This is a genomic window from Cupriavidus sp. 05N40 (assembly GCF_056397305.1).
In genome coordinates this window covers 1-57540 of record NZ_JBFTND010000025.1, presented here as the reverse complement: position 1 = coordinate 57540, position 57540 = coordinate 1, and the positions used below count along the sequence as shown (strand labels likewise).

The following is a 57540-nucleotide window of genomic DNA, read 5'->3' as shown; positions in this document are numbered from 1 at the left end:
GGAACCGGCCGGTCACCTGCAGGCCGAACGGCATGCCGAGGTCGTCGGTGCCGCAGGGCAGCGAGATGGCAGGGTGCGTGGTCAGGGTCACGACATACGTCAGGGCCAGCCAGCGGTAGTAGTTCTCCTGTTTCTCGCCGTTGATGGTATCCGCGTACAGGCTGGTCCACGGGAACGGCGAGACCGGCGTGGTGGGCGACAGGATGACGTCGTAGTCCCGATAGGCCTGCTGGAAGCGCTGCAGGATGCGGTTCTGCTCGGCCTGCGCCCACGCGCTATCGGCCAGCGACATCTTCGCGCCCATCTCGTAGTTCGCACGGGTGTTGGGGCCGAGGCTGGCGGGATCGCGCTGGTAGGCCTCGTGCATGCCGGCGACGAAGCTCTCGGCGCGCAGCACGTCGAAGCAGCGGTGCACATCGCCCAGGTCGAAGGTCACCTCATCGCACTGCTTGAACAGATGCCGCATCGCGGCAATCTTCGCGCGGAACACGCGGCGGATACCGTCGTCCACCGCGCAGCAGCCGAAGTCCTCCGTCCAGCCGACCCGCAAGGCCGACAGGTCCACGCGTGCCGGCGAGAGGAAAGCGGCCGGATTTACCTCGTAGCTCAGCGGATCGGTGACCGATACACCCGCCGAAGCCGCAAGCTGCAGGCAGGCATCGGCGACTGTGCGGCCCATTGGGCCGACCACGGAGATCGGGGTCCAGCCCAGCAGCTTGCGCGAGTTGGGTACGATGCCTGGCGAGGGCCGGAAGCCGACCACGCCGCACTTGGCCGCGGGAATGCGCAGCGAGCCACCGGTGTCGGAGCCGGTGCAGACCGGCAGGAAATCGGCCGCCAGCGCGGCGGCCGAGCCGCCGGAGGACCCGCCCGCATTGAGGTTCGGGTTGAAGGGGTTGCCGGTCGCGCCCCAGACGGCGTTGCGGGAGTTCGCGCCGGCGCCCATTTCCGGGATGTTGGTCTTGGCAACGACGATGGCGCCGGCCGACCGCAGCCGCGCTACCAGCACGTTGTCCTCGGTGGGCAGATGGCCGCGAAACAGCGGCGAGCCGTAGGTGGTGAGCAGCCCCGCGGTTGCCTCCAGGTCCTTGACGCCAAGCGGCAGTCCGTGCAGCAGGCCGAGTGATTCGCCGCGCATGACCGCCTGCTCGGCGGCCCGGGCTTCCGTGCGTGCCCGCTCGTAGCAGGTCGCCGTGATCGCGTTGATGGCCGGGTTGTAGGTTTCGATGCGGGAAATGCACGCGTCCAGCAATTCAACCGGCGAGATTTCCTTGGTGCCGATCAGGCGGCGAAGTTCGACTGCGGAAGCCGAGGTCAGCTTGTCTTGCTCGTTCATGAAGTAGGGTCTCCTCGGGCCGTTTCGTCCTGGAACCGGCGGCCCGCGTCTGGAAGGTCAATCGAGCTTGATATTGGCGCGTTGCGCGATGGCGCGCATCTGCGGCATTTCCTTTTCGATCATGCTGGTGACTTGCTTGCCCGGCGCGTAGGAGGGCTCGATGCCGTTGTCAGCCAGTTTCTTGCGCGTAGCCGGATCGGCGATGGCCTCGGCCAGCGCCTTCTCCAGCTTTGCCTTGACTTCGGGCGGCAGGCCTCGCGGCGCGACGAGCGCGATCCAGGTGCTGGCGTCCATGCCGGGATAGCCGCTTTCCGCCACGGTCGGCACGTTCGGCAGCAGCGACGAGCGCTTTGCCGTGGTGACCGCGATAGCCTTGATCTTGCCGGACTTGAGTTGCGGGATGGCCGCGGCCACGGTGTCCACGCTGAAGGGGATCTGGCCGCCGATCAGGTCGGTCATGGCCGGAGAGCTGCCCTTGTAGGGCACATGGAGCATCTTGATGCCGGTGAGGTTCAGGAGCGCTTCGCCGGCGAAATGGGCGGTCGTGCCGGCGCCGAACGAGCCGTAGGAGTACTTGCCGGGGTCTGCCTTTGCCGCGGCGACGAACTCCTTGAGGTTGTTGACGGGAACGTCGTGGTTCGCGAGCAGTATCAGGCCGGTCGAGCCGATCAGGCCGATCGGCTCGAAGCTCTTCTGCGGGTCATAGGGGAGCCGCGGGTAGACAGCGGGGTTGACCGTGAACGTGGTGCCGGACGTCGCCATCAGCGTGTAGCCGTCCGGCGCGGACTTCGCGACATAACTCGCGCCGACAACGGTGCCGGCGCCGGGACGGTTGTCGACTATCACGGTCTGGCCAAGCCGTTCTCCCAGTTTCTGGCCGACCAAGCGGCCAACGACATCGGTGGCGCCGCCTGGCGGAAACGGCAGGACAAGCTGGATCGGTTTCGACGGGTAGCTTCCCTGCGCGGCGGCGAGGGCTGGCGCCAGGCCGGCCCCGGCGGCAAGGCCGCAAGCCATGAGGAGGGACAAGACGGGGCGGGCAGGGGATCGCATATTGATGCTCCGGCAGGATGGGTAAGCGACGCGCGACAGCGGTGCGCCGGGTAACACCATCATCGTACGATCAAGTTGGAATGAAATCGTAGCAATGTTTAGAACTATTGATTGCCAAATCGGCAATCCGTAGAATTGACCGCATCCCTGTTCATTTGCGCCGAGGCGCCCCCATGTCCTACCGCATCCTGCAGGAAACCGCCGTGCGCTACTTTCTCGAGGTGGTGCGCACCGGCACGGTCAAGGACGCTGCCCTGAAGCTGAACGTCGCGCCGTCGGCGGTGAGCCGGCAGATCGCCAAGCTGGAAAGCGAGCTCGATACCCTGTTGTTCGACCGGCGGGCGAGGGGGCTGGTCCCCAATGCGGCAGGAGAGTTGCTGGCGGCACACGCCAAGCGCACGCAACAGGACATCGACCGCGTGGCGGGCGATATCCAGGCGCTGCGCGGCTTGCGCGTGGGGCGGGTGCGGCTGGCGAGCGTGGAGGGCATCGCGCACGAATTCATTCCGTTGCTGGCGGCGAGCTTCAGGGAAAAGTACGTCGGGATCCGCTTCGACCTCGACGTCTGCCCGCAAGGCGACATTGCCCGGCGCATCCGCGATGGCGAGGCCGACGTGGGCATCACGCTGAGCGGGCTTCCCGAGCCGGAGATCGAAGTGGAGCTGCGTCATCCGGCCCCCGTGCTCGCCATCATGGCGCCCGGCCATCCGCTGGCTGGACAGCGCCAGATTTCACTGTCGCAGGTCGTCGAATATCCGCTCGCGCTGCCGCCCAAGGACAGCTCGCTGCGGCAGTTGCTCGACACCAGCTGCAGTCGCCAGGGCCTGCGCTACCAGACCGTCTTTTCCAGCAACCATCTGGACTCGCTGGCCGGATTCGCGGCAGCGGGGGGCGATGTCATCACTTTCTACGGCGAGCTTTCCGTGCGGGGCCGCCTGAAGGCCGGCACCGTCGCCGCCGTGCCGTTGCGCGACCGGGAGCTGAACGAGCGCTATATCGAGATCCAGACCCTGGCCAAGCGAAACCTGCCGCCCGCGGGGCGGGCCTTCGTCCAGCACCTGACGGAGGCCATCACGGCGTGAGCGGTGAATGATTGCCTTATCGGCAATCATTTATTCGATTAATTGCTCGCGACGCATATTCCGTTTAGCCGGGCCAGCGTGGAGAATCGGGGCACGGATTCTCTCCCTCCTGCTACCCCTACGGCTCGCCATGACCCAGATCGCAAATCTGCCCTTTTCCAAGATCCGCATCGCCAACGGCCTCGCCTTCCTCTCCGGCGAGTTGCCGCTCGAGGCCAACGGCAGCATTCCCGAGGGCATCGAGGCCCAGACGCACCTGGTGCTCGCGCGGATCGCGGCTACGCTTGAAGAGGCCGGCCTGACGCTCGGCGATGTGGTCTCGGCAACGGTCTATCTCACCGACAAGACGGATTTCGCGGGGTTCAACCAGGCGTATCGCGAGCATTTCCAGGATCCGCTGCCGGTCCGCACCACGGTCTGCTGCGACCTGGTGCTGCCGGCCCGCCTCGAAATCTCGGTGGTCGCCGCGACCCGCTCCTGAAACACGGACTACCGGCATGACAACGGACATCGTGGTACTTGGCGCCGGCATGGTCGGCGTGTGCACGGCAGTCGCGCTGCGCCAGCGCGGGCATGCGGTCGTGCTGGTCGACCGGCAGGCGCCCGGCAGGGAAACGTCATATGGCAACGCGGGCATCATCCAGCGCGAAGCGGTTCAACCCTATGCTTTTCCGCGCGAATGGATGGCCGTCCTTCGCGTGATCACCCGCCAGGGCAACGATGTCCACTACCACCCCGGCGCGCTCGCGGGCCTGCTGCCGACGCTGGCCCGCTACTGGCGCGAGTCCGCGCCCAAGCGGTATGCGGGCACGGTGACAGCCTACAGCGCGCTGATTCGCCACTGCCTCACCGAGCACGACAGGCTCATCGCGCTGGCCGGCGCGCAGGACCTTGTGCGCAAGTCAGGGTGGCTGCAGGCTTATCGCAGCAACTCGCCATTCGACCATGCGGCGCGCGCCGCGAGCGCGGTCGCGCGCGAGCACGGGCTCGATTGCCGCATCCTCGACCGGGCCGGGCTTGCCGCTGCCGAGCCGGCGCTGCACGGGACGATGGCCGGCGCGATCCACTGGCGCGATCCCTGGACCATCGCCGACCCCGGCGAGCTGGTCAGCCGCTACGTCACACTGTTCGAGAAAGAGGGCGGCATCGTCCGCCGCGGCGACGCCACCACGCTGAAGCCGGCCGGCACCGGCTGGACCGTGGCAACCGAAGACGGCCCCCTCACGGCGGCGCATGCCGTGATCACGCTAGGCCCTTGGGCGCCAGCCTTGACCAGGCCTCTCGGCTATCGTTTTCCGCTGTTCGTGAAGCGCGGATATCACCGCCACTATGCGGTCGAATCGATGCCGGAGCTGCCGCTGCTCGATGCCGAGCATGGCCTGATGCTGGCGCCGATGCAGCGCGGCTTGCGCCTGACCACGGGGGCTGAGTTCGCCCACCACGAAGCGCCGCCGACCCCCGTCCAGTTGCAGCGCGCCGAGCGCTACGCCCGCGAGCTGGTCCGGCTCGGCGCGCCGGTAGAGGACACGCCCTGGCTCGGCGCCCGGCCGTGCGTTGCCGACATGAAGCCCGTCGTGGGCAGGGCGCCACGCCATCGTGGGTTGTGGTTCAATTTCGGGCACGCCCATCAGGGCTTCACGCTGGGCCCGGTCACGGCGCGCCTGATCGCCGAACTGCTCGACGGCGTGCCACCCTATATCGATCCCCGCCCGTACGACCCGATCCGCTTCGGGGGCTGACGTCTGCAGACGGTGCGCCGCCCGCACCGGGAGCCAGTGCCAGGACTCGTCCGCGCATCGACGCTGTCGGCGCCAGAGAACGCAATTAACGCCCCAGAGAATTACCCACTGACAACACGCGCACGTTGTGCGCGGGCTTGCAACCGTCCTGGCTCTGCCTGGTGCCGGGGGCTGCCCAGGCGCATGTGGCACGGCAGCAAGCAGGCGAGCACGAGACAGTTGGCGACGGTCGTTTGCGTGATGCGAATGATTATGACAATCATCAGTAATTGACGGCGCCATCAACTAGACTTAGCCGCATGTATCGCCTGCCGAGCATCCGCGAGCTGGGAGGAGCCAATGCCCGCCTTCGCCGTTCCTGTTCTCGCCCCCCGCTTGCTCCCGAAGACGCGCGCACAACGCATCACCATTGTCGTGCGTATCGGAAGCGCCGCCCCTGTTGCGTACGCCCAGCCGGCAGAGGCCACGGAGCCATCCGGTACGCCATCCGCGCCGGCATCGGCGGCCATGCTGCCTCAGGTCACCGTGCGTGGCGACACTTCGCCCGACGTATCGCCGCCGCCTCATGCCACCAGGAATCACCATGCAGAACGTTGGAATCTTCCACCTCTGGTCGCAAGGCGACTTCGTCATACGCGCGGCCGCCATTGTTCTGCTCGCAATGTCACTGCTGTCGTGGATCGTGATTCTCAGCAAGGCGTGCGATCTGGTTCGCCTCAGGAAGAATGTGCATGACGCAGAAGGGCGCTTCTGGCACGCGGACGATTTCGACCACGCGCTGGACACGCTGGGCGCCGGCCAAGTCAATCCCTTCCGCGCGCTCGCCCTGGCCGGCAAGGACGCCATGCAGCGCCACCACGCACACCAGCCGCAACTGCATGCCCAACTGGATATCTCGGACTGGCTGACCCGCTCGCTGAAGATGTCGATCGAAGAAGCCGTGGCCCGTATGCAGGCGGGCCTTGCCATCCTGGCATCGGTAGGCTCCACCGCACCGTTCGTGGGTCTGTTCGGCACCGTATGGGGGATCTATCACGCGCTGATCGGCATTGGTGCGTCGGGCATCCCGACGGTAGACAAGGTGGCCGGCCCCGTTGGCGAGGCCTTGATCATGACCGCATTCGGCCTGGCCGTGGCCATTCCCGCCGTGCTGGGCTACAACGCGCTGAGCCGTGGCAACAAAGGCGTGATCAGCAAGCTCAACCGTTTTGCGCACGATCTGCACGGCTACTTCGTGACCGGAACACGCCTGCACCCCAGCGCTTCCCGCCGGGCCGAGGACGGGCCGGTGCGGCTGGCTGTCAGGAACTAAGCGGGTTTGGCGGTACCAGAGGGACACCCATGCAATCTGGCACGCTCCACGCCATATCCATGGCGCCGGTGCCTGCCGCCGCGCCGTGGTCTATCCTGAAGGCAGCCCGGCCTCGCCGGCTGGACGCCGGGCGCAGGATGGCCGTCATCTGTTCGGTATTGCCAGCCGTGCTGACCAGAAGCGAGGCAGGTGCCATGCTCAGGAACACCGTTTCAGCGCTGGCCGCGATCTTGGCGCTGGGGCTGCCGGCGTTCGCCGGCGCCGCCGCTCATCCGTCCGGCACGCTGGCCGTGACGTTCATCCATCCCGAGACCTATACCGATGCCTCATGGTCGCAGGGATACGGCAGCGACCGCCAGGTGCTTGAGGAAATCAACCAGCATCTGGCCCGGCTCGCCGCCCGCTCGCTTCCCGAAGGCTACGCGCTCACGATCGAGGTGCTCGACATCGACCTGGCCGGCTATGTCGACTGGCGCTACGCGTCGCAGATCCGGGTGATTCGCGACGCCACATGGCCGCGCATGAAGGTCAGGTATGTGCTCAAGCATGGCGACGAGGTCGTCGCCAGCGGCGAGGAGCGCATGTCCAACATGAACTTCAACTGGGGCGTCAATCTGTACGGCTACTCGGACCGGCTGCGCTACGAGAAAGCCATGCTCGACGACTGGTTCGAGCGGAGGATTGCCAAGGTCACTGGCCACGCCTGACCGGCCAGGGCAGGGCGTTCCAGGCCGGACGCGCGGCGGTCCCGGCACCGCGCGCAAGCGGATGCGCCATCCCTGGCGTCCCGGGCTGCGCACATGCCCTGGCCCGCACGACTATGCCTCGTCGATCTCGCCGAAGCGGGCGGCGAGGAAGTCGATCAGTGCTCGTACTGACGGCAGGAGGCCGCGGCGCGACGGATACACGGCATGAATGACACCGCCCCGCGGCTGCCAGGCGGGTACGAGGTGGACCAGGTGTCCTTGTCTGAGCTGATCCGTGATCAACATGGACGGCAAGCACACAACCCCGATCCCCGCCGTTGCCGCGCGAAGAAGCGTGAGCATGTCGTCTGTCACGAGCCTGGGTACATGCCGCACTTCGGCGAAGGCGCCTTCCGGGCCTTCCAGGCGCCATACGTGGCTGGACTGGGCCGGGCCCAGGTCAAGCGTGGGAAGGTGCGCCAGATCCGCGGGAGACCGCGGCTCGGCCTGGCCCGCCAGGAGCCGGGGACCCGCCACCACGCACCATGCACGCCCGGCCAGCACCTTCATCACGAGATCGCTGTCGTCTAGCGGCGGTACCCGTACCCGGATGGCAACATCAACGCGCTCTGCAATCACGTCCACGCGCCGGTTGGTGGCCTCGAGATGCACGGTTACCTTGGGGCACGCAGCCATGAACTCTGCCACCATCTCGCCAACTCTGGCGTGAAGCAGGGCCACCGGGCAGGTGACGCGGACAATGCCCTGGGGCTCCGAGCGGGTCAGGTCGATCGCCTGCTGTGCCGCTTCAGCCTCCACCAGCACCGCCTTGCAATGCCCGTAGTAACTGTGTCCGATCTCGGTCACCGAAAAGCGCCGCGTGGAGCGCTGGATCAGGCGCACGGCGAGTCGCTCCTCCAGCAAGGCAATGCGACGGCTGAGCTTGGACTTCGGGATCCCGAGTGCGCGACTGGCGGGCGCGAAACCTTGATGGTCCACCACCTGGGCAAAGTAGAAGAGATCGTTCAGGTCCTGTTGCATCGCGGCATCATCATCGTCCTATGGATAGAACACAGAGGATAAACGACGCTGCCTACCGGTATGCGAGCGGCATGCCTATGCTTCCTATCACCGCAGCCGGACAACCGGCCGACGAATCAGGAGCATCGGATGAAGAAGGTTCTGGGTATATATGGCAGTCCACAAGGCCACTGGGTCGGCGATGGCTTCCCCGTGCGCACGCTCTTTTCGCAGGCGAACCTTGGCAATCGCGCGAGCCCTTTCCTCATGCTCGACTACGCGGGCCCGGCTCACTTTGCGCCGACCTTCGGGCGCCGCGGTGTGGGCGAGCATCCGCATCGCGGGTTCGAAACGGTCACCATTGTCTATCAAGGTGAACTGGAGCACCGCGATTCAACTGGGCAGGGCGGAAAGATCGGCCCGGGCGATGTGCAATGGATGACTGCCGCAGCGGGGATCCTCCACGAGGAGTACCACTCGGAGGCGTTCGCCAGGCAGGGTGGCACGCTTGAGATGGTGCAACTCTGGGTCAACCTGCCAGCGCGCGAAAAAATGAGCGAGCCGGGCTACCAGACGCTGCTTGACGCAAATATCCCGCAAGTTGCGCTACCTCGAGGCGCTGGATCGGTGCGCGTGATTGCAGGGGAATTTGGTGGCGCCCTCGGGCCGGCGCGTACGTTCACGCCGATCGACGTCTGGGATGTACGCCTGCTGCAAGGGCATGGTGCCGAGTTCACGGTCCCCTCAGGGCGGAACGTGCTGATGATCGCGCTGCATGGCAACGTAACGGTCAACGGAACGCAGTCGGCGCACGAAGCCCAGCTGGTCGTCCTCGAACAGGCGGGCACCGGCTTCACGCTCGAAGCCGACAGCGACGCCACGATCCTGCTGCTCTCCGGCGAGCCGCTGGACGAACCGGTGGTGAGCTACGGGCCGTTTGTCATGAACACGCAGCGGGAGATCGAACAGGCTCTGTCGGACTATCGCAGCGGTCAGTTCGGGCGGATTCCCGCCAGCGTCGACTGATACCGCCGCCGATGTAACCCCGTTCCTGGCGTGTGGCAGGTCGTCACGCGCCATCGCCCGGCAGCCGGGCCGTTTCCGGCATGCCCAAACAACACTGTTCCAGGAGATTTACCATGAGCGCTCCCGTCAACTTCAACGGCAGGGCTCCGAAGATCGACCCTTCGGATACCGCCATGCTGTTGATCGACCACCAGAGTGGTTTGTTCCAGACCGTGGGCGATATGCCCATGCCCGAGTTGCGCGCACGCGCCGCGGCACTGGCCAAGATGGCCACCCTGGCCAAACTGCCGGTCATCACCACGGCGTCGGTGCCGCAAGGGCCCAATGGTCCGCTGATTCCGGAGATCCACGAAAACGCACCCCACGCGCGCTACGTCGCGCGCAAGGGCGAGATCAATGCCTGGGATAACCCGGAGTTCGTCGCGGCGGTGCGAGAGACCGGTCGCAAGTCGCTGATCATCGCCGGCACGATCACCAGTGTSTGCATGGCGTTCCCSTCCATCAGCGCSGTSGCKGAYGGSTACMGGGTYTTCGCCGTRGTGGATGCCTCCGGCACYTACTCGAAGATGGCGCAGGAAATCACGCTGGCCCGCGTGGTACAGGCGGGGGTAGTACCGATGGATACCGCCGCGGTCGCCTCCGAACTGCAGCAGACCTGGAACCGGCCGGACGCGCAGGAATGGGCGGATGTCTATACCCGGATCTTCCCCGCCTATCAGTTGCTGATCGAAAGTTACACGAAGGCGCAGGACGTCCTGGCGCACCACGAAACTCTCGATTCTCAACGTTGATCCGAACACTTTCCTCCAGGAGTTGAAGATGACCAAGACCTACAAGCGGCTGGACAAGAACGACGTCGCCGTTCTGATGGTGGATCACCAGGCTGGGCTGCTCTCACTGGTGCGTGATATCGAGCCGGACAAGTTCAAGAACAACGTGCTGGCACTGGCCGACCTGGCCAAGTACTTCAAGCTTCCCACTGTGCTGACCACCAGTTTCGAGGACGGTCCGAACGGTCCCCTGGTGCCGGAGCTGAAGGCGATGTTTCCGGATGCGCCGTTTATTCCCCGGCCTGGCCAGATCAATGCGTGGGACAACGAGGATTTCGTCAAGGCGGTCAAGGCCACGGGCAAGAAGCAGTTGCTGATCGCTGGCGTGGTGACCGAGGTATGCGTTGCGTTTCCTGCGCTGTCAGCCATCGCGGAAGGCTACGACGTGTTCGTGGTCACCGACGCATCCGGTACGTTCAATGAAGTGACGCGACATTCCGCATGGAACCGCATGGCCGAAGCCGGTGCGCAACTGATGACCTGGTTCGGCGTCGCGTGCGAACTGCATCGCGATTGGCGTAACGATATCGAAGGGCTGGGCACGCTGTTCTCGAACCATATCCCGGACTACCGGAACCTGATAACGGCCTACACCACGGCGAAGGCATCCAGATAGACTCCGCCGATCGCTCAGAAACTGGCGATCTGCGGCGGGAATGGGGCCGCGCCCCGATCGGCCGACCGGGGCAGCAAGTTGCCCCGGGGCCGCGACTGCAAAGGAGGAAATCAAAGGAGGAAGTACTTCCAGGGTGCGCTACTTGCCTGCCGGTACGGCCGGCGCCTCCTCCGTGCGCGGTTGGTCAGCTACGCGTCTGGCGTGCGTAAGGCGGTGGTTACCGCGGCGTCCTTGTTGGCGGCAAAGGCACGGGACTCGCGCACCCGGCGCATGGATTGCCACCGCGCCTGGTTGTCCTTCAACAACTCGGTCGCCTCGTAGGAATAATGGTCAATCGGAACGCCGGTGGCTTTCACCAGGATCTCCAGCGTGCCCGGCGGGGATTCCGATTTGTCCCATGCTGTTTTGGGCGTGGACAGGGAGTTGACGACAAAGACGACGATTCTTCGCGTATGGTCGAGCGGCGAAGGCTGGCGGATCAGATGCAGCGCCTCCATAATCTCCAGCGAATCCAGCACGCTACGCATGCCGAGGTTGTCTGAAACGCCGCCATCCACGATATGGATGTAGGGCCGGTCGGCGCTGTCTCCGAATTCCGCCTCCTCCCTCAGATGGCGGGTCGCGCGCGCAGCCGGCCTGGGCGGGTCGCTGGCGTCGAGAAACGGCTTGATCCAGCCGGGAGGGGCGTAGCCGCAATGGCCGCCATAGTTGTTGAGCGTGATCGGCGTGAGCACCACCGGCACTGCCGACGACGCCGCTGCGGCGCGGGAAAGCCGGATCGCACTCAGATCGGAACAGAGCACGTCGAATGTGGTCTGTGTAAAGGGCAGGCGGGCTCCTGTGGAAATGTCCGTGGCCGAGGCGATGATGAACGGACCGTTTCCGCGATTGAGGTCGCCGAACGTCGCGCCATGGAACAGGATCTCGTCATACAGGTCTGCCGCCAGTTCCGAGCGGCCCCAGCCGCTCGACCACAGGGACGGCCAGTAGGCAGGATTGAACGTGCGCAACGTAATCGTGCCTTGCACATCGCGCTTGAGGAAACGTTGTTCGTAGTCATCAAAGAGTTTGTCACCGTAGAGCCCATAGGCGAGCGCCGTGAAGCTTCCGCCCGACACACCGGTGATGACGGCGACATGGTCAAGCAGGCGAGACTTGTTCCCCTTCGGGCCGACAACTTCCGTATTGCGCAGGAACTCGAGGACGCCGTACGAAAAGGCGGCCGCACGTGTTCCCCCGCCAGAGAAGGCCAGGATTACCAGGTTTTCGTTGTCCGTTGAGTGTTGCGGGCGGGTAAGGAAGCGATAGCCGGTGTTTGGGTCGGCGTTGGCGATCGGCGGGTTGACCGGCCGGCTGGCGCAGCCGCCAAGCAGGAGCAACAACGCAAGCATCAGCACTGCAGGCGTCGGCAATCGTGTCATGGATCCTCCGAATCAGACGATGCAAGCCTCGCTATCTCGAGGGAGTGTGCAAACCGGGCTTTCTGGAAATCGGTTGATACCAGCAATTAGCATAGTCGGAAAAAACCGTGCGACCGCCACAGCGGGCGAAGAATGGTGGCGCAACCGCATGGAGAATCCGACGCTAACCTGGTTGGCGTCCCTCGGTTATCGGAACAATATGTCGTTATCCGCACTCCTTCGGCTTGTTCCGGGCTACCCTGCGGCAATGCCGGGCCGTCATCTTGCCTGTTACCGGCTTCCCGATGCGGACAGCGAATCGTAGTCCGGTGAGCGCATCAAGTCGTGCAACTGGCGGCGCCGCACGCCCATATTGCCGCCATCGAACAACGGGAAGGCCAGCGCATCCTGCAACATGCCAGCCAGGGGAAGGGCATGGTCATAGCTGTCGATGCCCACGACCCGCATCAGGTCGGTGATCACGCGGACTGCCATTTCCGAGCAGAAGACCTTGGCGTGCAACGCGAGTTCAAGCGCGCCGGGAGCGCCTGCGTCTATCGCGCTGCAGGCGCGCAAGCTCAGCGCACGGCACGCCTCGATGGCCATCTTTGCATCTGCCAGCGCATAGCCGACCGCCTGGTGCTCGATGATGTTGGCAACTCCCGCTCGCTTCTCTGTCCTCGCAAAGTGCAAGGCAAAGTCAAACGCTCCCCGCATTACCCCGACTGACATGATCCCGACCAACGCTGCCGTGCCGGAGAAGCTTGCCTCGACCAGGTCCTTGCCACCACCGACGGTGCCGATCACGCTGTCCTTCGGCACGCGGACATTGTCCAGGCGGAACTGCGGCGTATAGTGCGCCCGGTGTCCCATGGACTCGGTGCAGCCGTCGGGCACGATGCCCTCTCCCGGTTTCGCCACCGCCAGGATGCTGATTGCATGGTCAGGATCGGCTTGTGGATCCGTCCGGCATACCACGCACAGCAGGTCCGCGCCCTTGTTATCCCAGCCCGTCGCCGACGATACCCACTTCTTGGTGCCGTTGATGACCCACTCGTCGCCTTCCATGCGCGCCGTCGTGCGCACGCCCGCGCCGGGGGCGGGAGAGGAGAAATTGGCGCTGCCGCCGGGTTCGGAGTTCGCAAGTGCGGCCAGCGGGGCGCCTTTCCGTGCGAGGAATGGCGCGAAATAGCGCTCGTGTTGTTCAGGCGTGCCGGCTAGCACCAGCGGGAACAGGCCGAGCAGTGTGGCAAACATGGTGAGCGGCACGTTGACATCCACCGCGTAGAACTCCTCGGCAACGATTGCCATGTCCAGCATGCCGGCCCCTTCGCCACCGAATGGCTTGGGAATGATGCGCCGCAGGAAGCCCGCCTCGATCAACTGCGCATACATAGGCCTGGTTGCGGAGAATCGCGCCTCGGGTGTGTGCAGGTGGTGCGTGGCCGGCGCCACCTCGGACAGGACCTGCTGCGCAAAGCGCCTGGCGGATCGCCTGAGGTCGCATTGCTCGGCGGTGGGCGTGAAATCAATCGGCATGGCGGCTCCTTGTGACGGCAGGACGTGGCAGGACGTGGCAGGACGTCTATCGATTCGTAGTATCAGGCCGCCACGAAGGCAACGCTGGCGCCCGCGCATGCGTCTGACAGAAGTTGTCAGGGGCCCTCGCGTCGAGATCCTCCGCGGGACTGGCCGCGCGGCAGGTCAACGGTCTGCCTTGGTCCTGACAGAATCATTCTGCGGCGAAATCGGAGCGAACCATACTGCGCGGTTTCGCAGCCGGGTCTTCCCCGATCGCCAAAGTGTTGTCGGCGAGTTATTGCGCTGGTGTTGGCCAGCATGGAACCGCGGTACAGCGCTATCCGGCCCGTCCTTTGTGCTGGCCACGCGAGAGGATGGCGAGCGCGGTCGTGTCAAAAAAATCCCCGGTCGATGCCGGGGCGCAATGCACTGTCGCGAGTGGGCGGCGACAGGGCTGGAGATACCGATGATTCAGGTCAGAAGACGTGGCGGACGCCGACGGCGACGCCGAACATGCCTTTCTGCCCGGGCGTCTGGAAGTAGCCAGTGGCGAAGCTATCCTGGGTGCCGTCGAAGTTCAGGCCGGCATTGTGCGAGTAGGCCGTAGTCAGGTAGACGTCGGTACGCTTTGACAGGGCGTAGTCGGCGATGAAGTTGACCTGCCATGGATTGGCCGGATTCGTGGGGAGTGCCGTCGCCGTCGGCGTCACCGTCTTGACGTCGGCGTAAGCGTAGCCAAGCGTGAAGCCGAGGGCTGTCGTAGCCTGGTAGTTCGCGCCGATCCAGTAGTAGTCGTCACGCAGGAAGGTGGCGCCATTGCCGAAGTCCATCTTCGCCCATCGGTATCCGGCCATCACCTTCAGCGCGCCGGTAGCGTAGCTGGCGGCCGCGCCCGCCTTGCGGCTGCGTCCCGCTTGCCCGGACACGAGCGCAGGGTTCCACTGGTCATAGAAGGCCGTGAGGCCCAGCGTGCCGTCGAGATACGTCACCGACGCGCCGTAGCCGGCGTTGTCGCTGGCGTGGCCCGGCGTTTCGGTGGGCAGCGCGATGGGCGTGAGGCCGATCGCCGGTGCGCCGACGCCGAACGAATAGTGTGCCGCCATGCTGACCGGGCCCCACGCGTTGGTGTACTTCACCACATTGTCTTCGCGGTAGTTCAGGCCGGCCATGAAGACGTCGGGTTCGTAGAGGGTCGCGAAGCGGGTCGGGCTGAAGTTGACTGCGCCCTCGAACATGCTCGTGTACTGGCGGCCGAAGGTTACCTTGCCATACTGGCTGCCGATGCCCACATAGGCCTGGCGGTTGAACGCGCGGCTCTGTGCGGCAATGCCGGTGTCGATGCCGAAGCCGCTTTCCAGCACGAACAGCGCCTGCATGCCGCCGCCAAGATCCTCGGTGCCGCGCATGCCCCAGCGAGAGCCCGAGAGGCCGCCGTTGGTTGGCATCGAAAGGCGGCTGCCGCCCTGTTGCTGCGGCCCGGCAGCCACCCGGTTGACATATTCGATCGGGGCGTCAATGACGCCGTACAGCGTGACACTCGTTTGCGCTGCAGCGTGGCCGCTAAGCAGCGCCGCGGCAGCCGCCAGGGAAATGGCCGTTCTTTTCATTGCAGATGGTCTCCGTCCAATTTGTTTATTGCGCTTCCGGCTCTCCTCCGACCCGCCGGAAGTCATGTGACCGCACTCTTCATCGCTGGCACGGCGCCGGCGCTAAATCAGGCGGCTCTTCGCATTGGAGCGCGACAGCGGGGGGGCGCATGCCACCGAAATCGGGGGGGAGGGTTTTTACGGCCGCTGGCGATCCGGTTTCATGCGCAACAAGACGTTCGAGCTGACGCAGGGTCAGGCCGAACTGTTCGAAGACCGCGTCCTCGAGTTGGCAGCGATCGGAGAAGCCATAGCGGGTGACCATGGCATGGGAGGGCCGCCCCAGGCCAGGGAGGTCGAGCAGCAGGCGGAGGAGGCGGTGCGCGCGGACGGCTTCGCGGAAGCTGGAGCCTTCGGCGAACAGACGTCGTGACAGGGATGCCTTTGAAATGCCGGCAATGCCGGCAAACCAGTCCAGGTTCCAGTCTTCGAGTGGTTCGGTGAGGACCAGGCTGGCTAGCCAGCGCGTCAGCGGTCGGGATGCGGACGACCCTGGCCCGGGGTGGGCAAGAGCGTCCATCGCGACATCGATGCAGGCGGCGCCCTCATGGCCCAGTTCGATCGCGATCGGCGTGAAGGGCCGCAGCGTCAGGCGCTGGGTCGGCCGCAGCAGCCGGCTCCGGGCGCCGTGGCTGCAGCGGATCGTGCCCGCATCGGCGGAGATGATCGCCGTGGATGGGAACGCGAGGTTACGGATGGTGGTGCGCACGGACGTGTGCGCGCGGAGGAGCAACTGCATTGGAATCTGCTGGCATGTGCGCCGCACGGCGCGTGTCGGGGCAGCGCCTCGCGAAGCCGGGCGCCGTCGTCATCGGTCCATGACCTTGCCGGTGACCTTACCGGCTGCGTGGGCCTGCGTTCCAACCGCCTTCGGGGGGGCGCGCGACGGGCAGTGCCGCCCGTGTTGGATGAACCCGATCCACGCTGTAGAATCCAGCGTACACAAGCATCCTTCCCCGACCTCCCATCCGGGGCATCAATCGAGCATGCCAGAGACTCCCGCGAAGCCCGGGCCGCCATCGCCAAGGGCGACGCTCAGGCCAGTTATCGCCAGCAAGCTGGTGCCTCCGCACATTGGCCGCAAGACCGTGCCGCACGAGCCCTTGCTGGCGCGCCTGATGGCGGAGCGCCGCCGTCGCTGCTTCCTGCTGCAGAGCCCGGCCGGCTACGGCAAGACGACGACGCTGGTGGCATGGGGGCAGGCCTTGACTCCGCTGGGCTATCACGTCACGTGGCTGTCGCTGGATGCCGACGACAATGAGCCGTCCACGTGGGTGGACTACCTGCTGTCCAGTGTTGCGATTGTCGACCCGGCGATCACGCGCGACGCCATGCTGCTCGAAGGCGTCGGTACGGACCAGGAAGCCATCGAGCGCACGGTGATCGCACTGGTGCGAGGCATCGCCCGCTACCGCCGCGAACTGGTGATCGTGCTTGACGACCTGCACCACATCACCGACAGCCGGATCTGGGAAGCCCTGCAATGGTTGCTGGACTATGCGCCTTCGAACCTGCACCTCGCTTTTGCATCGCGCTCGGCGCTGCCCGTGTCGCTCGAACGTTTGCGCGCGGCCGGCCAGACGCTGGAGTTCGGCCTTGCGGACCTGCGTTTCTCGCCGGAGGAAGCCGAGCGCTTCCTCCGGGTGCAACTCGGCGATATTGAGCCGGCCGCCGCCCGGCGGTTGCACGCGCAGACCGATGGCTGGGTCGCCGGCCTGCAGCTATTGAGTGTCGCGCTGAAGAAGAAGCGCTCCGCCTTGTCCGCCGATGATCTTGATGTGACGATCCGGGAGTACGTGCGCGACTCGCAGACGTTCGCCGCCTACTTCGAGCGCGAGGTGTTGTCGCGGATGACGCCGGGCGAACTGGAACTGCTGACGCCAGCCGCCGCCTGCGACCGCTTCTGCGCCTCGCTATGCGCAACGCTGACCGGACGTGATGCCGAAGGGAAGGGCGGGGAAGAAGGGGCCCTGCTGGAGCGGCTGGAGAACGACAACCTGTTCATCGTCTCGACCGAGCAGGACGGTGCCGAGACCTGGTACCGGCTCCATCCCTTGCTGCGCGAGACGCTGCTGGTCCGCTTCCAGAGCTGGAGCACGGGGACGCGCCACGCCATCCATGCGCGGGCGTGGCAATGGTTCCTGGGCCGCGGACACCTCGACGAGGCCGTGCAGCATGCGCTCAAGGCTGGCGAGCCCGCGCGCGCGGCCGAACTGGCCGAGCGCTGTGCGCATTCGCTGTTTGCGCGCGGGGAACTGGCAAAGCTTGTCGCCCTGGTGCGGCTCCTTCCGCCCGAGCAGGTGCAGGCAAGCGTGCCACTGCGCATGTGGATGGCGCGCCAGCACCTTTACCACCGCGATTTCGCGGCCTGCGCGGCTGGCATCGAGGCGCTCCAGCGCGATCTTCCCGCCCAGGCCATGGCGGATCGCTTCACGCTCGTGGCCCTGCGGGCCGTGCTCGCCGTCCAGCGCGACGATGTGGAAGGCGCGATGGCGCTGCTTCCGCAATTGCTGGCGCCGCCGCCCGCGACCGACGGCATCACCCTCGCGGCCTGCAATAACCTGCTGTCGTGGATCTACATGCAGCGTGGGGAGTATGAGCGCGCGCGCGCCATCCAGCTCGACGCGAAGCGCCCCACCATCGACGGCGCAGCGCTGATGGGAACCTCGGCGGGTACCCTGCAAGGCCAGTGCATGGTCGGCCTGAGCCATGCGCTCGAGGGTCAACTGCTGCAGGCCGAGCGCATCTACCGTTCTGTACTGCGTGAAGCCGAGGCGCGCGGGCGGTCCTGCAACGACCCGGCGTGCATGGCGGCGTCGCTGCTGGGCGAGGTGCTGTACGAACAGAACCAGAACGAAGCGGCGCGGGAACTGCTGGAGAGTCGCGTCGACCTGCTGGAGCGTGTATCAATTCCGGATTCGGTGCTGCGGGTGATGATCGTCCTCTCGGGCGCCCACTGGCATGCCGGCAACCGGCTGGAAGCCTTCGCCTACCTGGATCGCCTGGAGGAATACGCGAGCGGCCTCGGACTGGACCGCTTGCTGGCCTACGCCCTCGGGGTGCAGGTCCAGCGGCGCCTGCTGCTGGGAGAGCTTGACGCGGCGAAGGCCTGCCTGGCGCGCCTGCAGGAAGTCGAGGCACGCCGCCCCCGAAGCGGGGCCGAGCGCTTCAGTGGCCCCGACTTCGCGCTGCGCGGGGCCACGGTCCGCTGGCTGCTGGCGACCGGAGACATGGAGCAGGCGGCGCTGATACTCAATCCGCTGATCGCACACTGCGAGGCCCACGGCCGCATGCACAACGTCGCCGCCCTGCAGCTGCAGCGTGCCGTCGTCGATGCGAAGCTGGGGCGTTCCGCCGCTGCCCGCGCCAACGTCGTATCGGCCCTGCATCTCGGTCATCGCCTCGGGCTGCTGCGCAGGCTGCTGGATGCCGAGCCATCGGCGATGGATCTGGTTGGCGAAATCGCGCGGCAGGAAACGCTCGACCCGGTGCTGACCTTCTACGTCGAGCGGCTACAGGCGGCGTTGCCGCCAAAGCCCGCCACGGACAACGCAAGAGCCCGCAAGCGAGCGGCATCCGTCGGCGTTGCCGCGCTCAGCGAGCGCGAGACCGATGTGGTGCGCATGCTGCCGGAGTTGATCACGACCAAGAAGATCGCGCGGGCGCTCGGCCTTTCGCCGGAGACGGTCAAGTGGCACCTGACCAATATCTACGCCAAGCTCGGCGTGAGCGGTCGCGACGAAGCGCTGGAGCGCCTGCGCGACGTGGACTGGGGAACGGACGACGACACCGGCGGCTGACAGGCAAGGGGCCCGCCGCCGGTGCATGGGCGGCGCTCCCTTACTGCGGACCGCCTGCCACGGCCACCACCTGGCCCGTGATGTAGTTCGACTCAGGCAGGCAGAACAGGTACACCGAGCCCGCCGCTTCCTCCGGCGTGCCGCCCCGGCCCAGCGGACAGCGCTGCGCATGGGACTTGATCAGTTCCGGATTGATGCCCACGCGGATGTCGCGGCCTTCGATCTTGACGGTGGCGCCGGCCTTCGCGTCGGCTTCGGTCATCCGGGTGTGGATCAGGCCGAAGGCGACGGCATTGACGTTCACCTTCAGCCGGCCCCATTCGCGGCTCAGCGCACGCGTCATGCCGATCACGCCGGCCTTGGCCGACGAATAGTTGAGCTGGCCGGCGTTGCCGTTGAGCGCAGACGTCGACGACACATTCACCACCTTGCGGAACACCTCGCGCCCGGCGGCGACATCGGCCTGGTGCTGCGCCTTCAGGTGCGGATAGGCGGCCCGCAGGATGCGGAAGGGCGCCGTCATGTGGCAGTCGAGGATGGCGTACCACTGCTCGTCCGTCATGCGCTGGACCACGTCATCCCAGGTGTAGCCGGCGTTGTTGACGATAATGTCGATGCCGCCGAACGTCCTGATCGCGGTGCCGATATAGCGCTCGGCGAAATCCGGCGCCGCCACGCTGCCTACGCAGGCCACGGCTTCGGCGCCGTTCTTGCGCAGCATCTCGACCGTCTCGTGCGCCGGATCGGCATCGAGGTCGTTGACGACGAGGCGTGCGCCTTCGCTCGCCAGTTTCAGTGCGATGGCCTGTCCGATGCCACGGCCGGAGCCGGTGACGAGGGCGACCTTTCCATCAAGCTTTCCCACGATATTTCCTTGTTCAGTATTTGGGTTTCACAGCGCGACGACCGCATCGCCGAGGACCTTCGCCTCGCCATACTGGTTCGTGGTCTGGATCTCGAGGCGCGCGCGGCGCTCGCCTTCGGCTTCGAAGGTCTCCACCACGCGGCCGGTGCAGGTGATCTGGTGGCCGAGGTGCGTGATACCGGTGAAGCGCACGCTGAAGTCGCGGATCTGGCGCTGGTCGACCCACTGCGTCAGCAGCCGGCCGAGCCAGGCCATCGACAGCATGCCGTGCGCGAACACATCGGTCATGCCGGCCTTGCGGGCGTAATCGAGGTCGATGTGGATGGCGTTGTGATCGCCCGATGCGCCGGCGAACAACGCCAGCATGGTGCGGTTGACCGGGGCCAGCGCCAGCGGGGGGAGGGTGTCGCCGGCCTTGACGGCGGCGAGGTCGGTCTTGCTCATGAGCTGGTCTCCTTGTCAGCCGTTGCGGTGCACTAGTACGCTGCGGAGGTCGGCGATGTGGTCGCCGTTCTGGTTGGTGACGCGCGTCTCGCGCACGAGGAAGGACAGCGCGCCGCCTTTCTTGTCATAGATGTCGCCGATGCGGCTCTCGAAGCGCAGCGTGTCGCCCGCATAGGCCGTGCGGTGGTAGTGGAACGATTGCTCGCCGTGCAGGACGCGCGACGGCTCGATGCCCACTTCCTGGCGCCAGGCGGTGGTCGGCTGGGTGAATTCCAGCGAGAACAGAAAGGTCGGCGGCAGCGGCAGGGTCGGGTGCCCGGCGTCGCGTGCGGCGGATTCGTCCGTGTAGATCGGGTTCGTCTCGCCGATGGCCTTGGCGAAGAAGCGCAGTTGCCCCGCCTCGGCGGTGGCGTGGAAGCTCGGCAAGACCTTGCCGATATGCGATTTGTCCAGCATCTCGATGTCTCCTTGATGTCCGTGAGCGCAGGGGTCAGGCCACCTTCTTGAACGCGGTGACCACGCAGGCGCCGCCCAGGCCGAGGTTGTGCTGCAGCGCGACCTTGGCGTCTGGCACCTGGCGGTCGCCGGCCGTGCCGCGCAGCTGGTGGACCAGCTCGTAGCACTGCGCCAGCCCGGTCGCGCCGAGTGGGTGCCCCTTCGACAGCAGGCCGCCCGACGGATTGACCACCCAGCGACCGCCATAGGTGTTGTCGCCGTCCTCGACCAGCTTCTCGCCTTCGCCGTCCTTGCACAGGCCAAGCCCTTCGTAGGTGATCAGTTCGTTCTGTGCGAAGCAGTCATGCAGCTCGATCACGTCGATGTCTTCCGGGCCGATGCCGGCCTGCTCGTACACCGATTGCGAGGCGGACTTCGTCATGCCAACGCCGACCAGGTCGATCATGGTGGGCGATTCGAACGCATCCGGCCGGTCGGTGGTCAGGGCCTGGCCGGCGATGACCACATCCGTGCGCAGGCCGCGCTTGCGGGCAAATTCCTGCGACACCACGATGGCGGCCGCCGCGCCACAGGTGGGCGGGCAGGCCATCAGGCGCGTCAGCACGCCTTCCCACACGGCCGGTGCGGCCAGCACTTCCTCGGGCGAGACCACCTTGCGGAAGATCGCCAGGGGATTGTTGGCGGCGTGACGGCTGGCCTTGGCGCGGATTTTGGCGAAGGTTTCGAGCTTGGTGCCGTACTTCTCCATATGGGCGAGACCAGCCCCCGCGAACATGCGGATGGCGCCTGGCAGATCGCAGTCCGGCTGGATCCGCTCGACGATTTCCAGGGTGCGGCTCATGGCGCGCGGACGGTCACCCCAGTGGCTGGCCAGCGCGCCCGGCTGCATTTCCTCGAAGCCGACCGCGATGGCGCAGTCCACGGTGCCGCTCTGCACGGCCTGGCGGGCGAGGAACAGCGCCGACGAGCCGGTGGCACAGTTGTTGTTGACGTTGACCACCGGCACGCCGCTCAGGCCCACGCGATACAGCGCGGCCTGGCCGCAGGTCGAATCGCCGTACACATAGCCGGCGTAGGCCTGCTGCACGTCGGCGTAGGACAGGCCGGCGTCTTCCAGCGCCTGGACGATGGCCTGCGCACCCATCTCGTCATAGTGGGCGCTCATGCCGGGCTTGGCGAACGGGATCATGCCGACGCCGGCGACAAACACATTGCGTGTCATGGGACTTCTCCTTGCTTCTGGAATGCGGGATTGTTGGAATCAGAGCTTGCGCGAGATCAGCTCGCGCATGACTTCGCTGGTGCCGCCGTAGATGCGGTTCACGCGCGAGTCGACGAAGGCGCGGCCGACCGGGTACTCCATCATGTAGCCGTAGCCGCCATGCAGTTGCAGCATCTCGTCCAGGCACTTGCCGAGCGTCTCGGTGGCATACAGCTTGGCCACGGCGGACTCTTCCAGCGTCAGGCTGCGGCGCATGTGCTCGCCGAGGTAGTGGTCCACCATCAGGCGTACGGCGATGGCCTGCGCCTGGATGTCAGCGAGCTTGAAGCGCGTGTTCTGGAAGTCCCACACGGTCTGGCCGAAGGCGCGGCGGTCCTTCACGTAGGCAAGCGTGTGCTCCAGCACGGCTTCGAGCCGCGCCGCTGCGCCGACGGCGATGGAGAAGCGCTCCTGAGGCAGCTCTCTCATCAGATACGCGAAGCCCTTGCCTTCCTCGCCGAGCCGGTTGGAGACCGGGACGCGGACGTTGTCGAAGAAGAGTTCGGCGGTATCCTGCGCATGCTGGCCCACCTTCTCCAGCTTGCGGCCACGGCGAAAGCCGGCACGGTTGGTCTCGACCACGATCAGGCTGATGCCCTTGGCCCCGGCGGTGGGGTCGGTCTTGCAGACCACGACGACGAGGTTGGCGGTCAGGCCGTTGCTGATGAAGGTCTTGCTGCCGTTGATCACGTACTCGTCGCCGTCACGCACGGCGGTGGTGCGCACGGCCTTGAGGTCGCTGCCGGTGCCCGGTTCGGTCATGGCGATGGCCAGGATGGTCTCGCCGGAGCAGGCGCCCGGGAGCCACTTCTGCTTCTGTTCTTCGTTGCCGATGCGGGCGATGTACGGGGCGATGATGTCCGAGTGCATGCCGATGCTGAGGCCGGAGAGGCCGCAGCGTTGATATTCCTCGACCATCACGGCCGAGTGACCGTAATCGCCGCCACCGCCGCCATACTCGGTAGGCAGGGTCACGCAGAGCAGGCCCTCGCGGCCGGCCTTCAGCCAGGTCTCGCGGTCGACCTTGCCGGCCTTGTCCCACTCGGCCTGCTTCGGCGCGCACTCGCGCTCAAAGAAGCGGCGGGCCGTGGTGCGGAACATCTCATGGTCTTCGCGATAGATGGTACGGATCGGTTGCAAAGCAGTCTCCTTACTTGGGTTCGGTATGGATGGGGGCCGGCTGGCGGTCCCAGTCAAAGCGGGGTGGCTCGCCGGCCAGGAAGGCGTCGACGGCGGCGGCGTGATAGGGGGCGGCGGCGGCGATCGCCTGTGCGCTGCACTCCAGGTCCGCCAGCGGGGCGTATTGCGACTCGAAGCTCTGGTTAAGCAGCCGCTTGCTCAGGCCCATGGCCTCGCGCGGGCCGGCGAGGAAACGGCGGGCGAACTCCCACGCCTGCTGCGAGAGGTCATCCGGCGAATGGATGGCATGCACGATGCCAAGCTGCTTCGCCTCCATGGCATTCACGCGGCGCGCGGTCAGCACAGTTCCTTCGCCACCGACATGCCGACCGCGCGCGGCAGCAGGTAGAACGCGCCGAGGTCCGGCACCAGTCCCACCTTGGCGAACGACATGCAGAAGAACGCGCGCGACGACGCCAGCATGAAGTCCGCCGCGAGCGCCAGCGAGAAGCCGGCACCGGCAGCAGCGCCGTCCACGGCCGCGATGACGGGAATCTCCAGGTTGCGCAGGCGCTGCATCCACTGGTGGGCGGACTGCACGCGGCGGCGCATCGCGTCGGGTGAGCGAGCCTCCGCGTCGGTGCTGGCGCGGACTTCCTGAAGCGACTTGAGGTCGCCGCCGGCGCAGAAGCTGCCGCCGGAGCCGGTCAGGATCAGGGCACGCACGCTGCGGTCGCCCTCGATGCGCGCAATCATGTCGGCGTAGTCCGCGCGCAGGTCGAGGGACAGCGCGTTACGGGCGGCGGGGCGCTGGTGCGAGAACTCGGCAACGCCGTCCTCGATGAGGAGCTGCGCGTCGCGCAGGCGGATCAAATCTGCAGCCATGGTGTCTTGTCCTGGTTTGGCGAGTCGTCGGGAGTCGCGCTGCGCGGGCTCCCGGGATGCATTCGATATTGGGGAATGGCAAGGGGTGCCAGCCCACCGGCGTTGGGGGGGGGCAGGCCGGATCAGTCGACGCCCGCACCCACCGTCTTCACCACGGTTTCCCAGCGGGCAAGATCGGCGCCGATGCGTTCACCCAGCCGGTCGGGCGGCAGGTATGCCGGCATGAACCCTTGCGTGCGGAAGTGCTCGCGGCTGTCCGGGGCGGTGACGATGGCCTTCAGCGAGCCGGTCAGGCGTGCGGCCACGTCGGCGCGGAGTGCGGCGGGCGCGCGGCCCAGCCCATCACCACGTAGCCGGGGACGCTTTCCGCCACGGTCGGCACGCCGGGGAAGTCGGGCGAACGCTGCGCGCCGGTGGTCGCCAGGGCGCGCACCTTGCCGGAACGGAGCTGCGGCAGCGACGTGACGGGCACGTCGAACATGAAATCCACGTTGCCCGCCATCACGTCGGTCAGGGCCGCGGCGCTGCCCTTGTATGGGATGTGGTTGAGCTTCACGCCCGACTGGCTGGCGAGCAGCGCGCCCGACAAATGGTTCGACGAGCCATTGCCGGCCGACCCGTAGGTCACCTGGCCGGGCCGCGTGCGCGCCGCCGCGAGCAGGTCCTTCAGGCTCCGGTAAGGCTGGTTTGCCCCGGTAACGAGCACGTTCTCGTACTCGCCGACCTGCGCTACCGGCGTGAAGTCGCGGCGTGCGTTGTAGCCCACATTCGGATAGATGGCCGGATTCACGGTCAGCGCGCCAACCGTGGCGAAGCCCAGTGTGTAGCCGTCGGCGCTGGCGTGCGCCACCTTCTGCATGCCGATCGAGCCACCCATGCCCGGCACGTTTTCCACCACCAACGGCTGGTGCAGGTCCTGGCTCAGCTTCTGGCCGACATAGCGCGCCAGCACGTCCGCCGGGCCGCCGGCGGGAAAGGGCACCACGAGGCGCAGCGGCCTGGACGGCCAGGTTTGCGCCTGCGCGGCCACGGGCGGCGCGCCGAGCGCAAGCGCCGCCGCAATCAGCGTGACTGCCCTGGAAAAGTCGGTCCCTCTCATGTGATGTCTCCTGTCTGTCGCCCTGGCGGAGCCGGCTGGCGCGCCTGATTCGCGGCGTATGCGGTGAAGCGGGATGGTCGGGCGCGGCGGGGCCGTGCAGCCCACCGGCGATGGGGGGTGTGCCCGGCACCGGCGCGGCGCGCGGGCGGAAATCCCCCCCCAACGTCGGTGGGCGGAGCCCCCACGCCGGCTGGTCTACTTGCCTCCAAGGCTGCAGTCCGCTGCGGCATTCGCTGAGTGATCCAAGAGAAGGAAGAGGGGGGAAGTGATGGGCGTTCTTTCAGGTATTCGCGTACTGGAATTCGAGGGCATCGGCCCCGGGCCGTTCGCGGCGATGCTGCTGGCGGACATGGGCGCGGACGTGATCCGCGTGGACCGGCCGGTGGCTGCGGCGGACCTGGGTCCGAAGATCGAGGGCCAGCGCATCAACGTGGTGGCGCGCGGCCGCAGCTCGGTGACGCTCGACCTGAAGCGCCCGGAGGCGGTGGAGGCTGCGCTCGCCCTGATGGAGAAGGCCGACGTGGTGATCGAGGGTTTTCGCCCCGGCACGATGGAGCGGCTTGGCCTCGGCCCGGCGCAGGCGCTGTCGCGCAATCCGCGGCTGGTGTACGGCCGCATCACCGGCTGGGGCCAGACCGGCCCGCTCGCCGCCAGCGCCGGCCACGATCTCAACTACATCGCGCTGTCGGGCGTGCTGTCGGGCATCGGTCGCGGCGACGATGCGCCGGTGCCCCCGCTCAATCTGGTGGGTGACTACGGCGGTGGCGGCATGCTGCTGGCCATGGGCGTGCTGGGCGCGCTGATTCATGCGCAACGCACCGGCACGGGCCAGGTGGTGGACGCCGCCATGACGGAAGGCGCCGCGCAGCTTGGCGCCGTGGTGTGGGGCCTGCTCGCCTCGGGCCACTGGCGCGAGCAGCGCGGCAGCAACCTGCTCGACGGCGGCACCCCCTGGTACGACAGCTACGCCACGCGCGATGGCCACTACATGGCCGTGGGCGCGGTGGAGGAACGCTTCTACCAGGAACTGGTGGAAAAGCTCGGCCTTGCCGGCGCGAACCTGCCCGACCGGAACAACCGTGGCAACTGGCCGGTGCTGCGCCAGCACTTCAGGATGGCATTCCTGTCCCGCACACGCGACGAATGGTGCGCCGTGTTCGACGGCAGCGACGCCTGCGTGGCCCCGGTGCTGAAGTTCTCCGAGGCGCCGCGGCACCCGCAGAACGTCGCCCGCGGCAGCTTCGTCGAGGTCGACGGCGTCACGCAGCCCGCCCCCGCGCCGCGCTTCTCGCACACGCCGTCGGCAATCCGCCGCAGCGCCCCGGCCCGTGGCGAGCACGGCCTGCAGGCGCTGCAGGCATGGGGCTTCGCCACTGACGCCATCGATCGCATGTCCGGCCTTGGGCTGGGCTTCGCCCCGGCCGACGCCGAACGACAGGCGGCCTGAGCGCATTCCTTCCAACGCAATCTGAATTTCCTGCCATGAGCCACGCTTACATCGTCTCTCCCTTGCGCACGCCGGTCGGCAAGTTCGGCGGCGCGCTCGCGCCGCTCTCCGCGGCGGATCTCGCGGCCCACGTGCTGCGTGCCGTCCTGCAACGCTCCGGCGCGCCGGAGGATTCCATCGACGAAGTCATCGTCGCGCAGTCGTACCAGTCCAGCGAGGCGCCGTGCATCGGCCGCTACGCTGCCTCGCTCGCCGGGCTGCCGGAAAGCGTCTCGGGCTACGCGGTGGACCGCCGCTGCGGCTCGGGGCTGCAGGCCGTGATCAACGCGGCGATGCAGGTGCAGAGCGGCGTGTCCGGTGCGGTGCTCGTCGCTGGCGTCGAGAGCATGAGCAATATCGAGTACTACAGCACCAGCATGCGCTGGGGCGCGCGAATGGGCGACGCGGCCATCCACGACCGCCTTGACCGTGGCCGCGTCAACTCGCAGCCGGTAAGCCGCTATGGCGTGATGGCCGGCGGCGCCGCCGAGACGGCCGAGAACCTGGCCCGCGACTACGGCATCGCCCGCGCGGAGAGCGATCGCTATGCCGCGCGCAGCCACCAGCTTGCCACCGAGGCGTGGAACGCTGGCCGCTTCGAGGAGGAGGTGGTGCCCGTGCCGGTGCCGCAGCGCAAGGGCGCCCCGATCCTGTTCCGCCGCGACGAAGGCATTCGCGAGGATGCCAGCCTGGAATTGATGGCCAAGCTGCCCGCGCTGCTGCGCGACGGCACGGTGACGGCCGGCAACGCCTGCCAGCAGAGCGACGCCGCGTCCGCCTGCCTGGTGGTGTCCGAGGACTACCTGAAGGCCCACCGGCTCGAGCCGATGGGGCGGCTGGTCGGCTGGGCCGGGGCGGGCTGCGACCCGCTGCGCATGGGCATCGGACCCGTGCCGGCCGTGGCGCGCCTGCTGCCGCGCATCGGCATGACGCTGTCGGACCTCGATCTGATCGAGGTCAACGAAGCCTTCGCGGTGCAGGTCCTCAGCGTGCTGCGCGCCTGGGGCATCAAGGACGTTGAGGCGGATGGGCGCATCAACGTCAACGGCTCCGGCATCTCGCTGGGCCATCCCATTGGCGCCACCGGCGTGCGCATCCTCGCCACGATGCTGCACGAGATGCGCCGGCGCGGCGCGCGCTACGGCCTGGAAACCATGTGCATCGGCGGCGGGCAGGGCCTGGCGGCGGTGTTCGAGCGCGTCTGAGCGGCGCGCTGCAAGTGATTCACGCATTCAAGGAGGAAAACATGACCCACGCTGAAGGCAACGCGCCGCGCGGCGCGTCCGAGCAGCCCTGGCAGGAGCAGGACGGGCGGCTGGTGCTGCTGGCCTATCGTCGCAATGGCGGCGACACGCTGCACTTCCCACCGCTGCCGTTGACGTCGCCGCAGGCCAGTGACACCGAGCTGGTCGCGCTGCACGGCACGCCGACGCTGTACAGCTACACCGTGATGCACCCGTCGCCCAAGACCGGCCTGCCGCCGATGCCACTGGGCCTGGCCGACTATCCGGAAGGTGTGCGCATCTTCGGTCGGCTGGTGTACCCGAACGGCCGCCGGCCTGCGATCGGGGACACCTTGCGGACATGCCTGGTGCATACCGCCGAGGGTCCCGTCTATGCATTCGAACCGGTGAGCACGGAGGGGAGCCGATGAACAAACCGATCTACGTTGCGGGCGTCGCCATGACCCCGTTCGGCCGTCACGACGGCTCGATGCAAGACCTGGCGCAAAGCGCCGTGCTCGGCGCCGTGGCCGACGCCGACGTCGACATGGCGGAAGTGCAGGCCTTCTACGCCGCCAACGTCTTCGGCGGCATGGTGCTGGGGCAGGTGCTGCTGCGCGACCTCGGCGTGACCGGGCCGGCCATCTACAACGTCGAGAACGCCTGTGCCAGCGGCGCCACCGGCGTCCACCTGGCCTGCCACGCGCTGGAAGCCGGCCGCTATGACACCGTGGTGGTGTTCGGCGTRGAGCAACTGACCGCGCTCGGCGGCGGCGCGCTGCCGCTGCAACGCAACGACTACATGACGTCGCTGTACGCCCGTGCCGGCATGACGCTGCCGTCGGTCTACGCCATGCGTGCGGCGCGCTACCTGCACGAGTTCGGCGTGAAGCCGGACGTGCTGRCCGAGGTCGCGGTGAAGAACCGCCGCCACGGCGGCCTCAATCCGTATGCGCAGACCCGCACCGGTGTCAGCGTGGACGAGGTGATGGATTCGCGCATGGTCTTCGATCCGCTCACGCTGCTGCAATGCTGCCCGTCGGCGGTGGATGGTGCGGCGGCGCTGGTGCTGACCACCCGCAAGCCGGCCACGCGCAGCAAGCCGGTGCGCGTGCTCGCCTCGGCGGTGCAGTCCGGCCGGCAGGAAATCGGCACCGAGGACATCCTCGCCGCCGAAATCACCGCGCGCACGGCGCGGCTGGCGTACCAGGAGGCCGGCGTCAAGCCTGCCGACATCGACATGGTGGAGCTGCACGACGCCTTCACCATTGCCGAACTCATCTACTACAGCGCGCTTGGCCTGTGCGAGCGCGGCGAGGCGCACGAACTGCTGAAGTCGGGCGCCACCACGCTCGGCGGCCGGGTACCGGTCAACCCGAGCGGCGGCCTGCTCGCCAAGGGGCACCCGCTGGGCGCCACGGGCGTGGCGCAGATGGTCGAGGCCGTCTGGCAACTGGAAGGGCGTGCCGGGGAAAGGCAGATACCGGGCGCGTCGCTGGCGCTGACGCAGTGCACGGGCGGCGGCATCGCCGGCGTGGACCACGCCGCGTCGGCGGTGCACATCCTCGGCCACTGATTGAAGGAGATTTCATGGACAAGCAGATTGCCGTCGTTACCGGCGGCGCACAGGGCATCGGCCTCGGCATCACGCGGGCCCTGCTCGAAGCGGGCCACGCCGTCGCCGTGTTCGACCTGAACGGCAAAGCCCTCGAAGGCCTGGGGGCCGAGCTCGGCCACCATGCCGAGCGCCTGATGGTGCTGCGCGTGGATGTGACCTCGGACGCCGAGGTGCAGGCGGCCGTCGCCCAGATCAAGGCGCGCTGGAAGACGCCCGACATCCTCGTGAACAACGCCGGCATCACGCGCGACAAGCGTTTTGTCAAGATGACGGAGGAGGACTGGGACTTCGTCATCGACGTTAACCTGAAGTCGCAGTTCCTGTGCGCGCGCGCCGTGGTGCCCGGCATGATCGAGCAGGGCTATGGCCGCATCGTCAATATCTCGTCGCGGGCATGGCTGGGCGGCTTCGGCCAGGCCAACTATTCGGCCGCCAAGGGCGGCGTGGTGAGCCTGACCCGCTCGCTCGCCATTGAGCTGGCGCGCCACGGCATCACCGCCAACGCCGTTGCGCCGGGCATCATCGAGACGCCGCTGTTCGCCACGCTGACCGACGAGCAGGCCGAGCGCCTGAAGTCGAGCGTACCGGTGGGCCGCATTGGCAAGCCGGAGGACATCGCCCAGGCGGTGCTGATGTTCGCCGGCCGCGCGGCGTCATACATCACCGGGCAGACGCTGTACGTCTGCGGCGGCCGCTCGCTGTCGAGCCCGAGCGTCTGAGGGAGAGGCAGATGACTATTCACTACCAGCAGACGGGTCACGTGGCGGTGCTGACACTGGACGCGCCCGAGTCGCTCAACGCCCTGACCGTCGAAGAACTAGTAGCGCTGCGCGAGCGGCTGGCGCAATGCCAGGACGACGACAACGTGCGCGCCATCGTCATCACCGGCGCGGGGGACCGGGCCTTCTGCACAGGGGCCAACCTGAAGGCGACGCTGCCGCCGTCCACCGGATTTGCCGCCGGCGCCTTCAAGAGCCGCGCCGGCGAGGCGCAGCAGGGCGGCTACACCCGCCTGCTCGATCTCACCGACCTGCAGATCTGGAAGCCGATGATTGCCGCCATCAACGGCTACTGCCTCGGCGGCGGGCTGGAACTGGCGCTGCAGTGCGACCTGCGCATCGCCGCCGCGTCGGCCAGCTTCGGCCTGCCCGAAGTCAAGGTGGCCAGCGTGCCCGCGGTGGGTGGCATGCAGTACCTGTTGCGCGCGGTGCCCGCCGCCCATGCGATGAAGATGGCGATGACCGGCGAGCGCATCGGCGCCGACGAGGCGCTGCGCATCGGCCTGGTCAGCGACGTGGTGGCGGCCTCCGGCCTGATGGAACTTGCGATGGCGCTGGCCACGCGCATTGCGGCCAACGGTCCGCTCGCCGTCCAGGCCGTCAAGCAGCTCGCGGTGCAGACCTCGCACCTGGCGCCGCGCGAGTTCGTCGCGCAGGCCAACCTGCAATGGGGGCTGCTGCGCGACAGCGCCGACCGCATCGAGGGCCGCACGGCCTTTGCCGAGAAGCGGCCGCCGGCATACCGCGGCGCCTGAGCAATACGGAGACAGCATTCATGAATTTCAACTTGACCGAAGAGCAGGAAATGATGGTGGCCGCCGCCCGGCGCATGGTGCAGACCCGCATCGACCCGGTACTGCGCAGTCATCCGGCCAACCAGCCGCTGCCCAAGGCGGCCATGCTGGAGATCTTCGCCGCCTTCGCGGAGCTGGGCATCACGGCCCCGCGCGTGCCGGCCGAAGCCGGCGGCGGCGGGCTGAAGATGCTCGACTACGGCATGATCTTCGAGCAGCTGCCGCCGGTGGTGGCGCTGTCGCTGGCCTCGCATGAGGGCACCATCCTGCGCATCCATCTCGGCTGCCCGGACCCTATCCGCGAGCGCTACCTGCCCGACCTGATCGCGGGCCGCAAGATCGCCTGCACGGCCAATACCGAGGCCAATGCCGGGTCGGACTCCGGCGCCATCCGCACCAAGCTGGAAGTCGACGGCGACGACGCTTACCTGACCGGCCGCAAGATGTGGATCACCAATGCCTCGATCTGCGACGTGGTGAACGTGTCCTGCACCACCGGCACGGACGAGAAGGGCCGCCCCGTCACGCGCCGCGCACTGGTCGACCGCAGCGAGGTCGATTTCGAGGTCCGCGAGACGGCCATCACCGGCCTGCGCCAGGGTCACCTGAGCGAGCTGGTGTTCGAGCGCACCCGCGTGCCACTGAGCCACGTGATGGGCGAGCCGGGGGACGCGGCAAAGACGCTGACGATGGCCTGGAATGGCAACCGTCCGCTCATCGGCCTGATGTGCGTGCATCTGGCGCAGAAGGCGCTCGACCTGGCGCTGGACTACACGAAGTCGCGCCAGCAGTTCGGCAAGCCGCTGGCGGCCCACCAGCTGGTGCAGCAGGACCTGGCCGATATCGAGACGGCCATCGTGTCGTCGCGCCTGCTCTGCTACTACGCACTCGACTGCATCGACCGCGGCCTGCGCGCGAACGGCACCTCGGCCATGGCCAAGCGCTATGCCACGCAGGCATGCGAGCGGGCCATCCACCTGGCGATCCAGCTGCACGGCGCGATGGGCATCAGCGAGGAACTGGGGCTGGAGCAGATGTGGCGCGATGCGCGCGTCTTCCAGGTGCCCGATGGCATGAACGGCATTCTCGCGCTGATCCAGGGCCGCGAGCTGACCGGGACGGCGGCGTTCCGCTGATCCAGCGATTTCTACCCAATACCTGCAGCACACAGAGAGACAGAGGGAAACACCATGAACGACAAGATGATGGAAGGCAAGGTCGTGATCGTCACCGGCGCGGGCCGTGGCATCGGGCGCGAGATCGCGCTGGCAATGGGCCGCAACGGCGCGAAGGTCGTGGTCAACGACGTGGGCGTGACGGTGACCGGCGACGCGAGCCAGGAAGACCCGGCGGAGGAAGTGGCGGGCCAGATCCGCGCCGACGGTGGCGAGGCCATCATCAGCCGCGAGAGCGTGGCCGAGGCCGACAGCGCGGCGCGCATCGTCGAGGCTGCCGTCGACCACTTCGGCCGCATCGATACCGTCGTCAACAACGCCGGCATCCTGCGCGACCGCATCTTCCACCAGATGACGCCGGACGAGTTCGACGCCGTGCTGCGTGTGCACCTGTACGGCTGCTTCAATATGAGCCGCGCCGCCGCCACGCATTACCGCAACCAGAAGAGCGGCAATTTCGTCCACATGACGTCTACCTCGGGCCTGATCGGCAACATCGGCCAGGCCAACTACGCCGCCGCCAAGATGGGCGTGGCGGGACTGTCCAAGGCCATCGCGCTGGACATGGCGCGCTACAACGTGCGCTCGAACTGCATCTCGCCGTTCGCCTGGAGCCGCATGGCCGGCGCCATTCCCGAGACGCCGGACCAGGTCGAGCGCATCGCCAAGGCCAAGACCATGTCGCCGGCGGACATTGCGCCGCTGGCCGTGTTCCTGGCAAGCGATGCGGCGTCGGCTGTCAACGGCCAGATCTTCACCGTGCGCCGCAACGAGATCTTCCTGATGAGCCAGCCGCGCCCCGTGCGCGCCATGCAGCGCAGCGAAGGCTGGACGCCGCAGACGCTGGCGTCGCACCTGCTGCCGGCGATGGCGCCGTCGTTCTTCCCGGTGGAAGTCTCGGGCGCCGTGTTCGCCTGGGATCCGGTCTGAGGAGCCGACAATGGAATTCACGGTTCCCGGCGAATGGGTGGACTTCGGCGATGCGCTGCTGAAGTTCATCGACCGCGAGGTGGTTCCTCTCGAACAGGAACATCGCGCGCTGCTGTCCAGCGAGCGCACCTTGTACACGGAAGACGGGCGCTTCAGCCCGGAAGTGCTGGCGCTGCGCCGCCGCGTGCGGCTGCGCTCGGCCGAAACAGGCTTCTATACCGCGCTCGCGCCTGAGTCGCTCGGTGGCGGCGGGCTGGGCGCGCAGGCGGCGGCCTATGTGCAGGAGCGCCTCAATGCACACTGCGGCCCGGATCGTCCGCTAGTGCAGACGGTGGTGCTGCCGTCGCCTTTCACCAACGGGTTGTCACCGGTGCTGCGCCACCTGGACCCGGCCGTGCTGGCGTCGGTGCGCGACGAGCTGGCAAGCGGCGAGAAGACCATGTGCTTCGGGCTGAGCGAGCCGGATGCCGGCTCCGACGTGTTCGGCATGCGCACCCGCGCCGAGCGGGATGGCGACCATTGGGTGCTCAACGGCACCAAGCAGTGGATCACCAACGCCCCCTACGCCGACTACGCGATGGTCTTCGCGGTGACCGACGAGGCGAAGGCGCGTGCCCATAAGGGCGGCATCACCGGCTTCTTCCTGCCGACCGGCACGCCGGGCTTCTCGGTGCCCAGCGTGATCCCGACCATGGGCCACCTGGGCGGCGATATCGCCATTGTCTCGCTGGAGAACGTGCGCGTGCCGGATTCGCACCGGCTCGGCCCCATCGACCAGGGCCTGTCGGTGGCCCTCGATGGCGTGAACGCCGGCCGCCTGAGCATGGCAGCCTCCGGCCTGGGCCTCGCCCAGTGGGCGCTGGCGCAGGCGCTGGAGTACGCTAAGGTGCGCAAGACCTTCGGCACACCGATCAGCGGGCATCAGGCCGTGCAGTTCATGCTCGCCGAATGCGCGATGGACATCTATGCCACAAAGTCGATGATCCGCCACTGCGCCTGGCTGGTGGACCAGGGCCAGCCGGCCACCAAGGAGGTGTCGATGGTCAAGGCCTCGTCCACGGAGATGGTGGGGCGCGTATTCGACCGCGCCATCCAGATCCACGGCGCCATGGGCCTGACCAACGAACTGCGGCTGGAGGCGGGCTACCGCCACGCGCGCACGCTGCGCATTCCGGACGGCACATCGGAAATCCAGCGCCGTACCATCGCCCGCCAACTGCTCGGCGGCGATACGGCAATCTGAACGCATAGGCGGTACGCAAAATCCGCACATAAATACAGGAGGAGACCTGGTGATGCATTCCCCTATCATCGAACGCCCGACCGGCCCGCTCGACCTCGACCGCAGGTACGCGAAGGCCGGCCTGCCCGTGCGCATCCACACCCCTGATACCACCGTCTTCGAGAACCTGGAGTTCGCCRCCCGGCGTTATCCGCGCAAGACCGCGATCCAGTTCTACGGGGCCGCCCACACCTATGGCGCGCTGCTGCGCGAGGTGGAAGGCATGGCGGGGTACCTGCAGCAAGCCTGCGGCATCCAGCCGGGGGACCGCGTGATGCTGTTCAGCCAGAACTGCCCGCAGTTCATCGCCGCGTACTTTGCCATCCTGCGCGCGCAGGCGGTCGTGGTGCCGGTCAACGCCATGCTGCTGGAAGACGAACTGCGGCATATCGCGACCGACAGCGGCGCGGTGGCCTGCTTCTCCGCGCAGGAGATTGCGCCGCAACTGCTCCCGCTGCTTGGCGAGACGCCGCTGCGCCATGTGATCGTGCACGCCTATGGCGACGCGCTTGGCGATGACGACGCCGGCCTGGCCATTCCCGACTGGGTCCGCGTGCGCAGCACCGCCGGCAACCTGCCGCCCGGCGCCACGGGCTGGCTGCCGGCGCTGGCCGAAGGCCATCTGCCGCGTCCCTACACGGGCAAGCAGAGCGACCTCTGCATGCTGCCCTATACGTCGGGCACCACGGGCGCGCCGAAGGCCTGCACGCACGACCACCGTACGGTGATGAGTTCGGTGTCGGCCTCGCAGATCTGGCGCAAGACGAGCACCGAGGCATGCTACCTGGCCGTCGCGCCGATGTTTCACCTGCTTGGTCTGCAGAACGGCATCAACGGCCCGATCTTCATGGGCGGCACCATCGTGCTGCTGCCGCGCTGGGACGCTCGCACTGCCGCCGATCTGATCGAACGCCACCGCGTGACGTTCTGGGGTGCGCTGCCGCCGATGCTGGTGGATTTCTTCAGCCAGCCCGGCATCGAGAAGCGCGACCTGAGCAGCCTCTGCGTGGTCGGGGGCGGTGGCGCCGCCATGCCCGAGAATACCGCCGCGCTGATGCGCGAGCGCTATGGCCTGCAGTACCTGGAAGGCTACGGCCTGACGGAGACCGCTTCGTTCCTGTTCGCCAACCCGATGCACCGGCCCAAGCCGTCCTGCCTCGGCGTGCCCACCTATGGGGTGGAGGCCTACGTGATCGATCCGGAGACCCTGCAGCCGGTGCCGCAAGGCGAAGTAGGCGAGATCGTCGTCCACGGTGCGCAGATCATGCATGGCTACTGGAACAGCCCCAAGGCCAACGCCGAGTCCTTCATCGAACTCGACGGCAAGCGCTTCTTCCGTACCGGCGACCTCGCCAGCATGGACGAGGACGGCTACTACTTCATGCGCGACCGACTCAAACGCATGATCAACGCCGCCGGCTACAAGGTCTGGCCGGCAGAGGTCGAGGCCATGCTCTATCGCCACCCCGCCATCCAGGAAACCTGCGTGATCTCGGCCCGCGACAGCCATCGCGGCGAGACCGTGAAAGCGGTGATCGTGCTCAAGGCCGGACAGGAAACCACCACGGTCGAAAGCCTGCTGGCCTGGTGCCGCGAGCATATGGCGACGTACAAGGCGCCGCGCATCGTCGAGATCGTGCCGGCCATCCCCCGCACCGCCACCGGCAAGCTGGCATGGCGCACGCTGCAAGAAGCGGAACTGCGCAAATGAGCGCCATGGAGACCGAGACGCAATTCGACGACATCGTGACCGGTGGCAATACCGATGCGCCTTCGATGATGAGCGGGGAGACGGCGGCCGACACGATCCTTGGCCGGCCCGCGGTGCCGCCGGCGTGGGCACGGAACGGAGGGAAGCTCCGATGACATCCGCTTCCATGGCCCTGGAGGGCGCACAGGAAGACGTTCCGGCCGGGTTCGAGCCGCTGATCACGTCCGCCGGATTCCTCCATACCTGCGGCCAGTTCTACATGCACACGGACCAGCCCGTCGTGGGCTTCCGCGTGGGCCGGGAGCACCTGAACCTGATCGGCATCGCGCATGGTGGCTTTCTTGCCACGGTGGCGGACGTTGCGCTGGGCGCGGTGGTGCGGCGCGACCTCGCCGTGGCCGCCGCGCCGACCGTGCACCTCAGCATCGACTATGTGGGCGCGGTGCAGCCAGGGGACTGGGTGCAAGCGCACGTCCGGATCCTCAAGGATGGCCGCAAGCTCATCAATGCCGATTGCGATGTGCGCGTGGGCGAGCGCGTCGTGCTGCATGCCAGCGGGGCCTTCTTCGTCAAGGTGAGGGCGGGCAAGGCCGTCGCCTGACACCTTCCGGCCGCAGGATTCGCAACAGGAAAAAAGAAATGCACCTCACACTCAGCCTTCAGCGCGCCGTGCAACTGACACCGGATCGCACGGCAACCATTTTCCACGACCGCCGCCGCACCTATGGCGAGATGGCCGCACGCGTCGCGCGGCTGGCTTCCGGGCTGCGTACCCACGGCATGGCGACGGGCGACCGTGTCGCCATGCTCGCGCTCAATTCCGACCGCTATCTTGAGTACTTCATGGGGGTGTGGTGGGGCGGCGGCGTGGTGAACCCCGTCAATATCCGCTGGAGCGTGCCCGAGATGGCGTATTCGCTCGACGATTGCGACAMACGCATCCTGATCGTCGACGACCATCACCTGCACCTGGTGGATGCGATCCGCGCGGCGTCGCGCTCCGTCAGCGTGGTGATCCACGCTGGCGACGGCGAAGCGCCTGCCGGCATGCTGTCGTTCGAAGGCCTGATCGCGGCCAGCGAGCCGGTGGCGGATGCCGGCCGGGGCGGGGCCGACCTGGCTTCGGTGATGTACACCGGCGGCACCACGGGCTTTCCCAAGGGCGTGATGCAGACGCACCTGAACCTGTGGTCGAGCGGGATGCAACGGCTGGCGGAAGCGCCGCCCGTGCGCGATGCCGCCGTGCTGCACGCCGGGCCGTTCTTCCACGTGGCGAGCCTGGGGCGCGCCATCGTACAATGGCTGGCCGGCGAGACCCACGCCGTGATCCCGTCCTTCGACGCGGCCGACGTGCTGCGAGCGATCCGCGAGGACGGCGTCGCGGAGATCGCGCTCGTRCCCACCATGATCCAGGCGACGCTGTCGCACCCGGACTTTGCCATCACCGACTTCTCCCGGGTACGGCGGCTGACCTACGGCGCCTCGCCGATTTCCGCCGCGCTGCTGGAGGAGGTCATGGCGCGTTTGCCTGGCGTCGAGCTGAGCCAGTCGTATGGCCTCACCGAGGCCTGCCCGGGCGTCTCGTCGAACCCGCCCGCCAACCACAGTGAGGCTGGACGCCAAAGTGGCCTGTTCCGCTCGGTGGGCCGTGGCGGCCCGGCCGTGCTGGTGAAGATCGTCGACGAGGCCGGCAACGAGGTGCCGCGCGGCACGGTCGGCGAGATCATTGTGTTCGGACCGAACATCATGGCCGGCTACTGGAACAAGCCGGAGGAGACCGCCAAGGCGCTGCGCAATGGCTGGCTGCATACCGGCGACGGCGGCTATATGGACGAGCAGGGCTATCTCTTCATCGTCGATCGCATCAAGGACATGATCGTCAGCGGTGGGGAGAATGTCTATTCGGCCGAGGTGGAGAATGTCATCGCCAGGCATCCGGCGGTCGCCGCCTGCGCCGTGATCGGCGTGCCGCACGAGAAGTGGGGCGAGGCGGTCCATGCCGTAGTGGTGATGCGACCGGGCATGACGGTGGATGAGGATGACGTCCGTCGGCACTGCCGGGAGTTCATCGCCGGGTACAAGGTGCCCAAGACCGTGGAGTTCCGTATGGCGCTGCCGTTGTCGGGGGCGGGGAAGGTGTTGAAGAAGGATCTGCGGGCGCCGTTCTGGGAAGGACGAACGCGGGCGGTGAACTAGACGGAACGGGCCGCGATAGCGGCCCGTTTTTCTTTCAGCCGGGCATGACGATGGCCCAGCGTTTGCTCGTTTGCTCCCCCTCCCGCAATACGTCGCAATACGGGAGGGGGAGCAAACCGTCAGGGTTCGACCACGTTGAACATCGGATCGAAGTCCTCCAGCATCCCGAGCAGCTTCACCACGCTTGCCGTATCCCCCTCGACCTGGATGGCACCCGTCTCGACGAGATGGCTGAACATCGCAGGCAGGCCGTCACCGGCCTGCAGCGCGGCCAGTGCCTCGCGTCCCAGTGACACGCTCGCCGTGCATGCCCCACGCGCCGCGCCGGGCAGGTAGGTCATGGTGGCGTTTTCCAGCCGCATGGCCCAGCATTCGCCCGTCTCGGGGTTGCGCCATTCGATCTCCATCTGTTCGCCGTTGGCCTGGTCGCCATCCAGGCGCACGGCAAAGTAGTCGAGCAGCAGTTCTAGCGGCAGGACCGACACCAGGTCGCGGCTGACATTCCTGCGGCGCAGCTTCGGCACGCCCTTGCGCAGTTCCTGCGCCCCCAGCAGGAAGGCATTGCGCCAGGTCGACGATTCGGCCGCGAAGCCGAGCTGCTCCAGCGCGTCCGCGCACAGGGCGCGGGCGTCCTGGTTGGCCGGGTCGGCGAAGACCAGGTGGTTGCTGACCTCGGCCACCCAGCGGTACTCGCCGCGCGCGAAGTCGGCGCGGGCCTTTTCCAGCAGTGCCTCGGCGCCGCCCATATAGGCCACGTAGCGCGGGCCGGACTGCTCGGGCGGCAGCGTGTGCAGGTGGGCGGGGTTGCCGTCGTACCAGCCGAGATAGCGCTGCACGATGGCCTTCACGTTGTGCGAGATGGTGCCGTAGAAGCCGCGGTTGGCCCACGTGCTGGCGAGCGAATCGGGCAGCTTCATGACCTCCGCCACCTCGATGCCGGTCATCCCGCGGTTCATCAGGCGCACGGTCTGGTCATGCAGGTGCTTGTACAGGTCCCGCTGCTGGCGCAGGTAGTGGCGAATGCGCTCGTTGCCCCAGGTGGGCCAGTTGTGCTGGGCGAACACCACGTCGGCGGTCGGCGCGTAGCGGTCGAGTGCTTCGTCCAGGTAGCGTGACCAGACGCGGGCGTCGCGCGCCTGTGCGCCGCGCAGGGGGCAGAGGTTGTGCATGGTCTGCACGCCGATCTCGGCCGTGTTCAGCGCGCGCAGGCCGGGGAAGTGCATGAACATCTCCGACGGTGCCTCGCTTTCCAGCGCCAGGTGGAAGATGATCTCGACGCCGTCGATGACGTGCGTCTCGACTTCCTGCTCGATGGTCATGGTCGGCGGGATCAGCGTGCCGGTGCCCACCGGGATGCCCTTGCCGATGCCGCAGTCGACCTGGCCGCAGGCGTGCTTGGGCAAAGACAGCCCGCCCTGGAACATGCCACGCCGCATCATGGCATTGCCGGCCAGTACGTTCTCCGACACGGTATGCCACATGAAGCCCTGCGGTGCGATGATCGGTACCTTGCGGGCCACGGCATCGGCTTCGTCCAGCACGCCGCGCGCGCCGCCGTAGTGGTCGGCGTGGCTGTGCGTGTAGATGAGGGCGCTGACCGGGCGGTCGCCACGGTGCTTGCGGTACAGGGCAATTGCTGCCTCGGCGGTCTCGGCGACGGTCAGCGGGTCGATGACGATCACGCCAGTGTCACCCTCGATGAAGCTGACGTTGGCGACGTCGAAGCCGCGCACCTGGTAGACGCGCTCGGTCACCTTGAACAGGCCGTGGGCCATGTTCAGGCGTGCCTGTCGCCACAGGTTGGGGTGGACGGTGGGTGCGGGCTGCGGATCATCGAGGAAGGCGTAGTCGGCCATCGACCAGACCAGCCGGCCCCGGGCGTCGCGGATCTCCGCGTCGGGAATGGTACCGATGAAGCCGCGCTGGGCGTTCTCGAAGTCGATATCGTCCAGAACCGGCTGGACCTGAGAGGTTGCGTTCATGGGAAAGCCGTGAAGTGTGACAAGGGGAAAAAGCAAGGAAAAATCAGTCGGCGGCCTTGGCGCCGGAGGACTGGATAAGCTGAGCCACGACTGGCTCGTTGGCTTCGAAGTCGCGGCGGAATTCCACGGCGCTGTTGCCGACCGGTTCGAGCGAGTAGGTCTCCAGGCGGGTCCTCATGGCCGGGGAGCGGGCGGCGGCGCGGGCTTCCTTTTCCAGACGGGCCAACACGGCCGGGGGCGTCTTTGCCGGCGCCAGCATGCCGACCCATCCGGCCGGGGCGAGTTCGGCATCCTGGAAACCGGCCTCGGTCATGGTCGGTACATTGGGCAGGCCCTTGGCCCGCGTGCTGCCCATCACGGCAAGCGGTTTGATCTTGCCGGAATCCATGTAGGGCCGCAGCGCTACCAGTGTCCCCACGCCCCAGGTGATCGCGCCGGCGGCGATGTCCTGTGCCATCGGCGATTCGCCCTTGTAGGGGATGTGCGCCATGTCGAGCTGCCTGCTGCGGCTCAGGTAGGCACCGACCAGATGGGCATAGGTGCCTTGCCCGTACGAGCCGTAGCTGACCTTGCCCTTGTGCCGGGCGGCCCATGCCAGCAGGCCCTTGACGTCGTTCGCAGGGACGTCGGCGGAGGCGGCGAGCACGAGATTGCCGACGCACAGCTCCGACACGAAGGCGAAGTCGCGCCGGACGTTGYACGGCACGGAGGCATAAAGGTAGGGCGTATTGATGAGCGGTGCGGAGTGGGAGATGAGCACGGTGTAGCCGTCAGCTGTGGCACGCGCTACGTTCTGCAAGGCCAGGATGCCACCGCCACCTGGCTTGTTCTCCACCACGATGCTCTGACCCATCTGCCTGCCCATCTCGTTGGCGAACGAGCGGGCCACCGCGTCGAGCGCGCCCCCCGCGGGCGCCGGGACCACGAAGGTGATGGGACGGCTGGGATACTCCTGGGCGAAGCCGGCGCTGCTGAATGCCAGCGCCAGGACTACGGAAAGTGTCTTGATGCGCACGAAGTGGCTCCTCGCTTGTGTTTCGGTTGGCATGGCTGCCGCGTGGCGGCAACCGCTTCCCGAAGCGTAGGGCCGGCCCCTGGCGTTCATCCCACCGGGGTTGGGGGGCGGGGATTTCCCCAACACCGACCGCGAAACGCCCGCGCCGATCTTTGCGAAAACACGTAGACCACAAGTCAGAAGAGTTGATTTGAATACGCACCGCAAACTGGTGGTGACACACAACTTCATTGACCTGCAGCGTTATCGTGTCGTTTCCAGCGGGAAGGTGCCGACCGGAGCGGTTGCGCTGGCGATGGCGTTCGAGTACGACGGCGGAGGCCTGGGTAAAGCCATATCCCCGGGCGGCCCCTCACCCGCCATGCAGTGGCCGAGGCATGCCAGCTCGCGCGTCAGCGTAGTGGCATCGAGAAACCCGCTACGCCGCATTCGTTGCGGCATGCCTTCGCGACGCACCTGCCGGAGGGCGGCACCGATGTGCACACGATCCAGTTGCTGATGGGCCATCGCAGCCTTGCCACCACGGTGCGCTCTTGAAGATCGCGACCAGCACCGTGCGCGAGCCGTGCTGCCCGCCGACAGCTTGCTTACTGGCGCGCAGCAGCCGCACGCCGACAGCCCCTCAGTTTGTCTTGGCCTGCGCCAATGCAGACAATACAGCAAGGCTCATCGCGCCGACGCCCGCCTTGATCGTGGGCTCCGGCACGGGAGCGAAGAAGGGGGAATGGTTCGAGGGCAGCGCCGTCTCCCCCGGCTTGCGCGAAGCGTGGTAGCGCTGCGGATCGTAGGCGCCGATGAAGAAGTACATCGACGGCACGCCGGCATTGACGAACTCCGAAAAGTCCTCGCTGCCAGTGATCGCCGGCATGCGCGTCACGCCCTTGCCGTAGGCGCTGCGCAACACGGCCTCGGTACGGGTTACCAGTTGCGCATCGTTGATGACGGCCTTGCCGCCCTCAGTAATGCGCACCTCGGGCTCGGGGGCGCCAGCCATGTCGGCCACCGCCTTGGCGGTCCGGTTGACGCCTGCCAGCATCTGCTCGCGCACCTCGGGTTTATAGGACCGGATGGTCCCGCGCAGGACCACGTCGTCGGGGATGATGTTGCCTACGGTGCCGCCCTGGATAGCGCCGACTGTGACCACGCCGAATTCCTTCGGGTCCTTCTCGCGGCTGATCACGCTTTGCAGGTCTACCACGAAGCGTGATGCCATCATGACAGGATCGATCGTCCTGTTCGGGGCGGAACCATGCCCGCCGCGGCCTTTGAAGCGGACTTCCAGGTCATCCGAATTGGAAGTGAGCGGGCCGGCATCGAAACCGATGAAGCCCACCGGCATGGGCGCCGTGTGAAGGGCAAAGGCGTAATCAGGCTTGCCGAAGCGCGTGAACAGGCCGGCCTCGAGCATGGCCTTTGCCCCGGAAACCAGTTCTTCCGCCGGCTGCGCCACGAACATCAAGGTGCCATGCCATTGCGCTTTCATCGACACCAGCGTCTGCGCGGTGCCCACCCAAGCCGCCATGTGCACATCGTGCCCGCAGCTGTGTGCGACCGGCGTGGGCTTGCCCTTCCAGTCAGTGACTGCTTTGCTGGCGTAGGGCAGTCCCGTCTTCTCCTCCATCGGCAAGGCGTCGAGTTCGGTGCGCACCAGCACCGTAGGCCCTGGGCCATTACGGAAGATCGCCACCAGGCCCGTCTTGCCGATGCCCTCGGTGACGTCGAAACCGAGCCTGCGCATCTCGCTGGCCAGCCTCGCGGCGGTGCGGGTCTCCTGGAATCCGAGCTCGGGGTGCGCGTGCAGGTCCATGTAGAGGGCGTCGAGCGCGGGGTAGGCCGACACCAGGTTGCCATCGATTGCGGTCTTGAGCTTCGCCACATCGATCTCGGCCTGGGCGCAAACCGTGCTGGCGAACATACTCAGCAACACACCGCCGGCAAGCTGCGATATCCGGGAAGAAAAGGTCATGCAAACGTCTCCGTTGATCTTGGTAGCGGGAGCGCGGCGATCGGCAAACACCGGCGTCACGTTAGTGCCTGGAGCACTAGGCTAGCTGATCGCTGTGGCGGATTCGCCCCCCGGAATGGGTGGCTGGGGATTGCCCTTACGTCAGGGCCACATGCCGCATGCCTTCACACGGCGCGCCAATGCCCCTCCCAGAACTTGTCGCGAATCTGGCGCTTGAGCACCTTGCCAACCGCGCTGCGCGGCAGGTYGGTCCAGAACTCAACCGACTTGGGCGCCTTGACGCCGCCGAGCACCTGCTTGCACTGCGCCATCAGCTCTTCGGCCATGACCTCGTGTCCGGGCTTGACCTGCACGATCGCCTTGACCGCCTCGCCCCATTTGGGATCGGGTACCCCGATCACCGCGCAATCGAGCACGGCCGGGTTGTTGAGGATGACGGCCTCGATTTCCGACGGGAAGACATTGAAGCCACCACTGACGATCATGTCCTTCCTGCGGTCGACGATGGTGATGAAGCCGCGCTCGTCGCGGATGCCGATGTCGGTCGTGTGATGCCAGCCGAACGTCGATACCTGCGCGGTTTCTTCCGGCATCTTGTAGTAGCCCTTCATGACCATGGTCGAGCGGACCACGATCTCCCCTTTTTCACCGGGGCCGAGGAGGTTGCCGTCGTCGTCCATGATCTCGACGCACGCCAGCGGCGTGCCCTTGCCGGCCGAGCGCAGCGCGGCGTCGTCGAAGCTGCCGTTCGGCAGCAGGTAGTCCTGCGGCCGCTTGAAAATCACCGGCATGCCGCATTCGCTCTGGCCGTAAACCTCGTGCACGACCGGGCCGAAGCGCTCCACCGCCTCGCGCATCCGCTCCGGGGCGATGGGCGCGCCACCGACCAGCAGGCATCGGAGCGAGGACAGGTCCGCGGTGGCAATGGCCGGGTCCGCCAGCAAGGCGTAGAGGACGGTGGGCGGGAGGAACATATGGGTGATGCCCTCGCGCTGGATGACCTCCAGCACGGTCTTTGGATCGAAGCCTGGCAACACCACGGTGCGGCCGCCCCGGATCGCCCCTGCCAGCGTGACGATGGCGGCCGCATGCGTGAGCGGCGCCACCGCCAGCACGCGCGAGGCGCGCTCCAGTTGCAGCGATTCGTAGACGTTGATCAGGGCGATCTCGTATGAGCGGTGGGTATGCTCCGCGCCTTTCGACGGGCCGGTAGTGCCGCCGGTGGGCTGCAGCAGCATGGTCTGGTCCGGATTCTCCGGCGGCGCGCGAAACGGCTCACGGTAGGCGTCGAGCCAGTCCTGCAGGCAGTCGCCATGCGCCGAGGGTTGGTCGATGCAGATGAACTTGCGCACCCGTGGCAGGCCGGCCTTCAGCGCCAGCACGGCGTTTTCGTACGCGCTGTGGAACAGGATGGCCTCGCAGTCGGCGTAGTCGAGCACGGCGATGTTGGTCTCTACCGCGTTGCGCGTGTGCACCGAGATCCAGGCCATGTCGGCCCGGTTGGCAGCGATCTGCAGCAGGCTGATGCGATAGTCGTTCGGCGCGTAGATCGCGATATGCGCGCCGGGCGACAGCGCCTTGTCGGCGTTCAGGCCATGGGCCACGGCATGCACGAAGCGCCTGGCCTGGGCAAAGGTGACGTGCGTGGCGCCGTCGATGAAGGCGAGGTCATCCGCGAAGCGTGAGGCGGCGGCGTCGAAGTAGTCTGCTAGGCGCATTGGGTTCTCCTTTGTGCTTCGCCGGCCCAGCCGCGGGGTAGGGCGGGCCAGCTGATGGTCTGGATGGGGGCTCGCCCGCCGTGGCGGGACGGCGTGCTCAAGGTGTGACGATATTGAATTGGGTGTCGAAGGTATCGAGCATGCCGATGAACTCGCCCAGCTTCTGGCCCTGACCCTCGAGCTTGATCTGGCCCTTACTGACCGCGGTCGGGAAGTCCAGGCGACGCAGGTTGATCTCGTCCAGCGTGGCCTTGGCCAGGCGCACGGTGACGTCGGCGTTCGGGTTCAGTTCGCCGCGCCGGTATGTCAGCACGCCGTTGTGCAGCGTCAGCGCGAAGGGCTGCTTGCTGTCCTCGAACACCCAGTTCAGCGTCATGTCGTGGCCCTGTGCCTTCCCGGCGTTCATGCGCACGGCAAGGTAGTCGAAGAACAGGCCAGGTTCCATCGCCTGGATCATGTCGAGGCGGGTGGCGCCCATGTCGTACTTCGGGACACCGTTGCGCAGTTCCATGGCTGCCGTCAGGTAGGCGTTGCGCCATGTGGCATTTTCAGTCTGGTAGCCGAGTTGCTCCAGCGCCGCCGCCTGCAGGTCACGCGCGGCCTTGTTGTCGGCATCGGCGAATACGACGTGGTTGCCGAGCTGCACGGCCCAGCGGTAATCCCCCTTGTCCATCGCGCCGCGCATCAGGCGCAGCACGGCGTCAGCACCGCCCATGGCGGCTACATAGCGCCTGGCGGCATCGGTTGGCGGCAACGGGTCGAGGTTTGCCGGATTGCCGTCGTAGAAGCCGAGGTAGCGCTGGTACACGGCACGCGAGTTGTGGCTGAGCGAGCCGTAGTAGCCGCGCGTGTACCACTTGCGGTCGAGGTCGCCCGGAAGCTTGTCCATCTTCTCGGAGATCTCGGCCGGTGTGTAGCCTTTGTTGATCAGGTTCAGCGTGCCGTTATTGAGGTATGCATACATGTCACGCTGGTCGGCCAGCATCGTGCGGATGCGGTCGGCGCCCCAGGTCGGCCAGTTGTGCGACACGAACATCACGTCGACCTTGTCGCCGTAGCGCTCCAGGCTCGCGTCGATGTAGGTGGCCCACGCCTTGGGGTCGCGCACCAGCGCGCCACGCAGCGTGAGAATGTTGTGCATCATCGGCGTCGTGTTCTCCGACATGCACAACGCCCGCAGCTCAGGGAAGAAGAAATTCATCTCGGCAGGCGCTTCCGTGCCCGGCGTGAGCTGGAACTCGACCTGGACACCAGCGATCCGGTGCGTCTCGAACGTGTTCCGGATCAGCACGGTCGGCGCAAGCAGGGTCTGCGTGCCGTGCACCGGCAGGCCCTTGCCGAGCCCGCCGTCGATCTGCCCGAGTTCGCCGTGCGGCAGCAGGACGCCGTACTGGAACTGCGCGCGGCGCATCATGGCGGTTCCGGCCAGGACTCCCTCGCTGATGGCTTCCTCCATGAAGCCGGCCGGGGCATAGATCTTCACCTTGCCGGAACGCACGTCAGCCTCGTCCACGACGCCGCGCACGCCGCCGAAGTGGTCGCCGTGGCTGTGGCTGTAGGCCACCGCCACCACCGGCTTGCGCGGGCGATGCTGGTAGTACAGTTCCAGCCCTGCGCGGGACGTCTCGGTCACGGTCAGCGGGTCGATGATGAACAAGCCCTCGTCGCCCTCGATGATCGTCATATTGGCCGCGTCAATGCCGCGGACCTGGTAGATGCGCGGCGCCACCTCGAACAGGCCGGCGTTGCGGTTCAACTGGGCCAGCCGCCACAGGGCAGGGTTGATGGCGTCGGACACCTTGTCGGTATCCAGGAAAGCGTAGGAGTCCAGGTCGATCACGACCTGCCCGGCCGCATTGCGGATCTTGCCCTTGAATGGCGCCACCAGGCCGCGCGTGACCGACTCGAAATCGGTGCGGTCGGTAAACGGCAAGGCCTTCACGGCCTCGGCGTTCTTCGCGGCGGTGATGGTGCTCGGCGGCAGGCTGCCTTGCGGGTTGGCGGCCAGCACGGGCTGGAACAGCGTCGCGCCGATCAGCGACGCCATCACGGCCAGACGGCAACGCGCGGTTGAAAAGCGATTCATACATCCCTCCAGTAAGTCTTCTCTATGCGGCAGGCGGGGCGTTCACCGCCGGATCAGCGACGCGATGAACTGCCGCCCCTGCTCGGTGTACGGCGGGGGCAACGGATCCAAGGCCTTTGGCGGGCAGCGATAGACGGCTCGCGCGTGGCTGAACGTGCGGAACCCGTCCCGGCCGTGGTAGACGCCCATGCCGCTTGGGCCGACGCCGCCGAACGGCAAATCCTCGACGCCGCCGTGAGCGAGCACGCCGTTGAGCGTCACGCCGCCCGACGTGGTGCGCGTCGAGGACGCGCGCTTCTTCCGTGGGGTCGGTGCCGAAGTAGTACAGGCCGAGCGGATGCGGATGCGCCTCGATGTACGCAAGCACCTCGTCGATGGAGTCGTAGGGCTTCACCGGCAACAGCGGCCCGAAGATCTCGTCCTGCATGATGGCCATGTCGTCGGTCGGGTCGATGACCAGCGCCGGGGCCATGCGGCACACCGTGCCTGCGTCATCAAAGGACTCGTTCGCCGGGCTCAGCTCGACGACGCGGGCGCCATGACGGGCCGCGTCGGCCAGGTAGCCCTGCAGGCGCCGCAGGTGCCGCTCGTTGACGATGGCCGTGTAGTCGGGGTTGTCGCGAAGCGTGGGATAGCACCGCGCCACGGTGTCGCGGGCCGCGTCGATGAAGGCTTCCACGCTCGCTTTCGGCACGAATACGTAGTCGGGCGCCAGGCAGATCTGGCCTGCGTTGCACAGCTTGCCGGCCATGATGCGGGCCGCGGCCTCGCGCAGGTCCGCCGACTGCGAGACGATGGTCGGCGATTTGCCGCCGAGTTCCAGCGTGACCGGCACGAGATTCTGCGCCGCGGCGGCCATTACCTTGCGCCCGACGGAGCCCGCGCCGGTGAACAGGAGATGGTCGAAACGCTGGCGGGTAAAAGCTTCACCAACGTCCTGGCCGCCTGTCACCACCGCGACCTCGCGCTCGTCGTAGGCCGAGCGGATCAGCCGCGCCATCAGCTCCGCGGTGGCCGGGGTGAATTCCGATGGCTTGATCACCGCGCGATTGCCCGCGGCGAGGATGCCGGGCAAGGCCATGAAACACGCGGCCATCGGGAAGTTCCACGGCCCCATGACGCCCACCACGCCCCGCGGCTGGTATTGCACCCAAGCCTCGCCACGCGGCACCGGGCGCGGCTCCGGCTGCATCCATTGCTCCACTTGCGCGCGTGCGTGCTTCAGCGCGTTCAGCGGGGAAAGCACCTCGGTCACGCGGGAGAAATCATGGCTGCGGTGGCCGAAGTCGGCGCCGATGGTCTCTACGATCTCCTGCTGGTGATCCACCAGCAGGCCGATCGCGCGGTCCAGCCAGTCGATGCGCTGCGCCGCACTGGCCGGTCCGGCTGCCAGATGCGCCGCCCGCTGGCACGCGACGATGGCGGCGATCCGGGCGTCGATGCCCGCGCTGGTGCAGGTGGGGGTATTGTCTTGCATGCTGTCTTCTCCTTGATCTCAGCCGGCCGTGCCGGAACGGCCGAGGATCAGGTCGGCGGCCTTCTCGCCGATCATGATGGCGGGGGCATTGGTGTTGCCGCCGATGATCGTCGGCATGATCGAGGCGTCGGCCACTCGCAGGCCCTCCACCCCGCGCACACGCAAATCCGGATCCACCACGGACGCAACATCCCCGCCCATGCGGCAGGTGCCCACGGGGTGGAAAGCCGTATCAGCCTGCTGGCGGATCATGGCGCGGATGGCGTCGTCGTCGCTGCCGTCGGCCGCGAGGTGGCCATGGTGCAGCGGCTTCGCGCCGAAGCGGGACAGCGGCGCCTGGTCCAGGATGCGCTTGACGATGCGCACGCCTCTCACCAGCACATCCATGTCGCGTTCATCGGACAGCATGTTCAGGTCGATGGCGGGCACCTCGCCGGGATCGGCGGACTTCAGGCGCAGCACGCCCCGGCTGTATGGGCGCAGCACGCAGACGTGGCACGAGTAGCCATGGCCGTACGGATGCTTGCGGTCGACGATGGCCGGCGCAAAGTGAAGTTGAAGGTCGGGATCGGCCAGTTCCGGCTGCGACTTGATGAACGCACCCGCCTCCACGAGATTGCTGGTCCACATGCCGGTGCGCACGCGCCGGTAGTAGCGGCGCAGTTCCATTGCCATGCGCAGGCCGCCGCGCAACGAGATGCCGAACAGGTCGGCGGTGGTCAGCCGCGCCGACAGCAGCGCGTCGACGTGCTCCTGCAGGTTGCGGCCCACTTCGGGCGCGTCGTGGATGACGGCGATGCCATGCTCGCGCAGATGGCCGGCCGGCCCGATGCCGGAGAGCATCAGCAGTTGCGGCGAGCCATATGCCCCGGCGCTCAGGATGATCTCGCGCCGGGCCCGCAGCACCTGCTCCCGGCCATCGCGCATCACGGCCACGCCGGCGGCGCGCTTGCCGTCGAACACGATGCGCAGCACCTGCGTATCCGTCAGCACATGCAGGTTGCCGCGTCCGCCGGACAGGTCGCCCTTGCCGCCCCGGCTGCCGTGCAGGTAGGCGCGGGCGGCATTCCACCGTTCACCGTTGCGCTGGGTGACCTGGAACATGCCCGCGCCTTCCTGGCGCGGACCGTTGAAGTCGTCGTTGCGCGGGTAGCCGGCCGCCTGCGCGGCCTCGATAAACAGGTGCGAGAACGGCGTGGGCGAGCGCACGTCGCTGACATGGAGCGGACCATGGCCGCCGTGCAGCGCGTCGTCGTCGCGGCCCGCCAGGCGCTCATTGCATTCGGCGCGCCGGAAGTACGGCAGCACGTCCTGCCACGCCCACCCGTCGCAGCCGAGCGCCGCCCAGCGGTCGTAGTCGCCAGGCGTGCCGCGGATGTAGATCATGCCGTTGATCGACGAGCTCCCACCCAGGCCCCGGCCGCGCGGCTGGAAGCTGCGGCGCCCGTTGAGTCCGGCCTCGCGCTCGGAGCGGTAAAGGTAGTTGCGCTGGCTGCGACGAGTGACGGTAACGGCCGCCGCCACCGGCGTCGTGACCAGTGCACTTTTGTCGTGCGGCCCTGATTCGAGCAGCGCGACTCTTCCGCTGCCTGCGTCGGCCAGACGGCCCGCCACGGCACAGCCGGCCGATCCGCCGCCAATCACGATGTAGTCAAACTGACTTTCCATCAGGTGCATTCCTTGTCCTCGTGAGATGTCCAGGCTCCGCAGCCCTTCACTGACCTGGCATGCGGATGCCTTCATACGCTCGACCATCCAGTGGCGTGTCATGGAACGGCAGCCTAGATGCCGCGCCGGTCCTGGTTGCGCACTTCCACCTGCCTCGGATAGACACGGCAGCAGGGAGGTCGCCCACTGGAAGATCCCGTTTCGCGTAAGAAGCGGGCGCGCGAATTCTTGCTGCGATCGGCTTCCCCGGCCGCCAACGCCAGAATTCGCACAGTAAGTGCGACTAGCCGGATACGTGTCTCTTGCCCCCGGCGTCACAGACGGATTGAAGCATTCGAGATAGGGGCGATACCCACCGGGCTTGGGGGGGGAATTGTGTAATGCGCCGAACGGGGCAATGTCGCGACAAGGGTGCTGGAATATCGTCAGCGAGCCACATTACGAATTGACCGGCTGCGCCAATCTCTGTGGCGTTGCTTCAGGCGCGAGGGCGGAACCTGATCCCGGAAACGGCGCTGGAGGCAGCGCTGGAGGGCGATGGAGCGCAGGCACAAGCTTTCGACATTGCCGGTGCCGCGCTGCTCATCAACTGACTGCGTGGAACGCCGGCAGGACTTCCGCGGCGATTTCTTCGATCACCTCGCGCGGCGGGCGCCCCGAGGCCGGTAAGTTCAGCGATACATGATGTGTCCCGCTTTCACGCATGTCCCGCAGCACGTCGACCAGGCCGCGCCGCCCGACGTGGTAGCCCAGTGGAATGGGCGTTGCGGGCGCGTCCGGGTTGGCATCCAGGTCCAGTCGCATGGCCACACCAAAGCCTCGGAACGCACCGGGCACGGCGCGCTCGACCGCGGTGCGCCACATCCGGTGCCTGGCGTGCTGGTCCTGCGGCTCGCGGTGATAGGTCATCCAGCCGCAGGCGTTCCGTGCGATCCAGTCGACGCTCTGGCCGCCTGAGCCAACGGCCAGCAGCGGGATGGCGGCTGGCGACGCCGGCAACAGGAAGAACGCCGGCGAATCGGGACCTGCGTGGTCAGGCGCGACTCGTGAGGGCAGGTTGACCGCCGCCGCGACGGTCTCCCAGTTGCGCCGGAACAGTTCCCTGCGTTGCTCGGTGTCCTTGCCGAACGCGGCGTACTCCGGTGGCCGGTCGCCGGAGCCCAGGCCGAGCATGAAGCGATTCTGCGACAGTGCATTGGTCGAGATGGCACCCTTGGCAATATGCAGCGGATGCCGCAGTGTCAGGACGATGGCGCCGCTGGCCAGGGCGATCTGTTCGGTCCGCGCAGCCAGCGCGCCGAGGAAGACCCAGGGATCGAGGTGGCCGACTGGATCCGGATAGTCGGCACTGTTGAGCGGCACGTCGCGGATCCAGAGCACACGAAATCCGAGCGTGTCGGCCAGGCGGGCCAGCCCAAGCTGCTCGCTGAAGTCCGCCACGGTTTGCCCGRCCCGGAGCATCGGCAGTGACAGGCCCACGGAGAGTTGCCGGTCACTGAAGACCCGCCCGAACGTGCCTGCGTGCTTGTTGTCCATCGCGCATTCCTCCTTTCGCGCAGCGCTTCACGGCGCCTTCAGCTCGGCGGTGACGGCGACCGCCACGGGCAGCCGGCCCGGCAGGTTGCGCACCCCGCACAAGGAACGCGCATGGCCGGCCCGGCCGGCGAATACCGCCGCCAGCAATTCCGAGGCGCCGTCGAGCACATACGGATGGCGCTCGAAATCGTCGGTGCACGCGACATAGCCTTCCACGCGCACGATCTGCCTGACACGTCCGAATCCCCCCAGGTAGCGATGCATCTGGGAAAGGGCATTGAGGGTGGCCAGCCTGGCGGCGAGCCGGCCTTCCTCGACCGTCAGCTCGCCACCGACCAGGCCGACCAGTTTCGGCTGGCCGGCGACCATCGGGCCCTGCATCGATACGAACAGCATCGCACCCGCCTCCACCACCGGCAGGTAGGCGCCCAGCGGCTGCATCGGTTCGGGCAAGGCAAGGCCAAGCGCCGCCAGGCGCTCCATCACGTCGTCAGCCATGGTTGGGCTCCCGCGTTATTGCATGACGCCGGCAAGGCATCATGCCACCCAAGGCAGGAGCACAATGCTGCCCCGGGCGTGTTGGCCGGCGATGCGCCGGTGTGCCTCGGCAGCCTGCGACAAGGGCAGCACGCTGTCAACCTGCGGCTTGATCTTGCCCTCCCGGATCGGGGCGAGCCAGGCGTCAAAGTCCTCGATGTCGCCCACCAGCGTGCCGCGCAACTGCTTCTGCGCGAAGAAGAAGTCGCGGATATCGAAGGTGACATCCGTGCCGGCCATGAAGCCCATGGCCACGATGATGCCGAGGGGCTTCACCGCGGCAATCGTGCGGGGCAGGATGTCGCCACCCAGGTTGTCGATCGCGACATCGACGCCGCGGCCATCGGTCCAGGCGTGCAGTGCTTCAACGAAATCCTCTTCCCTGGCATTGATGACCAGTTCGGCGCCGAGGTCTTTTGCGAGCGCGGCAGAGGCGTTGTCCTGCACGGTGGTGGCCACGCGCGCGCCGAGGGCACGGGCTACCTGGATGGCCATCATGCCGGTGCTCGACGCGCCGGCATGAATCAGCACCATGTCGCCTTCGGTGACTTCGCCGACGATCTGCACCGAGCGGATGGCGATCAGCAGCGCCACCGGCAGTGCCGCAACCTGCTCGACCGGCAGGCCGGTGGTGTCGCGCAGCAGCCAGGCCTCGGGCACGACGATGTACTGGGCATAGGTGCCCGGGATCTGGATGCCGGGGATCGCGTAGCTGGCCGCCGCGGTCACCGGGCGGATGCCGGCCTCGGCCGCAGCGGTCGGGTAGCCTGGCATGGAGATCACGCGATCGCCGGGCGCGAAGCGGGTTACGCCCTCGCCAAGCCCGGCCACTTCCCCGACTGCGTCGGATCCCAGGATGTGGGGGAACGGCAGCGCCGGGGCGATCTGCCCGAGGCGCACATAGTGATCCAGCCGGTTCACGCCGACGGCCAGTACCTTGACCAGCACTTCGCCCGGGCCGGGCGTCGGGGTAGCCATGTCTTCCAGTTGAATCTGCTCGGGTCCGCCAAAGGACCGGATGACTGCTGCTTGCATCTTGGAACTCCAATATCAGTGAATCGGTGCCTCGGTTCGAGGCACCTGGTGTCTTTGTCCTGTGTCTTTGCCCTGTGCTCTACGACCGGGGCCAGGGACAATGCCGCGACGGTGGACGAGCTTGACCAGAACCTGGCCCGGAGCGCACCACGCCGCGGCGTAGCAAGGCCTCGTCCCACGCTTACGCGAGCAGCACCGTGATGGCCTTTTCTTCGGTGTAGGCCAGCACGCCGGACAACCCGCATTCGCGCCCGATGCCGCTGGTCTTCATGCCGCCCCAAGGCAGCCGCGCATCGATCGGTGCCCAGCAATTGATGCCGATGGCGCCCGCCTTGACCGCATGCGCGACGCGATGGGCCCGTGCCAGGTTGCTGGTCCAGACGGTGGCGGCAAGCCCGTAGCGCGTATCGTTGGCCAGTGCGATCGCCTCGTCTTCGGAATCGAAGGCAATCACGACTCCGACGGGACCGAAGATTTCCTCCTGCGCGATGCGCATGCTGTTGCGCGCCTTCGCAAAGATGGTCGGCCTGGCGAACCAGCCGCGCGTGTGCGGCGCGACGCCACCAGCCAGCAACTGAGCGCCTTCCCTGATGCCCTCCGCGATATAGGCGTTGATGCGCTCGAATTGCTCGCGCTTGGCCACGGCACCCATCTGCACGCCTTCCGCCGCAGGATCGCCGACCGCGATCGATGCCGCCACCTCCGCCAGCGCCGTGGCAAACGAATCGGCAAGGCTGCGGTGCACCAGGATGCGCGAGCCAGCGGCGCAAACCTGTCCTTGGTTGAAGAACAGGCCCATCGCGCAGCCTTTCACAGCGGCTTCCAGCGGCGCATCCTCGAACACGATCTGCGGGCTCTTGCCGCCGAGTTCCAGTGATRCGCGCTTGAACAGCGGCCCGGCAATGCGCTGGATCTCGCGCCCGACCTCGGGGCTGCCGGTGAAGGTGATCTTGTCCACGCCGGGGTGCTCGCACAACGCGCGGCCCACGACCTCGCCAGCGCCGGTCACGACGTTCAGCACGCCGTCAGGGAACCCGGCTTCCTTGCACAGCGCCGCAAGATGCAACGCGGACTGCGGCGTCTCCTCGGCCGGCTTCAGCACCAGGGTGCAGCCGGCGGCCAGCGCCGGCCCGATCTTCCAGCAGGAGTTGCGCCGCGTCGCGTTCGCACAGGTCTGCAAGCTTGCCGATCAACCGGCCACGTTCCGTGCCGGACATGCGCGACCAGATTCCGCCGTCCAGCTGAGCGCGCGCAGCCTGTACCGCACGGTCCACATCCTCGCGCGTGCCGGCGGCCATGGTAGCGATGACGCTCTCCGTCACCGGGCTGGTGACGTCGAGGGTAAGACCGCTGGAGGCGGCCACGGCCTGCCCGTCAATGAAGTGCCGAAGCATCGGGATCATCTTTTGTCTCCTGTTGGCCAGCCGCAATGTCTGGCGGCTGTCTGCCCGCGGGATCGAGGGCGAGCCGGCAGTCTCCCAAGGTCGCCGCAGTCCGGCCATTGCGAAGATTCGCAGTGCTGTTCCGCCGGCCAGCGGAGATCGGATAATTGACCGACCGCACGGTCGGTTATAAGATCGGTCGCGTTACGTGGCCGGCTGATCGCGCGTAGGGCGAGAACGGCGCGCAAAGGAGGCGACATGATCACGCAAAGCTATGAAGCAGTGCTGCTGTGCGCACAACGGGAGCTGCGCGATACGCTGCTGGCAAGCGGCCGTGCCCCGGCCAGGCCGGGCAGTCGTGAACTGGCTGCCGAGATGCTGCTGAACCTCGATGACGCGCAAGCTTGCTGGCGCGTGGCCGCGCGATGGCTGCGGGCGAGCTTTGCCGTGGATCGGGTCGACGCAGGCTTCCACACGCCCGGGCAGCGCTACTACATCCCCTCGGCGCAGGCGCTCGCGTCCGACGATGTGCCGCAGATGGCCGGCACGCCCATCGATACCCACGAAGCGGGCGTCGCTTCGCTATGGCTCACTGGCGAGCCGATCGCCTTCCGGGAAGTCGACAGCGATGCGCGGCTGAGCCGGTCGCTGCGCCGGGTCCTGACCCATGCGCACACCGCGTCCAAGCTCGCGACATGCGTGCGCCACCAGTCCAGACCGGTTGGCCTGATCTGCCTGGACCAGCTCGACCGGGTACGCAACTGGTCGGAGCAGGACGCGCTGCAGCTCAAGAGCGTGGCGGCCGACATTCTCGGCCCCATTCTCCATGCCGCGCGCCAGCTGGCTGCGCAGCGCGACGCGGCGTGCGGGGAGGGCGCGGCACCGCCTGCCGACGCCAGCCAGCTGACTGCGTCGGAGGCCCGCGTCGCGCGCCTGGTTGCGCGCGGCCTCAGCTACAAGGAAATCGCCCGCGAGCTGGAGCGCTCGCATTCCACCGTCGATCATCACCTGCGCAGTATCCGGCAGAAGCTTGGCGTTTCCTCGACGTCCCGCCTGATCCGCGTGCTTGCCGGGATTTTCCCGCAGCATGCCAACTGAGCGACAGGATGGTCCCTGTCCGGACCTTGAGACACTGGATACCCCTTGCAAGCCGGGTGGCCTGATGGGGCACCAGCACCGCAGCGAGATTTGTCCACCATTTGTCCATCATTTGTCCACCGCATGACCGGATAAGCCTGTGGACAAGCCGGGCGGGGACAGATAGCCAACGGCCTCCGAGGATTTGATCAATGTTCCGGCAAAGAGAGTAGCCGCAACCGAACCGCCGGATCTGGCACGAATAGTACGAATGCTCCTATAACTGGAAGGTGGACCGGAAGGCACCGGCCTCACTTGTCTAGGAGGAGCATCATGTGCCGCTGGCTGGCCTACTCGGGCAAATCCGTTCCGCTGGAAACGGTGCTGTTCCAGCCGGAACACTCGCTGATCGACCAGAGCCTGAATTCGCGGCTGGGTCAAACCACTACCAATGGCGACGGGTTCGGTGTCGGCTGGTACGGGCGTCACTCGGAGGTGCCGTTCCGCTACCGCTGCCTGCACCCGGCCTGGAGCGACACCAACCTGCGTGAGACGGCGCGGGCCGTGCGGGCGCCGCTGTTCGTCGCCCACGTGCGCGCGGCCACCGGCACGCCGACGCAGGAGACCAACTGCCATCCGTTCCGCTTCGGCCGCTGGCTGTTCGTGCATAACGGCCTGATCCGCGAATACCCCCTCGTGCGGCGCGACCTGATGATGGCCGTGGCGCCGCACCTGTTCCGCTGGATCGAGGGATCGACCGATTCCGAGGTCATGTTCTTCCTGGCCCTGACCTTTGGCCTGGAGCGCGACCCGTGCAGCGCGCTGGAGCAGATGGCCGGGCTGATCGAGGACGTCGGCCACCGCCACGACGTGCAGTATCCACTCAATATGACCGTCTGCGTGACCGATGGCCGGCAGATCGTGGCAGTGCGCTATTCGAGCGAGGCAGACTCGCGCTCGCTGTTCCACAGCACCTCGTTCCGGCAGTTGCGCGCACTCTACCCGGATGACCCGCGCGTCATCGCCGCCGGCGACGATGCCTTCCTGGTGCTGTCCGAGCCGCTGATCAATGTGCAGGGGGTGTGGGAGGAGATTCCCGAGGCGAGCATCCTGGTCGCCCGGGGCGGTGAGATCGAGCACAACCGCTTCCTGCCGCGGCTGCCGAACCAGTCGAAGTAAGGGGGCGGTCGGAGGCGAATCGGGAGCGGGATTCAGCGCCACAAGGGCGGGCAGGCGGTGGTGGACTGCTTGCCGGGCTGGCAGCTATTTGGGATAGACGCGTGAGTGCCGTTCTGGATGCTCGGCCACGGCCCAAAGCGCCGCAAGGTGCTCGCGATGACGATTCGCATGGTGTCCCCGGAGCGATTCGTCGAAATTTTCAGAAAAGTCTTGCCAGCCAACTGCGCGCGCCTTAGTATTCGGTCCCTTCGCAACACGAAGCGCGGCTGCAAAGCAGACGGGACAAGGGTTGCGGGGGCAAAGGTGAGGTTGGCGGTGCTATTGCTATAGGCGCGGCGAACCGGAGCAAAAAAAAGTTTTGCAAAACCTTTGATAAAACGTAGAAAGTAATTCATAATCTCGTTTCTCTGCTGCTGAAAACAAAGCAGCGACGCGGTAAGCAAAGCGAATCGCGGCAAGTTCTTTAACAAACAAACAACCGATAAGTGTGGG

52 protein-coding genes and 1 pseudogene (1 of these 53 only partly in view) are annotated in these 57540 nt (G+C 66.8%); 25 read left to right on the top strand and 28 right to left on the bottom strand.

The genetic code is table 11. The features are described 5' to 3' along the window. Together AC1DO7_RS08400 and AC1DO7_RS08395 are read right to left on the bottom strand one after the other, a co-directional pair. A protein-coding gene (locus AC1DO7_RS08400) for an amidase (RefSeq protein ID WP_441619759.1) crosses the window boundary here: on the bottom strand, window positions 1-1336 show its 5' portion. The gene continues 188 nt to the left of window position 1, outside the view; 1336 of the gene's 1524 nt are visible here — the first part of the coding sequence; it begins with the start codon at window positions 1334-1336; the stop codon falls past the left edge of the window. A 57-nt stretch (window positions 1337-1393) separates the two neighbouring features. Continuing rightward, the gene (locus AC1DO7_RS08395; RefSeq protein WP_441619757.1) at window positions 1394-2389 is read right to left on the bottom strand and encodes a Bug family tripartite tricarboxylate transporter substrate binding protein; all 996 of its coding nucleotides are present in this window, start codon (window positions 2387-2389) and stop codon (window positions 1394-1396) included. A gap of 173 nt (window positions 2390-2562) precedes the next feature. On the opposite strand from AC1DO7_RS08395, the gene AC1DO7_RS08390 reads away from it, so the two are divergent. The 5 genes from AC1DO7_RS08390 to AC1DO7_RS08370 all read left to right on the top strand — a co-directional run bounded on the left by AC1DO7_RS08390 (window position 2563) and on the right by AC1DO7_RS08370 (window position 7229). Continuing rightward, window positions 2563-3471, top strand: a complete 909-nt coding sequence (locus AC1DO7_RS08390) for a LysR family transcriptional regulator (RefSeq protein ID WP_441619755.1) — start codon at window positions 2563-2565, stop codon at window positions 3469-3471. A gap of 130 nt (window positions 3472-3601) precedes the next feature. Then, on the top strand, window positions 3602-3952 hold the full coding sequence (locus AC1DO7_RS08385) for a RidA family protein (protein ID WP_441619753.1): 351 nt from the start codon (window positions 3602-3604) through the stop codon (window positions 3950-3952). A gap of 16 nt (window positions 3953-3968) precedes the next feature. After that, the gene (locus AC1DO7_RS08380; RefSeq protein WP_441619752.1) at window positions 3969-5210 is read left to right on the top strand and encodes an NAD(P)/FAD-dependent oxidoreductase; all 1242 of its coding nucleotides are present in this window, start codon (window positions 3969-3971) and stop codon (window positions 5208-5210) included. A gap of 583 nt (window positions 5211-5793) precedes the next feature. Then, the gene (locus AC1DO7_RS08375; protein ID WP_441619750.1) at window positions 5794-6522 is read left to right on the top strand and encodes a MotA/TolQ/ExbB proton channel family protein; all 729 of its coding nucleotides are present in this window, start codon (window positions 5794-5796) and stop codon (window positions 6520-6522) included. 194 nt (window positions 6523-6716) lie between these two features. Beyond that, window positions 6717-7229, top strand: a complete 513-nt coding sequence (locus AC1DO7_RS08370; RefSeq protein WP_441619748.1) for a DUF3016 domain-containing protein — start codon at window positions 6717-6719, stop codon at window positions 7227-7229. A 111-nt stretch (window positions 7230-7340) separates the two neighbouring features. On the opposite strand, the gene AC1DO7_RS08365 is transcribed toward AC1DO7_RS08370, so the two are convergent. Continuing rightward, complete coding sequence (locus AC1DO7_RS08365; protein ID WP_441619746.1) at window positions 7341-8249, bottom strand: LysR family transcriptional regulator; 909 nt, start codon at window positions 8247-8249, stop codon at window positions 7341-7343. Between the two features lie 129 nt (window positions 8250-8378). Between AC1DO7_RS08365 and AC1DO7_RS08360 the strand changes: the two genes are divergently transcribed. From AC1DO7_RS08360 to ycaC, 3 genes are all read left to right on the top strand, one after another. After that, window positions 8379-9254: a pirin family protein gene (locus tag AC1DO7_RS08360; protein WP_441619744.1), complete on the top strand. Its 876-nt coding sequence runs from the start codon at window positions 8379-8381 to the stop codon at window positions 9252-9254. Window positions 9255-9367: 113 nt separating this feature from the next. Next, window positions 9368-10045 carry an isochorismatase family protein gene (locus AC1DO7_RS08355; RefSeq protein WP_441619742.1) on the top strand — a complete coding sequence of 226 codons (678 nt, stop codon included), beginning with the start codon at window positions 9368-9370 and terminating at the stop codon, window positions 10043-10045. 28 nt (window positions 10046-10073) lie between these two features. After that, complete coding sequence (gene ycaC / locus AC1DO7_RS08350; protein ID WP_441619740.1) at window positions 10074-10700, top strand: isochorismate family cysteine hydrolase YcaC; 627 nt, start codon at window positions 10074-10076, stop codon at window positions 10698-10700. A gap of 188 nt (window positions 10701-10888) precedes the next feature. Here ycaC and AC1DO7_RS08345 read toward each other — a convergent pair whose 3' ends face one another. The 4 genes from AC1DO7_RS08345 to AC1DO7_RS08330 all read right to left on the bottom strand — a co-directional run bounded on the left by AC1DO7_RS08345 (window position 10889) and on the right by AC1DO7_RS08330 (window position 16006). Continuing rightward, window positions 10889-12121: a patatin-like phospholipase family protein gene (locus tag AC1DO7_RS08345; protein WP_477115990.1), complete on the bottom strand. Its 1233-nt coding sequence runs from the start codon at window positions 12119-12121 to the stop codon at window positions 10889-10891. Window positions 12122-12391: 270 nt separating this feature from the next. Beyond that, window positions 12392-13639, bottom strand: a complete 1248-nt coding sequence (locus tag AC1DO7_RS08340) for an acyl-CoA dehydrogenase family protein (protein ID WP_441619842.1) — start codon at window positions 13637-13639, stop codon at window positions 12392-12394. 458 nt (window positions 13640-14097) lie between these two features. Next, window positions 14098-15228, bottom strand: coding sequence for a porin (locus AC1DO7_RS08335; protein WP_441619736.1), 1131 nt, complete (start codon window positions 15226-15228; stop codon window positions 14098-14100). Between the two features lie 79 nt (window positions 15229-15307). Further along, window positions 15308-16006, bottom strand: coding sequence for a hypothetical protein (locus tag AC1DO7_RS08330; protein WP_441619734.1), 699 nt, complete (start codon window positions 16004-16006; stop codon window positions 15308-15310). Window positions 16007-16253: 247 nt separating this feature from the next. Between AC1DO7_RS08330 and AC1DO7_RS08325 the strand changes: the two genes are divergently transcribed. After that, window positions 16254-19067, top strand: coding sequence for a winged helix-turn-helix domain-containing protein (locus tag AC1DO7_RS08325; protein ID WP_441619732.1), 2814 nt, complete (start codon window positions 16254-16256; stop codon window positions 19065-19067). A gap of 40 nt (window positions 19068-19107) precedes the next feature. Here the strand turns inward: AC1DO7_RS08325 and AC1DO7_RS08320 are convergent, their stop codons facing one another. The 9 genes from AC1DO7_RS08320 to AC1DO7_RS08280 form a co-directional block, all read right to left on the bottom strand. Continuing rightward, complete coding sequence (locus AC1DO7_RS08320; RefSeq protein ID WP_441619730.1) at window positions 19108-19932, bottom strand: SDR family NAD(P)-dependent oxidoreductase; 825 nt, start codon at window positions 19930-19932, stop codon at window positions 19108-19110. A gap of 27 nt (window positions 19933-19959) precedes the next feature. Further along, window positions 19960-20376, bottom strand: a complete 417-nt coding sequence (locus tag AC1DO7_RS08315) for a MaoC family dehydratase (RefSeq protein ID WP_441619729.1) — start codon at window positions 20374-20376, stop codon at window positions 19960-19962. A 15-nt stretch (window positions 20377-20391) separates the two neighbouring features. Further along, entirely contained in the window at window positions 20392-20832 is a 441-nt protein-coding gene (locus AC1DO7_RS08310) for a MaoC family dehydratase N-terminal domain-containing protein (RefSeq protein WP_441619727.1), read from the bottom strand. 34 nt (window positions 20833-20866) lie between these two features. Continuing rightward, window positions 20867-22054 (bottom strand): lipid-transfer protein, encoded by a 1188-nt coding sequence (locus tag AC1DO7_RS08305; RefSeq protein ID WP_441619725.1) that lies wholly within the window; start codon window positions 22052-22054, stop codon window positions 20867-20869. Between the two features lie 39 nt (window positions 22055-22093). Beyond that, window positions 22094-23233, bottom strand: coding sequence for an acyl-CoA dehydrogenase family protein (locus tag AC1DO7_RS08300; RefSeq protein ID WP_441619723.1), 1140 nt, complete (start codon window positions 23231-23233; stop codon window positions 22094-22096). Between the two features lie 10 nt (window positions 23234-23243). Then, a complete protein-coding gene (locus AC1DO7_RS08295) occupies window positions 23244-23576 on the bottom strand; it encodes an enoyl-CoA hydratase/isomerase family protein (RefSeq protein WP_441619721.1) in 333 nt (110 codons plus the stop codon). After that, window positions 23570-24097 (bottom strand): enoyl-CoA hydratase/isomerase family protein, encoded by a 528-nt coding sequence (locus AC1DO7_RS08290; RefSeq protein ID WP_441619719.1) that lies wholly within the window; start codon window positions 24095-24097, stop codon window positions 23570-23572. Before AC1DO7_RS08290 ends, AC1DO7_RS08295 begins: the two co-directional genes overlap by 7 nt. 122 nt (window positions 24098-24219) lie before the next feature. Beyond that, window positions 24220-24402: a hypothetical protein gene (locus AC1DO7_RS08285; protein ID WP_441619717.1), complete on the bottom strand. Its 183-nt coding sequence runs from the start codon at window positions 24400-24402 to the stop codon at window positions 24220-24222. Next, the gene (locus AC1DO7_RS08280; RefSeq protein ID WP_441619715.1) at window positions 24387-25196 is read right to left on the bottom strand and encodes a Bug family tripartite tricarboxylate transporter substrate binding protein; all 810 of its coding nucleotides are present in this window, start codon (window positions 25194-25196) and stop codon (window positions 24387-24389) included. Before AC1DO7_RS08280 ends, AC1DO7_RS08285 begins: the two co-directional genes overlap by 16 nt. A 268-nt stretch (window positions 25197-25464) precedes the next feature. Between AC1DO7_RS08280 and AC1DO7_RS08275 the strand changes: the two genes are divergently transcribed. The 13 genes from AC1DO7_RS08275 to AC1DO7_RS08215 are packed head-to-tail and all read left to right on the top strand — an operon-like array spanning window position 25465 to window position 38390. Continuing rightward, on the top strand, window positions 25465-26643 hold the full coding sequence (locus AC1DO7_RS08275) for a CaiB/BaiF CoA transferase family protein (RefSeq protein WP_441619713.1): 1179 nt from the start codon (window positions 25465-25467) through the stop codon (window positions 26641-26643). 35 nt (window positions 26644-26678) lie between these two features. Next, entirely contained in the window at window positions 26679-27887 is a 1209-nt protein-coding gene (locus tag AC1DO7_RS08270) for an acetyl-CoA C-acetyltransferase (protein ID WP_441619711.1), read from the top strand. A gap of 41 nt (window positions 27888-27928) precedes the next feature. Then, a complete protein-coding gene (locus AC1DO7_RS08265; protein ID WP_441619709.1) occupies window positions 27929-28336 on the top strand; it encodes a Zn-ribbon domain-containing OB-fold protein in 408 nt (135 codons plus the stop codon). Continuing rightward, the gene (locus AC1DO7_RS08260; RefSeq protein WP_477115989.1) at window positions 28333-29481 is read left to right on the top strand and encodes a thiolase family protein; all 1149 of its coding nucleotides are present in this window, start codon (window positions 28333-28335) and stop codon (window positions 29479-29481) included. Before AC1DO7_RS08265 ends, AC1DO7_RS08260 begins: the two co-directional genes overlap by 4 nt. 14 nt (window positions 29482-29495) lie before the next feature. Further along, on the top strand, window positions 29496-30242 hold the full coding sequence (locus AC1DO7_RS08255; protein ID WP_441643432.1) for an SDR family oxidoreductase: 747 nt from the start codon (window positions 29496-29498) through the stop codon (window positions 30240-30242). A gap of 11 nt (window positions 30243-30253) precedes the next feature. Further along, window positions 30254-31057, top strand: a complete 804-nt coding sequence (locus tag AC1DO7_RS08250) for an enoyl-CoA hydratase/isomerase family protein (protein WP_441619703.1) — start codon at window positions 30254-30256, stop codon at window positions 31055-31057. A 20-nt stretch (window positions 31058-31077) separates the two neighbouring features. Then, entirely contained in the window at window positions 31078-32232 is a 1155-nt protein-coding gene (locus tag AC1DO7_RS08245; protein ID WP_441619701.1) for an acyl-CoA dehydrogenase family protein, read from the top strand. A gap of 54 nt (window positions 32233-32286) precedes the next feature. Next, window positions 32287-33201 (top strand): SDR family oxidoreductase, encoded by a 915-nt coding sequence (locus AC1DO7_RS08240; protein ID WP_441619699.1) that lies wholly within the window; start codon window positions 32287-32289, stop codon window positions 33199-33201. A 10-nt stretch (window positions 33202-33211) separates the two neighbouring features. Further along, window positions 33212-34444: an acyl-CoA dehydrogenase family protein gene (locus AC1DO7_RS08235; RefSeq protein ID WP_441619697.1), complete on the top strand. Its 1233-nt coding sequence runs from the start codon at window positions 33212-33214 to the stop codon at window positions 34442-34444. 52 nt (window positions 34445-34496) lie between these two features. Continuing rightward, the gene (locus AC1DO7_RS08230) at window positions 34497-36194 is read left to right on the top strand and encodes a long-chain fatty acid--CoA ligase (protein ID WP_477115988.1); all 1698 of its coding nucleotides are present in this window, start codon (window positions 34497-34499) and stop codon (window positions 36192-36194) included. Beyond that, window positions 36191-36349, top strand: coding sequence for a hypothetical protein (locus AC1DO7_RS08225; RefSeq protein WP_441619693.1), 159 nt, complete (start codon window positions 36191-36193; stop codon window positions 36347-36349). The genes AC1DO7_RS08230 and AC1DO7_RS08225 overlap by 4 nt, the downstream gene beginning before the upstream one ends. After that, window positions 36346-36795 carry a PaaI family thioesterase gene (locus tag AC1DO7_RS08220; RefSeq protein WP_441619691.1) on the top strand — a complete coding sequence of 150 codons (450 nt, stop codon included), beginning with the start codon at window positions 36346-36348 and terminating at the stop codon, window positions 36793-36795. The genes AC1DO7_RS08225 and AC1DO7_RS08220 overlap by 4 nt, the downstream gene beginning before the upstream one ends. Before the next feature lie 38 nt (window positions 36796-36833). Then, entirely contained in the window at window positions 36834-38390 is a 1557-nt protein-coding gene (locus AC1DO7_RS08215) for an acyl-CoA synthetase (protein WP_477115987.1), read from the top strand. A 119-nt stretch (window positions 38391-38509) separates the two neighbouring features. Here the strand turns inward: AC1DO7_RS08215 and AC1DO7_RS08210 are convergent, their stop codons facing one another. Together AC1DO7_RS08210 and AC1DO7_RS08205 are read right to left on the bottom strand one after the other, a co-directional pair. After that, entirely contained in the window at window positions 38510-40372 is a 1863-nt protein-coding gene (locus AC1DO7_RS08210) for an alkyl/aryl-sulfatase (RefSeq protein WP_441619687.1), read from the bottom strand. A 43-nt stretch (window positions 40373-40415) separates the two neighbouring features. Continuing rightward, on the bottom strand, window positions 40416-41387 hold the full coding sequence (locus AC1DO7_RS08205) for a Bug family tripartite tricarboxylate transporter substrate binding protein (RefSeq protein ID WP_477115986.1): 972 nt from the start codon (window positions 41385-41387) through the stop codon (window positions 40416-40418). 366 nt (window positions 41388-41753) lie between these two features. Here AC1DO7_RS08205 and AC1DO7_RS08200 point away from each other — a divergent pair, with 366 nt between their 5' ends. Further along, window positions 41754-41924 carry a tyrosine-type recombinase/integrase gene (locus AC1DO7_RS08200; RefSeq protein WP_441619683.1) on the top strand — a complete coding sequence of 57 codons (171 nt, stop codon included), beginning with the start codon at window positions 41754-41756 and terminating at the stop codon, window positions 41922-41924. Window positions 41925-42009: 85 nt separating this feature from the next. Here AC1DO7_RS08200 and AC1DO7_RS08195 read toward each other — a convergent pair whose 3' ends face one another. From AC1DO7_RS08195 to AC1DO7_RS08155, 9 genes and pseudogenes are all read right to left on the bottom strand, one after another. Further along, window positions 42010-43353 carry an amidohydrolase gene (locus AC1DO7_RS08195; RefSeq protein WP_441619681.1) on the bottom strand — a complete coding sequence of 448 codons (1344 nt, stop codon included), beginning with the start codon at window positions 43351-43353 and terminating at the stop codon, window positions 42010-42012. A 164-nt stretch (window positions 43354-43517) separates the two neighbouring features. Next, a complete protein-coding gene (locus AC1DO7_RS08190; RefSeq protein WP_477115985.1) occupies window positions 43518-45071 on the bottom strand; it encodes a class I adenylate-forming enzyme family protein in 1554 nt (517 codons plus the stop codon). 97 nt (window positions 45072-45168) lie between these two features. Then, entirely contained in the window at window positions 45169-47157 is a 1989-nt protein-coding gene (locus tag AC1DO7_RS08185) for an alkyl/aryl-sulfatase (RefSeq protein WP_441619677.1), read from the bottom strand. Window positions 47158-47179: 22 nt separating this feature from the next. Further along, window positions 47180-48634, bottom strand: a complete 1455-nt coding sequence (locus AC1DO7_RS08180) for an aldehyde dehydrogenase family protein (protein ID WP_441619675.1) — start codon at window positions 48632-48634, stop codon at window positions 47180-47182. Between the two features lie 18 nt (window positions 48635-48652). Beyond that, window positions 48653-50302 (bottom strand): GMC family oxidoreductase, encoded by a 1650-nt coding sequence (locus tag AC1DO7_RS08175; RefSeq protein ID WP_441619673.1) that lies wholly within the window; start codon window positions 50300-50302, stop codon window positions 48653-48655. Window positions 50303-50887: 585 nt separating this feature from the next. Continuing rightward, entirely contained in the window at window positions 50888-51838 is a 951-nt protein-coding gene (locus tag AC1DO7_RS08170) for a TIGR03571 family LLM class oxidoreductase (RefSeq protein WP_477115984.1), read from the bottom strand. A 27-nt stretch (window positions 51839-51865) separates the two neighbouring features. After that, on the bottom strand, window positions 51866-52336 hold the full coding sequence (locus AC1DO7_RS08165; protein WP_441619669.1) for a RidA family protein: 471 nt from the start codon (window positions 52334-52336) through the stop codon (window positions 51866-51868). Window positions 52337-52375: 39 nt separating this feature from the next. Beyond that, window positions 52376-53410 (bottom strand): quinone oxidoreductase family protein, encoded by a 1035-nt coding sequence (locus AC1DO7_RS08160; RefSeq protein ID WP_441619667.1) that lies wholly within the window; start codon window positions 53408-53410, stop codon window positions 52376-52378. A gap of 181 nt (window positions 53411-53591) precedes the next feature. Further along, window positions 53592-54813: pseudogene (locus AC1DO7_RS08155) on the bottom strand (aldehyde dehydrogenase family protein). A gap of 237 nt (window positions 54814-55050) precedes the next feature. Between AC1DO7_RS08155 and AC1DO7_RS08150 the strand changes: the two are divergent. Further along, on the top strand, window positions 55051-55890 hold the full coding sequence (locus AC1DO7_RS08150; protein WP_441619665.1) for a helix-turn-helix transcriptional regulator: 840 nt from the start codon (window positions 55051-55053) through the stop codon (window positions 55888-55890). Window positions 55891-56202: 312 nt separating this feature from the next. Next, entirely contained in the window at window positions 56203-57048 is an 846-nt protein-coding gene (locus AC1DO7_RS08145) for a class II glutamine amidotransferase (RefSeq protein WP_441619663.1), read from the top strand. Window positions 57049-57080: 32 nt separating this feature from the next. Here AC1DO7_RS08145 and AC1DO7_RS08140 read toward each other — a convergent pair. Then, a partial coding sequence (locus tag AC1DO7_RS08140; protein ID WP_477115983.1) for a hypothetical protein occupies window positions 57081-57540 on the bottom strand: 460 nt, incomplete at its 5' end.

Excerpts from the sequence above, each read along its gene's own strand:
- AC1DO7_RS08265 (WP_441619709.1), top strand. The coding sequence starts at position 27,929 with ATGACCCACGCTGAAGGCAACGCGCCGCGCGGCGCGTCCGAGCAGCCC.
- AC1DO7_RS08390 (WP_441619755.1), top strand. The coding sequence starts at position 2,563 with ATGTCCTACCGCATCCTGCAGGAAACCGCCGTGCGCTACTTTCTCGAG.
- AC1DO7_RS08330 (WP_441619734.1), bottom strand. The coding sequence starts at position 16,006 with ATGCAGTTGCTCCTCCGCGCGCACACGTCCGTGCGCACCACCATCCGT.
- AC1DO7_RS08310 (WP_441619727.1), bottom strand. The coding sequence starts at position 20,832 with ATGCTGGACAAATCGCATATCGGCAAGGTCTTGCCGAGCTTCCACGCC.
- AC1DO7_RS08365 (WP_441619746.1), bottom strand. The coding sequence starts at position 8,249 with ATGCAACAGGACCTGAACGATCTCTTCTACTTTGCCCAGGTGGTGGAC.
- AC1DO7_RS08275 (WP_441619713.1), top strand. The coding sequence starts at position 25,465 with ATGGGCGTTCTTTCAGGTATTCGCGTACTGGAATTCGAGGGCATCGGC.
- AC1DO7_RS08220 (WP_441619691.1), top strand. The coding sequence starts at position 36,346 with ATGACATCCGCTTCCATGGCCCTGGAGGGCGCACAGGAAGACGTTCCG.
- AC1DO7_RS08345 (WP_477115990.1), bottom strand. The coding sequence starts at position 12,121 with ATGACACGATTGCCGACGCCTGCAGTGCTGATGCTTGCGTTGTTGCTC.
- AC1DO7_RS08325 (WP_441619732.1), top strand. The coding sequence starts at position 16,254 with ATGCCAGAGACTCCCGCGAAGCCCGGGCCGCCATCGCCAAGGGCGACG.
- AC1DO7_RS08250 (WP_441619703.1), top strand. The coding sequence starts at position 30,254 with ATGACTATTCACTACCAGCAGACGGGTCACGTGGCGGTGCTGACACTG.
- AC1DO7_RS08270 (WP_441619711.1), top strand. The coding sequence starts at position 26,679 with ATGAGCCACGCTTACATCGTCTCTCCCTTGCGCACGCCGGTCGGCAAG.
- AC1DO7_RS08245 (WP_441619701.1), top strand. The coding sequence starts at position 31,078 with ATGAATTTCAACTTGACCGAAGAGCAGGAAATGATGGTGGCCGCCGCC.
- ycaC (WP_441619740.1), top strand. The coding sequence starts at position 10,074 with ATGACCAAGACCTACAAGCGGCTGGACAAGAACGACGTCGCCGTTCTG.
- AC1DO7_RS08370 (WP_441619748.1), top strand. The coding sequence starts at position 6,717 with ATGCTCAGGAACACCGTTTCAGCGCTGGCCGCGATCTTGGCGCTGGGG.
- AC1DO7_RS08180 (WP_441619675.1), bottom strand. The coding sequence starts at position 48,634 with ATGCAAGACAATACCCCCACCTGCACCAGCGCGGGCATCGACGCCCGG.
- AC1DO7_RS08185 (WP_441619677.1), bottom strand. The coding sequence starts at position 47,157 with ATGAATCGCTTTTCAACCGCGCGTTGCCGTCTGGCCGTGATGGCGTCG.
- AC1DO7_RS08290 (WP_441619719.1), bottom strand. The coding sequence starts at position 24,097 with ATGGCTGCAGATTTGATCCGCCTGCGCGACGCGCAGCTCCTCATCGAG.
- AC1DO7_RS08375 (WP_441619750.1), top strand. The coding sequence starts at position 5,794 with ATGCAGAACGTTGGAATCTTCCACCTCTGGTCGCAAGGCGACTTCGTC.
- AC1DO7_RS08255 (WP_441643432.1), top strand. The coding sequence starts at position 29,496 with ATGGACAAGCAGATTGCCGTCGTTACCGGCGGCGCACAGGGCATCGGC.
- AC1DO7_RS08210 (WP_441619687.1), bottom strand. The coding sequence starts at position 40,372 with ATGAACGCAACCTCTCAGGTCCAGCCGGTTCTGGACGATATCGACTTC.
- AC1DO7_RS08240 (WP_441619699.1), top strand. The coding sequence starts at position 32,287 with ATGAACGACAAGATGATGGAAGGCAAGGTCGTGATCGTCACCGGCGCG.
- AC1DO7_RS08360 (WP_441619744.1), top strand. The coding sequence starts at position 8,379 with ATGAAGAAGGTTCTGGGTATATATGGCAGTCCACAAGGCCACTGGGTC.
- AC1DO7_RS08225 (WP_441619693.1), top strand. The coding sequence starts at position 36,191 with ATGAGCGCCATGGAGACCGAGACGCAATTCGACGACATCGTGACCGGT.
- AC1DO7_RS08340 (WP_441619842.1), bottom strand. The coding sequence starts at position 13,639 with ATGCCGATTGATTTCACGCCCACCGCCGAGCAATGCGACCTCAGGCGA.
- AC1DO7_RS08175 (WP_441619673.1), bottom strand. The coding sequence starts at position 50,302 with ATGGAAAGTCAGTTTGACTACATCGTGATTGGCGGCGGATCGGCCGGC.
- AC1DO7_RS08280 (WP_441619715.1), bottom strand. The coding sequence starts at position 25,196 with ATGAGAGGGACCGACTTTTCCAGGGCAGTCACGCTGATTGCGGCGGCG.
- AC1DO7_RS08235 (WP_441619697.1), top strand. The coding sequence starts at position 33,212 with ATGGAATTCACGGTTCCCGGCGAATGGGTGGACTTCGGCGATGCGCTG.
- AC1DO7_RS08165 (WP_441619669.1), bottom strand. The coding sequence starts at position 52,336 with ATGGCTGACGACGTGATGGAGCGCCTGGCGGCGCTTGGCCTTGCCTTG.
- AC1DO7_RS08380 (WP_441619752.1), top strand. The coding sequence starts at position 3,969 with ATGACAACGGACATCGTGGTACTTGGCGCCGGCATGGTCGGCGTGTGC.
- AC1DO7_RS08335 (WP_441619736.1), bottom strand. The coding sequence starts at position 15,228 with ATGAAAAGAACGGCCATTTCCCTGGCGGCTGCCGCGGCGCTGCTTAGC.
- AC1DO7_RS08305 (WP_441619725.1), bottom strand. The coding sequence starts at position 22,054 with ATGACACGCAATGTGTTTGTCGCCGGCGTCGGCATGATCCCGTTCGCC.
- AC1DO7_RS08160 (WP_441619667.1), bottom strand. The coding sequence starts at position 53,410 with ATGCAAGCAGCAGTCATCCGGTCCTTTGGCGGACCCGAGCAGATTCAA.
- AC1DO7_RS08150 (WP_441619665.1), top strand. The coding sequence starts at position 55,051 with ATGATCACGCAAAGCTATGAAGCAGTGCTGCTGTGCGCACAACGGGAG.
- AC1DO7_RS08145 (WP_441619663.1), top strand. The coding sequence starts at position 56,203 with ATGTGCCGCTGGCTGGCCTACTCGGGCAAATCCGTTCCGCTGGAAACG.
- AC1DO7_RS08195 (WP_441619681.1), bottom strand. The coding sequence starts at position 43,353 with ATGACCTTTTCTTCCCGGATATCGCAGCTTGCCGGCGGTGTGTTGCTG.
- AC1DO7_RS08395 (WP_441619757.1), bottom strand. The coding sequence starts at position 2,389 with ATGCGATCCCCTGCCCGCCCCGTCTTGTCCCTCCTCATGGCTTGCGGC.
- AC1DO7_RS08315 (WP_441619729.1), bottom strand. The coding sequence starts at position 20,376 with ATGAGCAAGACCGACCTCGCCGCCGTCAAGGCCGGCGACACCCTCCCC.
- AC1DO7_RS08385 (WP_441619753.1), top strand. The coding sequence starts at position 3,602 with ATGACCCAGATCGCAAATCTGCCCTTTTCCAAGATCCGCATCGCCAAC.